This is a genomic window from Kitasatospora sp. NPDC057965 (assembly GCF_042887135.1).
Classification (GTDB): Bacteria; Actinomycetota; Actinomycetes; order Streptomycetales; family Streptomycetaceae; genus Kitasatospora.
Genome location: NZ_JBHVPZ010000016.1, coordinates 112198 through 167711, shown reverse-complemented (window position 1 = coordinate 167711; position 55514 = coordinate 112198). Strand labels below are relative to the sequence as shown.

The 55514-nt window shown below is 74.0% G+C and carries 52 protein-coding genes and 1 tRNA gene (2 of these 53 only partly in view); 29 read left to right on the top strand and 24 right to left on the bottom strand.

Annotated elements, in window-relative coordinates; genetic code table 11:
• The 4 genes from ACFVVU_RS22040 to ACFVVU_RS22025 form a co-directional block, all read left to right on the top strand.
• Positions 1-695 carry the 3' portion of a threonine/serine dehydratase gene (locus ACFVVU_RS22040; RefSeq protein WP_380683036.1) on the top strand. The gene continues 268 nt to the left of window position 1, outside the view, so only the last 695 of its 963 coding nucleotides appear in the window; the start codon falls outside the window, past its left edge; it ends in the stop codon at positions 693-695.
• A 91-nt stretch (positions 696-786) separates the two neighbouring features.
• Positions 787-1950 (top strand): aminofutalosine synthase MqnE, encoded by a 1164-nt coding sequence (mqnE, locus tag ACFVVU_RS22035; protein ID WP_355358096.1) that lies wholly within the window; start codon positions 787-789, stop codon positions 1948-1950.
• Between the two features lie 136 nt (positions 1951-2086).
• Positions 2087-3271 carry a L,D-transpeptidase family protein gene (locus ACFVVU_RS22030; RefSeq protein ID WP_387791651.1) on the top strand — a complete coding sequence of 395 codons (1185 nt, stop codon included), beginning with the start codon at positions 2087-2089 and terminating at the stop codon, positions 3269-3271.
• Positions 3272-3453: 182 nt separating this feature from the next.
• A complete protein-coding gene (locus tag ACFVVU_RS22025) occupies positions 3454-4398 on the top strand; it encodes a beta-ketoacyl-ACP synthase III (protein ID WP_380690181.1) in 945 nt (314 codons plus the stop codon).
• Positions 4399-4585: 187 nt separating this feature from the next.
• On the opposite strand, the gene ACFVVU_RS22020 is transcribed toward ACFVVU_RS22025, so the two are convergent.
• The gene (locus ACFVVU_RS22020; protein ID WP_355358105.1) at positions 4586-5233 is read right to left on the bottom strand and encodes a TetR family transcriptional regulator; all 648 of its coding nucleotides are present in this window, start codon (positions 5231-5233) and stop codon (positions 4586-4588) included.
• Positions 5234-5691: 458 nt separating this feature from the next.
• On the opposite strand from ACFVVU_RS22020, the gene ACFVVU_RS22015 reads away from it, so the two are divergent.
• Positions 5692-8067: a PQQ-binding-like beta-propeller repeat protein gene (locus tag ACFVVU_RS22015; RefSeq protein ID WP_387791648.1), complete on the top strand. Its 2376-nt coding sequence runs from the start codon at positions 5692-5694 to the stop codon at positions 8065-8067.
• Between the two features lie 78 nt (positions 8068-8145).
• On the opposite strand, the gene galE is transcribed toward ACFVVU_RS22015, so the two are convergent.
• Complete coding sequence (gene galE / locus ACFVVU_RS22010; protein ID WP_380685903.1) at positions 8146-9129, bottom strand: UDP-glucose 4-epimerase GalE; 984 nt, start codon at positions 9127-9129, stop codon at positions 8146-8148.
• Between the two features lie 156 nt (positions 9130-9285).
• Here galE and ACFVVU_RS22005 point away from each other — a divergent pair, with 156 nt between their 5' ends.
• A complete protein-coding gene (locus tag ACFVVU_RS22005) occupies positions 9286-10389 on the top strand; it encodes a S1C family serine protease (RefSeq protein ID WP_380685909.1) in 1104 nt (367 codons plus the stop codon).
• Positions 10390-10484: 95 nt separating this feature from the next.
• Here the strand turns inward: ACFVVU_RS22005 and ACFVVU_RS22000 are convergent, their stop codons facing one another.
• Entirely contained in the window at positions 10485-11624 is a 1140-nt protein-coding gene (locus tag ACFVVU_RS22000; RefSeq protein ID WP_380685911.1) for a sensor histidine kinase, read from the bottom strand.
• A 372-nt stretch (positions 11625-11996) separates the two neighbouring features.
• On the opposite strand from ACFVVU_RS22000, the gene ACFVVU_RS21995 reads away from it, so the two are divergent.
• The 11 genes from ACFVVU_RS21995 (at position 11997) to htpX (ending at position 23075) form a co-directional block, all read left to right on the top strand.
• Positions 11997-12413, top strand: coding sequence for an NADH-quinone oxidoreductase subunit A (locus tag ACFVVU_RS21995; protein ID WP_387791646.1), 417 nt, complete (start codon positions 11997-11999; stop codon positions 12411-12413).
• Complete coding sequence (locus tag ACFVVU_RS21990; RefSeq protein ID WP_387791644.1) at positions 12404-13096, top strand: NADH-quinone oxidoreductase subunit B; 693 nt, start codon at positions 12404-12406, stop codon at positions 13094-13096. The genes ACFVVU_RS21995 and ACFVVU_RS21990 overlap by 10 nt, the downstream gene beginning before the upstream one ends.
• Positions 13093-14190, top strand: coding sequence for an NADH-quinone oxidoreductase subunit C (locus tag ACFVVU_RS21985; RefSeq protein WP_387791642.1), 1098 nt, complete (start codon positions 13093-13095; stop codon positions 14188-14190). Before ACFVVU_RS21990 ends, ACFVVU_RS21985 begins: the two co-directional genes overlap by 4 nt.
• Positions 14187-15146, top strand: coding sequence for an NADH-quinone oxidoreductase subunit NuoH (gene nuoH / locus ACFVVU_RS21980; RefSeq protein ID WP_380683577.1), 960 nt, complete (start codon positions 14187-14189; stop codon positions 15144-15146). Before ACFVVU_RS21985 ends, nuoH begins: the two co-directional genes overlap by 4 nt.
• Positions 15143-15715 (top strand): NuoI/complex I 23 kDa subunit family protein, encoded by a 573-nt coding sequence (locus tag ACFVVU_RS21975; RefSeq protein WP_387791641.1) that lies wholly within the window; start codon positions 15143-15145, stop codon positions 15713-15715. The genes nuoH and ACFVVU_RS21975 overlap by 4 nt, the downstream gene beginning before the upstream one ends.
• Positions 15712-16437, top strand: coding sequence for an NADH-quinone oxidoreductase subunit J (locus tag ACFVVU_RS21970; RefSeq protein WP_380683580.1), 726 nt, complete (start codon positions 15712-15714; stop codon positions 16435-16437). Before ACFVVU_RS21975 ends, ACFVVU_RS21970 begins: the two co-directional genes overlap by 4 nt.
• Entirely contained in the window at positions 16437-16814 is a 378-nt protein-coding gene (gene nuoK, locus ACFVVU_RS21965; RefSeq protein ID WP_380683581.1) for an NADH-quinone oxidoreductase subunit NuoK, read from the top strand. The genes ACFVVU_RS21970 and nuoK overlap by 1 nt, the downstream gene beginning before the upstream one ends.
• Complete coding sequence (locus ACFVVU_RS21960) at positions 16811-18832, top strand: NADH-quinone oxidoreductase subunit L (protein ID WP_380683582.1); 2022 nt, start codon at positions 16811-16813, stop codon at positions 18830-18832. The genes nuoK and ACFVVU_RS21960 overlap by 4 nt, the downstream gene beginning before the upstream one ends.
• A 56-nt stretch (positions 18833-18888) precedes the next feature.
• Positions 18889-20445, top strand: a complete 1557-nt coding sequence (locus ACFVVU_RS21955) for a NuoM family protein (RefSeq protein ID WP_380683583.1) — start codon at positions 18889-18891, stop codon at positions 20443-20445.
• A 2-nt stretch (positions 20446-20447) separates the two neighbouring features.
• The gene (locus ACFVVU_RS21950; protein WP_387791638.1) at positions 20448-22037 is read left to right on the top strand and encodes an NADH-quinone oxidoreductase subunit N; all 1590 of its coding nucleotides are present in this window, start codon (positions 20448-20450) and stop codon (positions 22035-22037) included.
• Positions 22038-22211: 174 nt separating this feature from the next.
• The gene (gene htpX, locus ACFVVU_RS21945; protein ID WP_380683585.1) at positions 22212-23075 is read left to right on the top strand and encodes a zinc metalloprotease HtpX; all 864 of its coding nucleotides are present in this window, start codon (positions 22212-22214) and stop codon (positions 23073-23075) included.
• Positions 23076-23105: 30 nt separating this feature from the next.
• On the opposite strand, the gene ACFVVU_RS21940 is transcribed toward htpX, so the two are convergent.
• Positions 23106-24560, bottom strand: coding sequence for a PLP-dependent aminotransferase family protein (locus ACFVVU_RS21940; RefSeq protein WP_387791636.1), 1455 nt, complete (start codon positions 24558-24560; stop codon positions 23106-23108).
• Here ACFVVU_RS21940 and ACFVVU_RS21935 point away from each other — a divergent pair.
• Positions 24559-25503, top strand: coding sequence for a DMT family transporter (locus ACFVVU_RS21935; RefSeq protein WP_387791634.1), 945 nt, complete (start codon positions 24559-24561; stop codon positions 25501-25503). The genes ACFVVU_RS21940 and ACFVVU_RS21935 overlap by 2 nt on opposite strands.
• 69 nt (positions 25504-25572) lie before the next feature.
• On the opposite strand, the gene ACFVVU_RS21930 is transcribed toward ACFVVU_RS21935, so the two are convergent.
• A complete protein-coding gene (locus ACFVVU_RS21930) occupies positions 25573-26106 on the bottom strand; it encodes a hypothetical protein (RefSeq protein ID WP_380683587.1) in 534 nt (177 codons plus the stop codon).
• 346 nt (positions 26107-26452) lie between these two features.
• Here ACFVVU_RS21930 and ctaD point away from each other — a divergent pair, with 346 nt between their 5' ends.
• The 4 genes from ctaD to ACFVVU_RS21910 all read left to right on the top strand — a co-directional run bounded on the left by ctaD (position 26453) and on the right by ACFVVU_RS21910 (position 30045).
• Positions 26453-28066 carry a cytochrome c oxidase subunit I gene (ctaD, locus tag ACFVVU_RS21925; RefSeq protein ID WP_387791700.1) on the top strand — a complete coding sequence of 538 codons (1614 nt, stop codon included), beginning with the start codon at positions 26453-26455 and terminating at the stop codon, positions 28064-28066.
• A gap of 36 nt (positions 28067-28102) precedes the next feature.
• On the top strand, positions 28103-28522 hold the full coding sequence (locus ACFVVU_RS21920; RefSeq protein ID WP_380683588.1) for a BlaI/MecI/CopY family transcriptional regulator: 420 nt from the start codon (positions 28103-28105) through the stop codon (positions 28520-28522).
• A 10-nt stretch (positions 28523-28532) separates the two neighbouring features.
• Entirely contained in the window at positions 28533-29483 is a 951-nt protein-coding gene (locus tag ACFVVU_RS21915) for a M48 family metalloprotease (RefSeq protein ID WP_380683589.1), read from the top strand.
• A gap of 160 nt (positions 29484-29643) precedes the next feature.
• A complete protein-coding gene (locus ACFVVU_RS21910) occupies positions 29644-30045 on the top strand; it encodes a YccF domain-containing protein (RefSeq protein WP_380683590.1) in 402 nt (133 codons plus the stop codon).
• Between the two features lie 50 nt (positions 30046-30095).
• Here ACFVVU_RS21910 and ACFVVU_RS21905 read toward each other — a convergent pair whose 3' ends face one another.
• Positions 30096-30764: an FMN-dependent NADH-azoreductase gene (locus ACFVVU_RS21905; RefSeq protein WP_387791631.1), complete on the bottom strand. Its 669-nt coding sequence runs from the start codon at positions 30762-30764 to the stop codon at positions 30096-30098.
• A gap of 75 nt (positions 30765-30839) precedes the next feature.
• On the opposite strand from ACFVVU_RS21905, the gene ACFVVU_RS21900 reads away from it, so the two are divergent.
• Positions 30840-31688, top strand: coding sequence for a sigma-70 family RNA polymerase sigma factor (locus tag ACFVVU_RS21900; RefSeq protein ID WP_380682226.1), 849 nt, complete (start codon positions 30840-30842; stop codon positions 31686-31688).
• On the opposite strand, the gene ACFVVU_RS21895 is transcribed toward ACFVVU_RS21900, so the two are convergent.
• Positions 31685-32701 carry an NADP-dependent oxidoreductase gene (locus ACFVVU_RS21895; protein WP_387791629.1) on the bottom strand — a complete coding sequence of 339 codons (1017 nt, stop codon included), beginning with the start codon at positions 32699-32701 and terminating at the stop codon, positions 31685-31687. The genes ACFVVU_RS21900 and ACFVVU_RS21895 overlap by 4 nt on opposite strands.
• Before the next feature lie 138 nt (positions 32702-32839).
• On the opposite strand from ACFVVU_RS21895, the gene ACFVVU_RS21890 reads away from it, so the two are divergent.
• Positions 32840-33754 carry a LysR family transcriptional regulator gene (locus tag ACFVVU_RS21890; RefSeq protein ID WP_387791627.1) on the top strand — a complete coding sequence of 305 codons (915 nt, stop codon included), beginning with the start codon at positions 32840-32842 and terminating at the stop codon, positions 33752-33754.
• A 20-nt stretch (positions 33755-33774) separates the two neighbouring features.
• Here the strand turns inward: ACFVVU_RS21890 and ACFVVU_RS21885 are convergent, their stop codons facing one another.
• A complete protein-coding gene (locus tag ACFVVU_RS21885) occupies positions 33775-35694 on the bottom strand; it encodes an FtsX-like permease family protein (RefSeq protein WP_387791625.1) in 1920 nt (639 codons plus the stop codon).
• Positions 35695-35821: 127 nt separating this feature from the next.
• On the opposite strand from ACFVVU_RS21885, the gene ACFVVU_RS21880 reads away from it, so the two are divergent.
• Together ACFVVU_RS21880 and ACFVVU_RS21875 are read left to right on the top strand one after the other, a co-directional pair.
• Positions 35822-37108 carry a sensor histidine kinase gene (locus ACFVVU_RS21880; RefSeq protein ID WP_387791623.1) on the top strand — a complete coding sequence of 429 codons (1287 nt, stop codon included), beginning with the start codon at positions 35822-35824 and terminating at the stop codon, positions 37106-37108.
• A 74-nt stretch (positions 37109-37182) separates the two neighbouring features.
• The gene (locus ACFVVU_RS21875; RefSeq protein WP_380682243.1) at positions 37183-37815 is read left to right on the top strand and encodes a response regulator; all 633 of its coding nucleotides are present in this window, start codon (positions 37183-37185) and stop codon (positions 37813-37815) included.
• On the opposite strand, the gene mug is transcribed toward ACFVVU_RS21875, so the two are convergent.
• The 7 genes from mug to ACFVVU_RS21840 all read right to left on the bottom strand — a co-directional run bounded on the left by mug (position 37812) and on the right by ACFVVU_RS21840 (position 45733).
• Positions 37812-38378 carry a G/U mismatch-specific DNA glycosylase gene (mug, locus tag ACFVVU_RS21870; protein WP_380682231.1) on the bottom strand — a complete coding sequence of 189 codons (567 nt, stop codon included), beginning with the start codon at positions 38376-38378 and terminating at the stop codon, positions 37812-37814. The two genes, ACFVVU_RS21875 and mug, sit on opposite strands and share 4 nt — an antisense overlap.
• Positions 38375-39490, bottom strand: coding sequence for a phosphatase PAP2 family protein (locus ACFVVU_RS21865; RefSeq protein ID WP_387791621.1), 1116 nt, complete (start codon positions 39488-39490; stop codon positions 38375-38377). Before ACFVVU_RS21865 ends, mug begins: the two co-directional genes overlap by 4 nt.
• Positions 39491-39614: 124 nt before the next feature.
• Entirely contained in the window at positions 39615-40733 is a 1119-nt protein-coding gene (locus tag ACFVVU_RS21860) for an aminopeptidase P family protein (RefSeq protein ID WP_387791620.1), read from the bottom strand.
• 104 nt (positions 40734-40837) lie between these two features.
• Entirely contained in the window at positions 40838-42190 is a 1353-nt protein-coding gene (locus ACFVVU_RS21855; RefSeq protein ID WP_387791618.1) for a dipeptidase, read from the bottom strand.
• 28 nt (positions 42191-42218) lie between these two features.
• A complete protein-coding gene (locus ACFVVU_RS21850; protein WP_387791616.1) occupies positions 42219-42656 on the bottom strand; it encodes a hypothetical protein in 438 nt (145 codons plus the stop codon).
• Positions 42653-44092: an APC family permease gene (locus ACFVVU_RS21845; protein ID WP_387791614.1), complete on the bottom strand. Its 1440-nt coding sequence runs from the start codon at positions 44090-44092 to the stop codon at positions 42653-42655. Before ACFVVU_RS21845 ends, ACFVVU_RS21850 begins: the two co-directional genes overlap by 4 nt.
• 318 nt (positions 44093-44410) lie before the next feature.
• Positions 44411-45733 (bottom strand): MFS transporter, encoded by a 1323-nt coding sequence (locus ACFVVU_RS21840; RefSeq protein ID WP_380682237.1) that lies wholly within the window; start codon positions 45731-45733, stop codon positions 44411-44413.
• Positions 45734-45924: 191 nt separating this feature from the next.
• Here ACFVVU_RS21840 and ACFVVU_RS21835 point away from each other — a divergent pair, with 191 nt between their 5' ends.
• Both ACFVVU_RS21835 and ACFVVU_RS21830 read left to right on the top strand, forming a co-directional pair.
• Entirely contained in the window at positions 45925-46605 is a 681-nt protein-coding gene (locus ACFVVU_RS21835; RefSeq protein WP_387791612.1) for an ArsR/SmtB family transcription factor, read from the top strand.
• 41 nt (positions 46606-46646) lie between these two features.
• A complete protein-coding gene (locus tag ACFVVU_RS21830; RefSeq protein ID WP_380682239.1) occupies positions 46647-47144 on the top strand; it encodes a hypothetical protein in 498 nt (165 codons plus the stop codon).
• A gap of 86 nt (positions 47145-47230) precedes the next feature.
• On the opposite strand, the gene ACFVVU_RS21825 is transcribed toward ACFVVU_RS21830, so the two are convergent.
• Positions 47231-47719: a YajQ family cyclic di-GMP-binding protein gene (locus ACFVVU_RS21825; protein WP_380682240.1), complete on the bottom strand. Its 489-nt coding sequence runs from the start codon at positions 47717-47719 to the stop codon at positions 47231-47233.
• Between the two features lie 217 nt (positions 47720-47936).
• Between ACFVVU_RS21825 and ACFVVU_RS21820 the strand changes: the two genes are divergently transcribed.
• A tRNA-Tyr gene (locus tag ACFVVU_RS21820) sits at positions 47937-48017 on the top strand.
• 166 nt (positions 48018-48183) lie between these two features.
• Here ACFVVU_RS21820 and ACFVVU_RS21815 read toward each other — a convergent pair.
• The 8 genes from ACFVVU_RS21815 to ACFVVU_RS21780 form a co-directional block, all read right to left on the bottom strand.
• The gene (locus ACFVVU_RS21815; RefSeq protein WP_387791611.1) at positions 48184-49560 is read right to left on the bottom strand and encodes a tyrosine-type recombinase/integrase; all 1377 of its coding nucleotides are present in this window, start codon (positions 49558-49560) and stop codon (positions 48184-48186) included.
• Positions 49560-49748 (bottom strand): helix-turn-helix transcriptional regulator, encoded by a 189-nt coding sequence (locus ACFVVU_RS21810; RefSeq protein WP_387791610.1) that lies wholly within the window; start codon positions 49746-49748, stop codon positions 49560-49562. Before ACFVVU_RS21810 ends, ACFVVU_RS21815 begins: the two co-directional genes overlap by 1 nt.
• 255 nt (positions 49749-50003) lie before the next feature.
• Positions 50004-51986, bottom strand: coding sequence for a DUF3987 domain-containing protein (locus tag ACFVVU_RS21805; protein ID WP_387791609.1), 1983 nt, complete (start codon positions 51984-51986; stop codon positions 50004-50006).
• A 168-nt stretch (positions 51987-52154) separates the two neighbouring features.
• Positions 52155-52442, bottom strand: coding sequence for a hypothetical protein (locus ACFVVU_RS21800; RefSeq protein ID WP_387791607.1), 288 nt, complete (start codon positions 52440-52442; stop codon positions 52155-52157).
• Positions 52443-52544: 102 nt separating this feature from the next.
• Positions 52545-52871, bottom strand: a complete 327-nt coding sequence (locus tag ACFVVU_RS21795; RefSeq protein ID WP_387791606.1) for a hypothetical protein — start codon at positions 52869-52871, stop codon at positions 52545-52547.
• A gap of 262 nt (positions 52872-53133) precedes the next feature.
• Positions 53134-54066, bottom strand: coding sequence for a hypothetical protein (locus tag ACFVVU_RS21790; protein ID WP_387791605.1), 933 nt, complete (start codon positions 54064-54066; stop codon positions 53134-53136).
• 3 nt (positions 54067-54069) lie between these two features.
• Positions 54070-54477, bottom strand: a complete 408-nt coding sequence (locus ACFVVU_RS21785) for a hypothetical protein (RefSeq protein ID WP_376086213.1) — start codon at positions 54475-54477, stop codon at positions 54070-54072.
• Positions 54478-54492: 15 nt separating this feature from the next.
• Positions 54493-55514, bottom strand: partial view of a hypothetical protein gene (locus tag ACFVVU_RS21780; protein WP_387791603.1) — the 3' portion only. It continues 115 nt past the right edge of the window; 1022 of the gene's 1137 nt are visible here — the last part of the coding sequence; its start codon lies off the right edge, out of view — the gene reads right to left on this strand; its stop codon occupies positions 54493-54495.

The window sequence follows — 55514 nt, the reverse complement described above, 5'->3', positions numbered from 1 at the left end:
TGCTCGGCGTCAAGGCCGTGATCGTGATGCCGGACACCTCGCCGGCGGTCAAGGTCGAGGCCACCCGGTCGTTCGGCGCCGAGGTGCTGCTGGTCCCGCCGCAGGAGCGGGACACCGTGCCCGGCGAGCTGGCCGAGCGGCACGGCTACGTCTGGGTGCCGCCGTACGACGACCCGTTCATCATCGCGGGTCAGGGCACGGTGGGCCTGGAGATCTCCGAGGACGCCCCGGCGGAGCTGGACACCGTGCTCGTCCCGGTCAGCGGCGGCGGGCTGATCGGCGGTACGGCGGCGGCGCTCAAGCTGACCCGCCCGGACGTCCGGGTGGTCGGCGTCGAGCCCGAGCTGGCCGCCGACGCGCAGGCGAGCCTGCGGGCGGGCGAGCGGATCACCTGGCCGGTCGCCGACACCTACCGGACGATCGCCGACGGTCTGCGCACCCCCTCGGTGGGCGTGCTGCCGTTCGAGCACCTCACCGCCTACGTGGACGACGTCGTCACCGTCACCGAGGACGAGATCCGCGCCACGGTGGCCCTGCTGGCCCGGCGCGGGCGGATCGTCGCCGAGCCGTCCGGCGCGGTGGCCCCGGCGGCCTACTTCCACCGGGCCGCCGAGATCGGCGGGCGGGCGGTGGCGGCGGTGGTGAGCGGGGGCAACATCGAGCCGTCGCTGCTGGCGGAGCTGCTGGCGGGCTGACCCGTGCGGGGCGGCTGCCCTCGAACCGCACCGAGTGGGGGCGTACGCTCGTTCCGGCAACGATTCGAAGTCGGAGGAGGCGGGGCACCGCATGGACGCAGGGCTCAAGCGCGAGCTGGAGGCGAAGGTCTACGCGGGTGAGCGGCTGACCCGGGAGGACGGGATCGCGCTCTACGAGAGCGACGACCTGGCCTGGCTGGGTGGTCTCGCCCACCACGTGCGGACGCGGAAGAACGGCGACGTCGTCCACTTCAACGTCAACCGCCACCTCAACATGACCAACGTGTGCAACGCGTCCTGCGCGTACTGCTCGTTCCAGCGCAAGCCGGGCGAGAAGGACGCCTACACGATGCGCATCGAGGAGGCCGTGCGCCTCGCCAAGGCGATGGAGGTCGACTCCCTCACCGAGCTGCACATCGTCAACGGTCTGCACCCCACCCTGCCGTGGCGCTACTACCCGCGCTCGCTGCGGGAGCTGAAGGCCGCGCTGCCGACCGTCTCGCTCAAGGCCTTCACCGCCACCGAGATCCACTGGTTCGAGCGGATCAGCGGCCTGCCCGCCGACGAGATCCTCGACGAGCTGATCGACGCCGGCCTGGAGTCGCTGACCGGCGGCGGCGCGGAGATCTTCGACTGGGAGGTCCGCCAGCACATCGTCGACCACGACACCCACTGGGAGGACTGGTCGCGGATCCACCGGCTCGCCCACAGCAAGGGCCTCAAGACGCCGGCCACCATGCTGTACGGCCACATCGAGGAGCCCCGGCACCGGGTGGACCACGTGCTGCGGCTGCGTGAGCTGCAGGACGAGACCGGCGGCTTCCAGGTCTTCATCCCGCTGCGCTACCAGCACGACTTCCACGACTCCAAGGACGGCGTGGTGCGCAACAAGCTGATGGCGCGCACCGAGATGGCCACCGGCGCCGAGGCGCTGAAGACCTTCGCGGTCTCCCGGCTGCTGTTCGACAACGTGCCGCACGTCAAGGTCTTCTGGGTGATGCACGGCGTCACCACCGCCCAGCTGGCGCTCAGCCACGGCGCGGACGACATGGACGGCTCGGTGGTCGAGTACAAGATCACCCATGACGCGGACAACTTCGGCACCCCGAACAAGCTGAACCGCGAGGACCTGCTCGGCCTGATCCGGGACGCCGGCTTCCGCCCGGTGGAGCGCAACACCCGCTACGAGATCATCCGCGAGTACGACGGCCCCGACCTGACGCGCCGCGAGACCCCGCAGGCGATGCGCCTCTGACCTGCGGCGGCCGACGCGCGGCCGCCGACGACGGGCCGTCGCCCGGGCCCCCGCGGCCCGGGCGACGGCTTCTTCACGCGGCCCGCACGGGCCCCCGGCTTTCGCAACCCGGCCTCCGTTTGGCAGGATCGGCCACATGTCCGGTTCCCATCGCACCTCTCCGTACCCGTCGTACGAGCCGGTGTACGAGGCGCCGCAGCAGCCGTACGGGGTGCCGCCGCAGTCCTACGGGGCGCCGCAGCAGCCGTACGGCGGCCGGCAGGAGCACGACGGCGGGCAGGACTACGACGGCCCGCTGTACGAGGACCCGGAGGCCGGGGACGGCTACCGGAGCCTGGCCGAGCACGACGTGTACGACCGGCCGTTCCAGGCCCAGCCCGCCGAGCCGCCGGCGCCGCCCGCCCCGCCGCGGCAGCGGGCCGCCGCTCCGGCCGGTGGCCGCGCGGCCGCCCGCAACCACCGGCGCAAGGCCAGGAAGAAGCGCACCGGCCGCGCCGCCGTCGCCGGTACCGCCCTGCTGCTGGCGGCCGCCGCCGGCTGGTACACCGTCGGCCAGGACACCGACCGGCCCGGTGTCACCGCCGCCGACGGCTCCGGCCCCGAGGGCGTCGGCACCCCGGACCGCCCGGCCGACCAGGCCTCGCCGGCCGCCCCGGCCGCCGCGGCCGCCGACGCCCGGCAGGCCGAGACGCCCGCCGCGGGCCGCAGCGAGGCCCGCGACGACGGTTCGGTCGAGGTGATCCCAGGCCTCGGCGCCTCCTTCGTCGCCCGGATACCCGCCGAGACCAACCAGGTGGTGGTGGCCACCGGCGAGGGCGTGGACACCAACCGGACCTCCGTGACGCTGTGGAGCCGCACCGCCGAGGGCCGCTGGCTGGGCGGCGAGAACTGGCAGGGCCACAACGCCTTCAAGGGCTGGACCACCGACCACAACGAGGGCGACCTGCGCAGCCCGATCGGCGTCTTCTCGCTCACCGACGCCGGCGGCCGCAAGGCCGACCCGGGCAGCAGGCTGCCCTACGACAAGGACCCGAACTTCGTGGTCTCCGGCACGGGCTTCGCCGGCGAGCAGCTGGCCGGCTCCTTCGACTACGTCGTCGCGATCAACTACAACCGGGTGCCCGGCAACTCCCCGCTCGACCCGCGCCGCCCGAGCGGCTCGACCAAGGGCGGCGGGATCTGGATCCACGTCGACCACGGCGGTCCGACGCACGGCTGCGTCTCCATACCGGAGGAGAAGATGACGCAGCTGATCCGCACCCTCGACCCGGCCGCCCGGCCGGTGATCGTGATGGGCGACGCCGCCGCGCTGGCGGTCTGAGCGGCGGTTTCCGGCCGTTCCCGGCGGTTCCCGGCCGAATCCGCCGCCCCGCGCCGCGCGTGCGCGGGGCCCGCCGCCCGTCTGCCGCAACGGTCCTTGTCGGCCTCCTACACTTTCCCGGCGCGGATCCTGTAGCCGGTCGCGCCCCGCTGACCAGTGGGTAACCGGGTTGAGTGGGCAGTATGAGCGGTTCGCGCATCGTGGCACTCGGCCACTACCAGCCCCCCAAGGTCCTCACCAACGACGACCTGGCCAAGCTGGTCGACACCGACGACGAGTGGATCCGCAGCCGGGTGGGCATCCGGACGCGGCACATCGCGGAGGGCGAGACCGTCGTCGACCTCGCCACCGAGGCGGCGCAGAAGGCGCTGGCCAACAGCGGCCGGTCGGCGTCCGAGGTCGACCTGGTCGTGGTCGCCACCTGCACCGCGGTGGAGCGCAGCCCCAACACGGCCGCCGCCGTCGCCGCCCGGCTGGGGGTGCGCGCGCCGGCCGCCTACGACATCAACACGGTCTGCTCGGGCTTCTCCTACGCGCTGGCCACCGCCGACCACGCGATCCGCGCCGGGGCGGCCCGGACGGCCCTGGTGATCGGCGCGGAGCGGATGTCGGACACCCTCGACTGGACCGACCGCTCCACCTGCGTGATCTTCGGCGACGGCGCCGGCGCGGCGCTGGTCGAGGCCCAGGAGGAGGGCGCCGAGCCGGGGATCGGCCCGGTGGTCTGGGGCTCGGAGCCGGAGAAGGGCGACGCCGTGGTGATCACCGGCTGGGACCCGGTGATCAGCCAGCAGGGCCAGTCGGTGTTCCGCTGGGCGACCACCCAGATCGCCCCGCTGGCCCGGCAGGCCTGCGAGCGGGCCGGGATCGACCCCTCCGAGCTGAAGGGCTTCGTGCCGCACCAGGCCAACCTGCGGATCATCGACGCCATCGCCAACCGGCTCGGGGTCACCGACGCCGTGGTGGCCCGGGACGTGGTGGAGTCCGGCAACACCTCGGCGGCCTCCGTCCCGCTGGCCTTCTCCAAGCTGGTCGAGCGCGGCGAGCTGTCGCCCGGCGACCCGGTGCTGCTGTTCGGCTTCGGCGGCGGCCTCGCCTACGCGGGGCAGGTCGTCCGCTGCCCCTGAGGCCGCTCCGGCAGCCGCTGACACGCCTGTGGGCGGTCACCCTGGACGGGTGACCGCCCACAGGCGTGTCGTGGCGCGCTGCGGACCGCCGGCGGACCTCCCCCGAGGACACGGCCGCCGTCCGTCGTACCCCGGACAGGAGGCCGGGGCGCGCGCGAAGCGGAAGGTGGGGTCGAGACGGATCGGTCTACTTGGGCGCCTTCTTGCCGGTGACGCCCAGGTACACCAGGGGAGCGAGGTTGGGCTTGAGGTCCTTGACCTTGACGCCCCACGAGGTGAAGGCCTTCTGGTGCTCGGCCGCCGAGGCGAGCAGCGAGACCAGCGATCCGGCGACGGCGGCCGGGTCCAACGACTTGTCGGACTGCCCCTTCGCCTGGAGTTCCTTGACGGCCTCCGTGAGCGGCTTGGCGACCGCGTTGAGGACGGTCATGCGGATCTTGAAGAACCGCTTGTCCCCTTCGGCGGCACCGAGCGTGACCACTCGGAGAATGGCGTCGTTCTTGCGCCAGAAGGCGAGGAATCCGTCGACCAGTTCTTCCGAAGTGGCCGTGCCGGACTTCCCTGCCCAGGACTTTCCGGCCACCAGCTCTTTGAGCGTGTCGGCGTCCTTGGCCATTTCCTCGGCGATTTCGAGGACGGCGCCCTCGACATCCGGGAAGTACTGGTAGAAGGTCGCGGGGGAGGTACCCGCCATACGGGCGACGTCGATGACCTTGACGTCCCGATAGGGCGACGTGCTGAGCATCTCGCGGAGGCAGTCGAGCAGCTTCTGCCGCGTCTCCTGTCCGCGTCGCCCGGCGACGCGACCGTCGACGGTGCGAACTTGTCCTGTCATGCCGTCAGCTTACCGTGGCCCGATCTTGGCGCGATTCGGTGATGTGACAATTACTCCGCACGGGGGTTGGTATAGCCGCTCGGAGCCCTTCGGACGGATATTCATCGCCCTCCGTGGCCCTCCTTGACGCCCCCCCGTGCACCGGCGACGCCACAGGGTGACGAACCCTTCGCTGAGGGGTTATCGAGTAACGCAGAGTGACGATCAGATCGGCGATGTGACCTGCCCCTCGCCACACTCCCGGGCGTGTCGGGTGCAAGCCGATGCCGGAGCGGACGTCAGGATCCGGCCGTTTCGAAGTCGCTGACCGGGCGGTGGGGCCTCCCGGTGGCCGGACGGCGCTCTGGGCGGGGGAGGTTGGAGATGGGCCGGGCGGCATTGGAGAATCGGGACCGGCACCACGCGGCGGGTGCTCGGCACCACGCGGGCGGTGCTACAAGACGGGGAGGTGGCAGCGGGTGGACCAGCTGACGGCGCACGATCCGAGGCGGATCGGGCCCTTCGAGGTGCTGGGGCGGCTCGGGGCGGGCGGCATGGGCCTGGTCTACCTGGCGCGGTCGGCGTCCGGCCGGCGGGTGGCGATCAAGACCGTCCGGGGGGAGCTGGCCGAGGACGAGCTGTTCCGGGTCCGCTTCGCCCGGGAGATCGCGGCCGCCAAGACGGTGGGCGGCTTCTACACGGCGGCCGTGGTCGACGCCGACGCGGACGCCCGGGTGCCCTGGCTGGCCACCGCGTACGTCCCGGCGCCGTCCCTGGAGGACCTGGTCACCGACTGCGGGCCGCTGCCGGTCGGGGCGGTGCGCTGGCTGGTGGCCGGCATCGCCGAGGCCCTGCAGTCCATCCACGCCGCCGGGCTGGTCCACCGCGACCTCAAGCCGTCCAACGTGCTGGTCGTCGAGGACGGTCCCCGGGTGATCGACTTCGGCATCGCCGCCGGGGTCTCCAGCACCCGGCTCACCATGACCAACGTCGCGGTCGGCACCCCGGCGTACATGTCGCCGGAGCAGGCCCGGGACAGCCGGGGCGTCACCGGCGCCAGCGATGTCTTCTCGCTCGGCTCGCTGCTGGTCTTCTGTGCCACCGGCCACCCGCCGTACCGGGGCGCCAACCCGGTGGAGACGGTCTTCCAGCTGCTGCGCGACCAGCCCGACCTCTCCGGCCTGCCGGTGGAGCTGGTGGACCTGGTGCGCGCCTGCATGCGCCCGGCCCCCGAGCACCGGCCGACCCCGGAGCAGATCCAGGCCGAGCTGGCCCCGCACCTGTTCTCCCGGGACGACGCCTCCGGCGAGGCCGGGGACTGGCTGCCGCCCGACGCGCTCGCCCTGATCGAGCACAAGCGGGGCCGCCGCACACCGCCGCCGGCCGTCGCGCCGCAGCAGGCCCCGCACCAGCCGCCGCACCCGGCCGCGCCGCCGTCGCTGCCGGCGCAGCCCCCGGCGTCGCACCCGGGCCAGGAGGACCCCCGCACCCGGGCGGTCGCCGGGCACGCCGGGCCGCACGCGGGGCCGCCCGCCGGGCCGGTGCGCAGCGGGCCGCCCGGGCCGGACACCGAGGCCGCCACCGAGAAGCTGGCCGCCCCCAGCCGGCACCGCCGGCCGGCCGCCGCGGAGGGCGACGAGGTGCGGCTGCCCGGCGCCTCGGTCCGGATAGGGCCGGGGCCGCGCGCCGAGCAGGCCGGCCCCGGCGCGCCGCCCGCCGAGACCGACTGGGTCCGCCGGATCACCCCGCCCCCGGCCCGCGCCGCCCGCTGGCGCCCCTGGCGGTTCCGGATGTCCAACGAGGTCTGGGGCACCCCCGTGGTGGCCGACGGCACCCTGTTCGTCTCCAGCTTCGAGGTGCACGCCCTGGACATCGCGTCCGGCCAGCGCCGCTACAAGACCCGGGACGTCGCCTGGGCGCTCGCCGTGGACGCCGGGCGGGTGCACGCGGCCGACGGCCCGCACCTGTACACGGTCGACGTCACGGACGGCACCGAGCGCTGGCGGCACTCGCTGGACGGCTGGGTGTACTCGCTGGACGCGGCCGAGGGCGTGCTCTGCTGCGGCGTACGGGGCGGGGGCGTCCAGCTGCGCTCGGCGGCCACCGGCGCCGAGCTGTGGCGCGCCGACGACGCCCAGCAGGACTTCGAGAACCCGCAGTCCGGCCCGGCCCTGGTGGGCGGCTCGGCGTACTACTACGGGGGCGGGCGGCTGCGCTGCGTGGATCCGCGCGGTTCGGGCCTGCGCTGGTCGGTCCCGGTCGGCGAGGACGTGCCTTCCCGCCCGGTCGAGCGCTCCGGCGTGCTGTACGTGACGGCCGGCACCAGGGTGTACGCGCTGGACGCGGCGAGCGGCGCCGAGCGCTGGCGGTTCGAGGCCCCGGTGGTGCTGTTCACCCCGCCGGCGCTGGACGCCGACGCGGTCTACGTCGCCGACTACCTGGGCACCGTGTACGCGCTGGACGCGGTCACCGGCCGGGACCGCTGGCGCGCGGTCACCGGCACCCGGCAGGGCGCCGAGCCGGTGGTGGTCGGGGAGGGCATGGTGCTGGTCGGCAGCGGCGAGGTGCTCTACGCCTTCGAGGCGGGCAGCGGCCGGGAGCGCTGGCGGTACACCGCGCGCGGCGAGATCGTCGGCTCGCCGGCGGTCGCGGACGGGCTGGTCCACCTCGGCAGCCGGGACCACTCGCTGCACACCGTGGACCTGGCCAGCGGCCAGCTGCGCTGGGAGCTGGGCACCAAGGGGGAGCTGACCGGCTCGCCGGTGGCGATCGGGGGCAGGGTCTTCGTCGGCAGCAAGGACCGCTGCGTCTACGCGCTGGACGCCTTCTACGGCACGGCGGTGCCCTCGCACTGACGCGGGGGCGCGCTGCCCGGGGCGTACGGTCCCGGGGCGCGGGACGGCGGGAGCCCTCGGGCCCCCGCCGTGGCTGCGCTACTTCCGGGCCTCCGGGTGGCGGCTGCACCAGCCTTCCCAGGCCGAGGCGACCATGGACTCGACCCCGTGCCCGGCGGTCCAGCCCAGCTCGCGCCGGATCAGCTCGGCCGAGGCGACCACCCGGGCCGGGTCGCCGGCGCGACGCGGGGTGATCTCGGGGGTGGTGTCGTACCCGGTGACCTTGCCGATCACGTCCAGCATCTCGCGGACGCTGACGCCCTCGCCGCGTCCGATGTTGAGGACCAGCGCGGTCTCCCCGGCCGGGTCGGCCGCCAGCCGCTTCGCCGCCGCCACGTGGGCCGAGGCGATGTCGGAGACGTGGATGAAGTCACGGACGCAGGTGCCGTCCGGGGTGGGGTAGTCGGCGCCGAAGACCCGGGGGGCCTGACCGGCGGTGAGGCGCTCGAAGACCATCGGGATCAGGTTGAACACACCGGCGTCGGAGAGCTCCGGCGAGGCGGCGCCGGCCACGTTGAAGTAGCGCAGCGCGACGGTGGACATCCCGTACGCCTTGCCGGCCGCGGCCACCAGCCACTCGCCGGCGAGCTTGGTCTCGCCGTACGGGCTCATCGGCGCGCAGGGGGTCGACTCGGTCACCAGGTCGACGTCCGGCATGCCGTAGACGGCGGCGGAGGAGGAGAACAGGAAGCGCTTGACGCCGCCCTCGGCCGCGGCCTCCAGGACGGTCTGCAGGCCGATCATGTTCTCGCGGTAGTACAGGAAGGGCTGCTCGACCGACTCGCCGACCTGCTTTTTGGCGGCGAAGTGGAGGATGCCCTCCACCTGGTGCTCGCGGATGGCCGCGTCCAGGGCGGTCCGGTCCAGGGTCGACCCCTCGACCAGGGCGACCCCCTCGGGCAGCCGGGTCCGGTCGCCGGTGCTGAGGTCGTCCAGGACGGCCACACGCTCGCCCGCGTCGAGGAGCTGCTGCACGACGTGCCCGCCGATGTATCCGGCGCCGCCGGTGATCAACCAAGTCATGGCCGAATCCTAGGGCGTGAGGATTTCGCGACGGTGCTGTGGGCGCGTCGGAGCCGGAGATTCGGACATTTCGCTGAAATGCTGACAAAGATCTCTGTCGCGCCGAGGAGTCCGGAGGCCGTCACGGTGAACCGCAAGAAGGAGCCCACCCGTCCGATTCCCGCCGGACCCCGTCCGGCCGGGCCCGGGGCCTTCGCGGCGCTGACCGCGCTCGCGCTGGCGCTGGCGGGGTGCAGCAGCGGCACGTCCTCGGACGCCTCCTCCCCGCCGGAGAGCGGCTCCCCGAGTGTCACCGCCGGGGCCACCGGCAGCGCCCAGCCGGGCGGCGCCAACCAGCTCCAGACCGACTACCAGCGGGTGATCAAGGACGTGCTGCCCTCGGTGGTGCAGATCACCACCGGGAGCGGCCTCGGCTCCGGGATCGTCTACGACGACAAGGGCGACATCGTCACCAACGCCCACGTGGTCGGCACCGCCACCACCTTCGCCGTCACCCTGGCCGGCAGCACCAAGCCGCTGGACGCCACGCTGGTCGCCAGCTACCCGGACTCCGACCTCGCGGTGATCAAGCTGAGCAGCCCGCCGGGCGGTCTCAAGCCGGCCTCCTTCGGGGACTCCACCAAGGTCGAGCTGGGCCAGATCACCCTCGCCATGGGCAGCCCGCTCGGACTCTCCAGCAGCGTCACCCAGGGCATCGTCTCGGCCACCGGCCGCACCGTCTCCGAGCCGTCCAGCGCGGGCTCTCCGGGCGCCGTCATCGGCAACATGGTGCAGACCTCGGCCGCGATCAACCCCGGCAACAGCGGCGGCGCGCTGGTCAACCTGGACAGCCAGGTGATCGGCATCAACACGCTCGCCGCCACCGAGCCGGAGTCCAACGGGGCCGCCGCCCCGGGCATCGGCTTCGCCATCCCGGCGTCCACCGTGACCAGCATCGCCGACCAGCTGATCAAGGAGGGCAAGGTCACCAACTCCGGGCGGGCCGCCCTCGGCATCACCGCCCGGACCTTCTTCGACCAGAACTTCCGCCCGGCCGGCGCCGTGGTGGTCGCCGTCGCGCCGAACGGCCCGGCCGACTCCGCGGGCCTCCAGGTCGGCGACGTGATCACCAGGATCGGCGACACCGCGGTGGACTCGCTGACCTCGCTCACCACCGCACTGGCCTCGCTGGCGCCGGACACCAAGGTGACCGTCACCTACACCCGGGACGGCCAGAGCAAGACCGCCGAGGTCACCCTCGGCACCCTGCCGACGCCCTAGGGCGTCCCGACAGCCCCCGGACGGCGGCGGCCCGCACGACCGCGCAAGGGTTCCGCGCGGCCGTCCGCCGTCCGGGCCGAGGGCTGTCGCTCCGGTCAGCGGCGGACGGTGCGGGTCCGCCAGGGGAGTTCGACGGTCACCGTGGTCGGTCCGCCGTCCGGGCTCTCCACCAGGAACACGCCGTCCACCGCGCGGATCCGCTCGGCCAGTCCGGCCAGGCCGCTGCCGGGGTAGGGGGCCGCGCCGCCCTTGCCGTCGTCCTGGACCAGCACCATCAGCTGGTCGTCGGCCCGCCAGACGTCCACCGTGGCGGAGCGGGCGCCGGAGTGCTTGGAGATGTTGGTCAGCAGCTCGCTGACCGTGAAGTAGGCGATGCCCTCCACCGCCGAGTCCGGCCGCTCGGTGCCGCCGTCCCGGGCCTTCAGGTCGACGTTCACCCGGACGCCCCCCGGCACCGTGCAGCGCGCCGCCACCGAGGAGAGCGCCGCGTCCAGACCGCGGTCGGTGAGCACCGCCGGGTGGATGCCCCGGGCCAGGTCGCGCAGCTCTTGCAGGGCCAGCTTCACCTCGCCGTGGGCGTTGTCCACCATCTTCGCGGCGGCCGCCACGTCGTCCGGCGTCTCGGTCTCCCGCAGCCGCTCCTTGGCCATGCCGAGGTCCATCGCCAGCGCCACCAGGCGGGCCTGGGCGCCGTCGTGCAGGTCGCGCTCGATCCGGCGCAGGTCGGCGGCGGCGGTGTCGACCACGGTGCCGCGGTCGTCCTCCAGCTCGCGGACCCGCTCGGAGAGGGCGCCGGGGTAGAGCAGGGTCTCCACCAGCATCCGGTCCACCGCCGACTGGGCGCGGATCGCCCACGGCAGGGCCGGCCAGCCGACCAGGACGAAGACCAGGGTCAGCGCGAAGCTCAGCACGCCCCAGGGCAGCATCAGCACGTTGTAGAGGGCCGAGCGCCAGGAGAGGCCGTCGGTGAGGTGGGCGATGGCGTAGCCGGTGATGCCCGGCCGGCGGCGCGGCACCGGCTCCGGTTCGTGCACCTCGGAGCCGTACAGCGCCCGGGCCCGGCGGCGGGCGAAGCCGCTCATCGAGCGGCAGCCGGCCAGTCCGGCGGCGAGCAGCGGCAGGCCGATCACGGTGACCGACAGGGCCAGGCCGACCGACAGCGTCACGATCGTGAAGACGAAGCCGCCGATCCCCAGCGGCAGGTTCAGCAGCAGCCGCCCGACCTGCCGCCACATCCGCGCGCCGTACAGCGGGGTGCGCTCGGTGCCGGCCGGCGGCTCGTGGCCGAAGACCTCGGCCGTGCCGTCCATTCGCTTCATCTCGGTCTACCGTCCTTTTCCGGTCGAGCTGTGCCCCTAGCTTGGCCGGTCGGGGGTAGGTGGTGCCATGGGGGTGATACGTCTCCCGGGACGGGGGTTATCCCCACCCCGGCGGTGGGCGCACGGGGTGTCCACCGGTTGTCCATCGGGTGTCTTGCGGATCGGGCAGGGTGCGGGGTACCCGTGCCGTGCACTTAGACTCACGCACTGGCGATGGTTATGAGCGTGTAAAGGAACGTCGTAGAACCGCCCCGAGGGCGGGTTCCGCGGCCGATGTGGAGGCGAGGCATGGTGGGGCAGCGGGCGGCTTCGGTCGCGGCCGACCCGGCGGCCGGCGGCGGCTACTTCGACGCGTACGCCGCGATCGGCCTGCTCGCCGTCGTCGGCGTGGTCTTCGTGGCGGTGGCGTTCACCGCCAACCGCCTGCTGCGGCCGGTGGTGTACTCGCCGGAGAAGCTGCTCGCCTACGAGTGCGGTGTGGACCCGGTGGGGGAGGACTGGGCGCACACCCAGATCCGCTACTACGTCTACGCCTTCCTGTACGTGATCTTCGCGGTCGACGCGATCTACCTGTTCCCGTGGGCGACCGTCTTCGCCTCCGCCGGATACGGCGCCGGGACGCTGGTCGAGATGTTCGTCTTCATCGGCTTCCTCGCGGTCGGACTGCTCTACGCCTGGAAGAAGGGCGTTCTGGAATGGACGTGACGCACACCCACTCGCACGGGCACGACGCCTCCGGCGGCCCGGTTCCGCTGGGCGTGCCGGACCCGTCGCGCCCCGGTGGCACCGTCGAGCGGCGGTCCATCGGCCCGCTGGCCCGGCTGGCTCCGGACCCGGTGAAGGTCGTCCTCAACTGGGGACGGCGCTACAGCCTCTGGTGCTTCAACTTCGGTCTGGCCTGCTGCGCGATCGAGTTCATCGCGGCCTCGATGGCCAAACACGACTTCATCCGGATGGGCGTCATCCCGTTCGCGCCGGGCCCCCGGCAGGCCGATCTGATGATCGTCTCGGGGACGGTGACCGACAAGATGGCGCCCGCCGTCAAGCGGCTCTACGAGCAGATGCCCGAGCCGAAGTACGTCATCTCCTTCGGCGCCTGCTCCAACTCCGGCGGGCCCTACTGGGACTCCTACTCGGTGACCAAGGGCGTCGACCAGATCATCCCGGTCGACGTCTACGTGCCCGGGTGCCCGCCCCGGCCGGAGGCGCTGCTCCAGGGCATTCTCAAGCTCCAGGAGAAGATCGCCGCCGAGTCGCTGCCCGGCCGCTACACCGCGCCCGCGGCGGCGCTGCGGCGTCCGCCGGTGGCCGGGCCCGGTGCCGCCGGTGCCGGTGCGGCCGGTGCCGGTGCGGCCGGTTCGGGTTCCGCTGAGGGAGGGGTCTCGTGACCACGGCCGAGCAGTACGCGGCGTCGGTCGGGGAGTGGGCGACCGGCGCCGAGGCGTACGGGCTGATCACCGTCGACGTGCCGGCCGAGCACTGGATCGAGGCGCTCACCGCCGCCCGGGACACCCTGGGCCTCGGCTTCTTCGACTGGCTCAGCGCCGTCGACGAGCTCGCCGAGGGCTTCTCGGTGGTCGCCCACCTCGCCGCCGTCGACGCCCCGGGCGTGCGCCACCTGGCGCTGCGCACCCGGGTGCCGCGCGACGCGGCCGCGCTGCCGACCGCCGTCCCGGTGTACGCCGGGGCCGCCTGGCACGAGCGCGAGACGCACGAGATGTTCGGCATCGACTTCCCCGGGCACCCCCATCTGATCACCCTGCTGCTGCCGGACGGCTTCGAGGGGCACCCGCTGCGCAAGGAGTTCGTGCTCGCGGCCCGGGTCGCCAAGGCCTGGCCGGGCGCCAAGGAGCCGGGCGAGTCCGACCACGGCGACGGGCCGGCGCGGCGCAAGATGCAGCCGGCCGGTGTGCCGGACCCGAACGAGTGGGGCCCGCTCAAGGGCACCCTGCCGCCGGTCGCCGAGCGGCCGGCGCGCGGTGCCCGGGCGGCCGGTGCGGCCCGGACGCCGCGTGCGGCGGCGGGTGCCGCGGGTGCCACGGGTGCCGAGGGCGCCGCCGCGGTGCGGGCCGACCGGCCACGTCGCACGCGTTCGGTCTCCGAGGGGTCGGCGAGCCAGACGGCCGGCGAGGCCCCTGCCACGCAGGAGGCACCCCCGCCCCCGGTGCGGGCGGACCGGCCGCGGCGCACGCGTTCGGTCTCCGACGGATCGGTGAGCCAGGCGCCCGCCGGCCCGGCCGAGGCCGCCGCGCCGCCGCCCGCCCGGACGCAGTCCTCCGACGCGCCGTGGCACAACCCGGTGCCAGCGCACGACGAGCCCGGGAAGCCGGCCGCCGGGGAACCCGCCGGCGAGGCGAAGGCGGCGGACGCCGGGAACGGTGCGGACGCCGGGAACGGTGCGGACGCCGAGAACGTCGAGAGCGCGGAGAAGACGAAGAAGCCGCCGGTCGAGTCGGCCGGCCAGGACGGAGACGGCGCGTGAACCTGTTCGACACGGTGCTGCGCTGCGTCGCCACGCTGGTCGTCTTCCTCGTCCTGCCCCTGGTCATCGGCCAGACCGAGCACAAGGTGATGGCGCACATGCAGGGCCGGCTCGGCCCGATGTACGCCGGCGGTTTCCACGGCTGGGCGCAGCTGATCGCGGACGGTGTGAAGTTCGCCCAGAAGGAGGACATCGTCCCCTCCGGCGCCGACCGGCGGATCTTCCAGCTGGCGCCCGCCGTCTCGCTGCTGCCGTACCTGCTGGTGCTGCTGGTGATCCCGGTCGGACCCGGCGGCTTCGTCGGGCAGGCGGTGGACGCCGGTCTGTTCTTCGTGCTCGCCGTCATGGGCGTCGGCGTGATCGGCAAGCTGATGGCCGGCTGGGCCTCGGCCAACAAGTTCTCGCTGCTCGGCGGTCTGCGGACGGCCGCGCAGCTGATGTCCTACGAGCTGCCGATGGTGCTCGCCGCCGCCTCCGTGGCGATGGCCGCCGGGACGCTCTCGCTGCCCGGGATCATGGACGCCTGGGAGTGGTACTGGATCCCGTGGCAGCTGATCGGCGGCTTCGTGTTCTTCACGGCCGGTCTGGCCGAGCTGCAGCGTCCGCCCTTCGACATGCCGGTCGCCGACTCCGAGATCATCTTCGGCGCGTACACCGAGTACACCGGTCTGCGCTTCGCGCTGTTCCTGCTCTCCGAGTACGCGGGCATCCTGGTGGTCTCCGCGCTGACCGCGGTGCTCTTCCTGGGCGGCTGGCACGGCCCGCTGCCGGACCAGCTCGGCTGGCTGTGGACCCTGCTGAAGACCTTCGCGCTGGCCTTCGTGGTGATCTGGCTCCGGGTCACCTACCCCCGGCTGCGCGAGGACCAGCTGATGCGCTTCGCGTGGACGGTGCTGATCCCGCTCGCCCTCGTCCAGCTGGCCCTCACCGGCATCATCAAGGTGGCGATCTCATGAGTTTCCCCGGTGCGGGCCTGGCCAAGGGCCTGGCCGTCACCCTGCGGACGATGACGAAGAAGAGCATCACCGCGCAGTACCCGGACGTGCAGCCGGTCCTTCCGCCGCGCTCGCGCGGCGTGATCGCCCTGCTGGAGGAGAACTGCACGGTCTGCATGCTCTGCGCCCGTGAGTGCCCGGACTGGTGCATCTACATCGACTCCCACAAGGAGACGCTGCCGGCCGCCGACCCGAACGCGCGCGCCCGCACCCGCAACGTGCTGGACCGCTTCGCCATCGACTTCTCGCTCTGCATGTACTGCGGGATCTGCATCGAGGTGTGCCCCTTCGACGCGCTGTTCTGGTCGCCCGAGTTCGAGTACGCGGAGACCGACATCCTGGAGCTGACCCACGAGCGGGACCGGCTGCGGGAGTGGATGTGGACGGTGCCGGTGCCGCCGGCGCTGGATCCGGCGGCCGAGGAGCCCAAGGAGATCGCCACCGCGCGCAAGGCCGCCGACAAGCTGGCGGCGGCCGCCGCCAAGGCGGCGGAGGAAGCGGAGACGGCGCAGGACGGTGGTGACGCGTGATCGGGGCCGCCACCCTGCTCGCCGCGACCGGGTCGCTGGACCCGGCCGCGCGCTCGTTCCTCTCCCCGACCGGGGCGGAGATCGTCTTCCTGCTGGTCGGCATCGCCGTGCTCGGCTCGGCCCTGGTCGCCGTCACCACCAAGCAGCTGGTGCACGCCGCGCTCTGGCTGGTGGCCGCGCTCGGCGGACTGGCCGTGGAGTTCCTGCTGCTCACCGCCGAGTTCATCGCCTGGGTGCAGGTGCTGATCTACCTCGGCTCGGTGGTCGTCCTGGTGCTGTTCGGGCTGATGCTCACCAAGGCGCCGATCGGACGCTCGCCGGACGCCGACTCCAAGAACCGCTGGGTCGCCCTGGTGGTCGCGCTGGCCTCGGCCGGGACGCTGGTGACGCTGGTCGTGGACGCCTTCCGGACGTCCTGGATCGACCTCGGCGCGGGTGGCGGCTCGACGACGGTGACCGGCGCGAGCCTGTTCCGGACCTGGGTGCTGCCCTTCGAGGCGCTCTCGGTGCTGCTGCTGGCCGCGCTGGTCGGCGCGATCGTGCTGTCGCGCGGCAACGGCCGGCGGGTGCCGGCGCCCCGGGCCGGGCGGATCCGGGCCGGCCGGCCGGTGGGCTCCAACGGGCCGGTCGCGAGGACCGCGCCCGCGCCCTCGGTCGAGCCCGTGCCTGCGTCCGAGGTTTCGGCGGAGCCCGCGCCGACCACCACCGAGCAGGAGGGCTGATGCACCTCGCCTACCCCGTCGTCCTCGCCGCGCTGCTGTTCAGCATCGGCGTCTACGGCGTGCTCGCCCGGCGCAACGTCATCCTGGTGCTGATGTCCGTCGAGCTGATGCTCAACGCCGTCAACCTCAACCTCGTCGCCTTCGACGCCTGGCTGCGCGACTCGCTGCACGCCGGGCAGGCGCTGACCCTGTTCACCATCACCGTCGCCGCCGCCGAGATCGGCCTCGGGCTCGCCATCGTCCTGCTGCTGTTCCGGGCCCGGGGCACCGCGGACATCGACCGGGCCACCGCGCTCGGCGACCCGGCCGAGTCCACCGCCGACGTCGACGGGGCGACGGCCGGAGCCGAGGCGCTGAAGGGCCGGGCCGCCGCATGAACCTCGCCCTGCCCGCCCTCGTCCCCGCGCTGCCCGCGCTCGGTGCGGCGGCCACCCTGGCCGTCGGCAAGCGCGCGCCCGGCCTCGCCCGGCCGCTGGCGATCGTGCCGGTCGCCGTCTCGGCGGTGCTCGCGCTGGTCGTCGCGCTCCAGCTCGGCAGCGGCCAGGTGCTGGACGCCGGCACCCGGCTCACCCCGACCGGCGGACCGGACATCGCGCTCGCGATCCACCTGGACGGCTTCAGCTCGCTGATCTCGGTGCTGGTCGGCCTGGTCGCCACCTGTGTGCAGGTCTACTCGACCGCGTACCTCAAGGACGACCCGCGCTACCCCTCCTACGCGGCGCTGGTCTCGCTGTTCACGGCGGCGATGTTCCTGGTCGTCTACTCCGGCGACCTGGTCGTGCTGCTGGTCGGCTGGGAGGTCATGGGCATCTGCTCGTACTTCCTGATCGGCCACCACTGGGAGACCGAGGACGCCCGCTCCGCCTCGCTCAAGGCCTTCCTGGTCACCAAGCTCGGCGACGTGCCGTTCCTGTTCGGCATCTTCCTGCTCGGCGCCGACGCCGGGAGCTTCCGGATCGAGGACGTGCTGCGGGCCGCCACCGAGGGGCGGCTCGGCCACCCGACGCTGGTCGCGCTGCTGCTGCTGGCCGGGGTGGCCGGCAAGAGCGCGCAGTTCCCGCTGCACACCTGGCTCCCGGACGCGATGGCCGGCCCGACGCCGGTCTCCGCGCTGATCCACGCCGCCACCATGGTCGCGGCCGGCATCTACCTGGTGGCCCGGCTGCTGCCGGTCTTCCTGCTCTCCGGCGCGGCGCTGGTCGTGCTGGCGGTGATGGCCGCCGTGACGATGATCGGCTCGGCGCTCAGCGCGCTCGCCCAGGACGACCTCAAACGGGTGCTCGCCTACTCGACCGTGGGCCAGCTCGGCTACATGGCCGGCGCGCTGGCCAGCGGCGACCGCCAGGCCTCGGTGTTCCACCTGGTCAGCCACGGCGCGTTCAAGGCACTGCTGTTCCTCGCGGCCGGCGTGGTGATCCACGCCGCGCACACCAACTCGATCTCCGCGATGTCCCGGATCCCCGGGCTGCGCAAGCGCGTCCCGGACGCCTACTGGACGATGGGCATCGCGCTGGTCGCCCTGGTCGGCCTGCCGCCGTTCGCCGGCTTCTTCAGCAAGGAGGCGGTGCTGACCGCCGCCGAGCACGCCGCCAACGGCGAGGCGCTGACCAACGGCCTCGGCCCCGCCTCGGCGGTGCCGCAGGCGGCCGGCTGGATCGTGCTGATCTCGGCCGGACTCACCGCGCTGCTCACGGCGGCCTACGCGGCCCGGCTGTTCCTGGTCGCCTTCCACAGCCCGGTCGGCGCGGCCGCGGCGGCGCCCGCGGTGCTGCCCGCCGCCGACCGGGGCACGGTCGTCGGCGACCACGAGGCCGGCGCGCCGTACTCGCCCGAGCTCGACGAGGCCGACCCGGCCGTCGCCGAGCCGCCCGCGATGCGCTGGCCGCTCTGGGTGCTCGCCGTGCCGACCATGGGCTTCGGCGTCGCCGGCCTGCGCTCGGACTGGCTGCCCGCGCTGCTGGACGGCGGCTCGCTGCGGCCCTCCGCGGTCACCGCCGTGATCGGCACCGGCCTCGCCGTGGTCGGCGCGCTGCTGGCCTACGGGGCCTGGCGCTCGGCCACCGCCCGGGTGCCCGAGCAGGACGGAGCCCCGGCCGCCGACGTGGTCGTCGCCGACCCCGGGCGCGCCCTGCTCGGCCCGCTGTTCGGCCCGGCCCGGCACGGCTTCGGCGTCGACCGGCTCTACAGCGCGCTGTTCGTCCGCCCGGTCGAGGCCGCCGCCCGGCTCGTCCGCTTCCTCGACCGCGAGGTCGTGGAGACGTACGTGCGCGGCGCCGGCGCCGGGGCGGGCCTGCTCGGCCGCGCCGTGCGGCTCGCCCAGACCGGCAACGCGCAGACCTACCTCAGCGCGCTGCTCGCCGGCGTCGTCCTGCTGGCCGTCCTGGTGGCGGTGTAGCCGATGCCGTACCTCCCTTCCCCGTCCGCCGTCGTGGTTGTTGCTAGGAGCCCCCGATGAACGCGGTCCTCATCGCCCTCCTGGTGCTGCCGCTGCTCGGCGCCGCGCTCACCCTGGCCCCGGCGTTCGGCGCGGACCCGGCCGCCGCCGACCGCCGCGCGCTGCGCTTCAGCACCGTGGTGACCGGCGCCGTCCTGGTGCTCACCGTCGTCCTGGCGGCCGGCTTCGACCACGACGAGCCCGCCCGGATGCAGGCCACCACCGACGTGTCCTGGATCCCGGCCATCGGCGTGCGCTTCCACCTCGGCGTGGACGGCGTCTCGCTGCCGCTGATCGTCCTGACCTCGCTGCTCACCTTCCTCTGCGCGCTGTACTCGGAGCGGCGGCTGCCCTCCGGGGAGGGAGTCCCGTCCGCGCGGGCCTTCGTCGGGCTGTTCCTCCTCCTCGAAGTCGGCATGCTCGCCACCTTCGCGGTGCTGGACCTCCTGCTCTTCTTCCTGGCCTTCGAGATCGTGCTGATCCCGATGTACTTCCTGATCGCCCGCTGGGGCAGCGGGGCGAAGGTGCCGGCCGCCAACCGCTTCATCCTGTACACGCTGCTCGGCTCGGCCGTGATGCTGCTCGGCTTCCTGCTGGTCGGCGGCAAGGCGGGCACCTTCGACATGCAGGCCCTCGCCGCCGCCCACGGCTCCGGCCTGAGCCACTCCACCCAGGTGATCGCCGCGCTGGCGATCATGGTCGGGCTCGCGGTCAAGGCCCCCGCCTGGCCGCTGCACAGCTGGCTCCCGGACGCGCACACGGCGGCCCCGACCGTCGGCTCCGTGCTGCTCGCCGGCGTGCTGCTGAAGATGGGCACCTACGGCCTGGTCCGCGTCCTCCTCCCGGTCGTCCCCGACGGCACCACGACGCTCGCCCCCTACCTGGGCGCGTTCGCCGCCGTCGGCATCGTCTACGGCTCGCTGGCCTGCCTCGCGCTCGCGCGGCGCGGGGCCAAGGGCGACCTCAAGCGCCTGATCGCCTACTCCTCCGTCGGTCACATGGGCTTCGTCCTGCTGGGCATCGCCTCCCTCACCCCGGTCGGCGTCAACGGCGCGCTGTTCGCCAACATCGCGCACGGTCTGATCACCGGCCTGCTGTTCTTCGTCGTCGGGGCGCTCAAGGACCGCTACGGCACGGCGGACCTCGACACCCTCTCCGGCACCACCGGCGCCGCCCTCTACGGACGGGCGCCCCGGCTGGGCGCGCTGCTCGCCTTCGCCGCCGTCGCCAGCCTCGGCCTGCCCGGGCTGGCCGGCTTCTGGGGCGAGCTGCTCGCGATGTTCGGCGCGTTCGACCCGGCCGACGGCCTCTCGCGCCCCGCGTTCGTCACCTACATGGTCCTGGCCGGTCTCGGCACCCTCCTCACCGCCGCGTACCTGCTGATCGTGGTCAGGCGCGTCTGCATGGGCGACCCGAAGCAGCCCGCCCCGGTGGCCGAGCTCGCCGATCTGCGCCCGTACGAGGCCGTCAGCTGGACTCCGCTGGCCGCCCTCACCCTGCTCGCCGGTCTCTGGCCCGCGCTGCTGCTCGGCCTCTCCGACCCCGCCGTCAAACACCTCCTCGGGGGTGGCTGATCATGCTCGGCACCGCACTCGGACCTCACTCCACGGGGCAGACCACTGTGACCTCCCTCGCCGTCGCCAACCCGGGCAGCCTGATCCAGTCCGTGGACTGGGTGGCGATCGCGCCCCCGCTGATCGCCGCCGCGGCCGCCCTCGCCGTACTGGTCACCGACCTCTTCCTGCCCGCGCGGCACAAGAAGTGGCTGGGCCGGCTCACCGCCGCCGGACTCGCCCTCGCGCTCATCTCGCTCCTCCCGCTCACCGGGGGATCACCCCGGGCCACGTTCTGTGCGCAGAACGTAACAGGAGCCACTGACAACGCCGGCTGCTCCTACGTCGCCGACCACTTCGCGCTGGTCTTCCAGCTGCTTGCGCTCGGCGGCGCGCTGATCGCCGCGCTGCTGTCCGCGCACACCGTGGAGGACGAGAAGCTGCCCGGCGGCGAGTACTGGTTCCTGCTGCTCTCCAGCGCCACCGGTGCCGCCCTGCTGCCCGCCTCCCGCGACCTCGCCACCCTGGTGATCGCCCTGGAGGTCGCCTCGCTGCCCGCCTTCGCCCTGGTCGCGCTGCGCCGGGACGGCCGGGGTGCCGAGGCCGCGCTGAAGTTCTTCGTCTCCTCCGTCACCGCGACCGCCGTGATGCTGCTCGGCGTCGGCTTCGTCTACGCGGCGAGCGGCAGCCTGCACCTGGGCGCCGTCGCCACCGGCCTGGAGCAGGCGCCCGCGCAGCTGAAGCCGCTGGCCGAGGCGGGCGCCGTGCTCACCCTGGTCGGCTTCGCCTTCAAGGTCGCCGCCGTCCCGTTCCACTTCTGGGTCCCGGACACCTACACCGGCGCCCCGCTGCCGGTGGCCGGCTACCTCTCGGTGGTCGGCAAGGCGGCCGGTCTGGCCGGTCTGGCGCTGGCCACCACGATCGCCTTCCGCCCCTACGCCCACACCTGGGGCCTGACGCTCGCGGTGCTGGCCGCCGTCACCATGACGGTCGGCAACGTGGGCGCGCTGCGCCAGCGCTTCGACACCCGTCACAGCGCGGTCCGGCTGCTCGCCTGGTCCTCGGTGGGTCAGGCCGGCTACCTGCTGGTGCCGCTGGCCGCGGCCGGCTACGCGCCCACCGTGACCGACCCGCTGGGCGCCACCGCCGCGTACGCGCTGATCTACGGCGTGGTCAACCTCGGCGCCTTCGGCGTGGTGGCGGCGGTCGGCCGCAGGGCCGGGACCAGCGTGGACGACTTCCGCGGTCTGTTCGCCCGCAACCGCTGGACGGCACTGGCGCTGGCCTTCTTCCTGCTCTGCCTGGCCGGACTGCCCCCGGGCGTGATCGGCCTGTTCGGCAAGGTGGTAGTGTTCCGCGCCGCCGTCGACGCCGGGCTGGGCTGGCTGGCCGTGGTGATGGCCGTCAATGTGGTCGTCGCCCTGTACTACTACCTGCTCTGGACCGCCCGGCTGTTCGCCCCGGCGGAGGGGGCCGCGGCCGGGACCCCAGCCCCCGAGCGGCGCCTGCCGGTGTCGCTGACCGCCACCCTCGGGCTCACCGCCTCGGCGGCCGTGGTGCTCTCGGTGGCCCCGCAACTGGTGCTCCAGGTGGTGGGCGGCTCGCTGTTCTGACCCCCCTCCCGCCCCCCGCCCCGGACGTGTGCCGAGGTGGCGGGCGGTGCGGGTGCGTCACCCGGTCGGGTGTCGCGCTGGTCACAAGGGAACAAGGCCCCCGGCCCCGCCCGTTGAGCGGGCAGGAGGGACGAGGCAGAAAGGGCTTCCCCACGCACCATTGGAGGGCCGGCCGTGCACCGCCCGCACAACGGACTGAGGACCGCCGCCCTACTCGGCGGCCTCTCGGCGCTGATCCTGGTGATCGGCAGCTTCTTCGGCCGCACGGGCTTCGTGATCGCCCTGCTGGTCGCCCTCGGCACCAACGCCTACGCCTACTGGAACAGCGACAAGCTCGCGCTGCGCGCCATGCGCGCCCGCCCGGTGAGCGAGATCGAGGCACCGCAGCTCTACCGGATCGTCCGCGAGCTCTCCACCGCGGCCCGCCAGCCGATGCCCCGGCTCTACATCTCGCCGACCCCGGCCCCGAACGCCTTCGCCACCGGCCGCAACCCGCGCAACGCCGCGGTCTGCTGTACCGACGGCATCCTGCAGCTGCTCGACGAGCGGGAGCTGCGCGGCGTCCTGGGCCACGAGCTGAGCCACGTCTACAACCGCGACATCCTGATCTCCTCGGTGGCGGGGGCGCTCGCCTCGGTGGTGATGTTCCTGGTCAACTTCGCCTGGCTGATCCCGTTCGGCCGCAGCGAGGACGACGACGGCCCCGGCCTGTTCGGGATGCTCGCGATCATGATCCTCGGCCCGGTCGCCGCCTCGCTGATCCAGCTGGCCGTCAGCCGCTCCCGCGAGTACCAGGCCGACGCCGACGGCGCCCGGATCACCGGCGACCCGCTCGCCCTGGCGAGCGCGCTGCGCAAGCTGGACGCCGGCACCCGGCAGCTGCCGCTGCCGCCGGAGCCGCAGATCCAGACCGCCAGCCACATGATGATCGCCAGCCCGTTCCGGCCGGGCGAGGCCGGTACGAAGCTCTTCTCCACCCATCCGCCGATGGCGGAGCGGATCGCCCGGCTGGAGCGGATGGCCGGCTACCGGGGTTAGGCCCCGCCCCTGGGACCGCGGGGCCCGTCGTCAGCCCGCGACCTCCTCGAAGGCCAGTCGCAGGCGGTGCACGCCCTCCGCCACCTGGGCGGAGCTCTCCGCGGCCGCGTAGCTCAGCCGCAGGTGCGGGGCCGGCGGCTCGGCGGCGTGGTACGGGCGGCCCGGGGTCACCTGGACGCCGGCCCGCAGGGCGGCCTCGGTGAGGGCGCCGTCGTCGACGCCGTCCGGGAGCCGCAGCCACAGGTGGTAGCCCCCGGGCCGGTAGTCGCCGAGCAGGCCCGGCAGCTCGCGGTGCAGGGCGGTGACGGCGGCGGTGCGGCGGTTGCGCAGCTCGCTGCCGAGGGTGCGCAGATGGCGGGCCCAGCCGGGGTCGGCGACCAGCTCCAGCGTCGCCTCCTGCAGTGGCCTGGGCACGAAGAAGGTGTCCACCACCTGGGTCGCCCGCAGCCGGGCGAGCGCCGGCCCGCGCGCGGTGAGCGCGCCGACCCGCAGGTTGGGCGAGGCGGCCTTGGTCAGCGAGCGCAGGTGCACCACCACCCCGTCGCGGTCCTCGGCGGCGAGCGGGCGCGGCAGCGCGGGGGCGTCCGCGTGGACCAGCAGCCGGGAGAAGTCGTCCTCGACCACGAACGCGCCCGCCGCCCGGGCGATCCGCAGTACCTCGCCCCGGCGCTCGGGGGAGAGCACCGCGCCGGTCGGGTTCTGGAACAGCGGCTGGCAGACGAAGACCCGTGCCCGGGTGGCCGCGAAGGCGTCCGCCAGCAGGTCGGTGCGCACCCCGTCGGCGTCCACCGGCACCGGGACGGGCCGCAGCCCGGCCGCCCGGACGACCGCCAGGATCCCCGAGTACGTCGGCGACTCCACCAGGACCGGCGCGCCGGGCGCGGCGAGCGAGCGCATCGCCACGGTGAGGCCGCCCTGCCCGCCGGAGGTGATCAGCACGTCCCCGGTGGCGATCGGCCCGCCGGGGCCGCCGATGTCGCGGGCGAACCAGCCGCGCAGCTCGGTGAGGCCGTCGGTGGGCGGGCGTTCCCAGGCGCCCGGCCGCCGCCCGGCCCGGCCGAGGGCGGCGGCGAGCAGACGCTCGGGCAGCAGCGAGGCGTGCGGGTAGCCGCTGTTGAGGTCGACGACGTCGGGCGGCGGCACGCGCAGGGTGGCGAACACCGGGGCGGCCAGCAGATCGCGCGGGCCGCTGTCGGTGCTGAGCGCGATCTCCTGCCAGGAGAGGTCGCCGGGACGGGCGGCGGCGGGCGTTCCGATGCCCGGACCGCCCGCGAAGGCCGCCGCCCGGAACACGCCGGCGCCCGGGCGGGAGACCACCAGGCCCTCGGCGGCCAGCACGGCGATGGCGCGCGACACCGTTCCCGGGCTGACCTGGTGGCGTTCCATCAGCGCCCGGCTCGACGGCAGCTTCCGTCCTTCAGGGTAGCGCTCGACCTCGCGACGCAGGCTGTCGGCAAGTTCGGCCACACTGCTACGCTCGTTCATGAGAGCACAAGATAGCGCTACCCCCTCTCCGGCGGTAGCGGTACGACCCGCCACGGCGCCCGCCGCCTCGGGGGGCCCGGGCGCCGCACTGGCCGCCCTGGGCGTCCTCTCCTTCTCCTTCAGCTTCCCCGCCACCGCCTGGGCGCTGACCGGCTTCGGCCCCTGGACGGCCACCGGGCTGCGCGGCGCGCTGGCCGGCCTGCTCGCCGCGCTCTGCCTCGCCGCCGCCCGCGTCCCGCTGCCCGAGCGCCGCCACTGGCCCGGTCTGCTGGTGGTCTCGGCCGGCTGCGTGCTCGGCTTCCCGCTGCTCAGCACGCTGGCCCTGCGCACCTCCACGACCGCGCACTCGGCCGTCGTCATCGGTCTGCTGCCGTTGGCCACCGCCGCCGTCGCGGCCCTGCGCTCCCGCCGCGACGGCCGCCGCCCGTCCCGGCTGTTCTGGGGCGCGGCGCTGGCCGGGGCGGTCGCGGTGCTCGGGTTCACGCTGCTGCGGAGCCACGGGCGGCCCGGCCTCGCCGAGCTCTACCTGTTCGCGGCGCTGCTGGTCTGCGCGGCCGGGTACGCGGAGGGCGGGCGGATCTCCCGGGAGCTGCCCGGCTGGCAGGTGATCGGCTGGGCGGTGGTCGCCGCGCTGCCGGTGACCGCGCTGACCGCGGCCGTGGCGCTGGCTTCCGAGCCGCTGCCGTCCGGTGGCCCCGGGGCGAAGGCGGTGGCCGGGCTGCTGTACACGGCCGCGGTCTCGCAGTTCGGCGGGTTCGTGGTCTGGTACCGGGGGATGGCGCTGATCGGGGTCCCGCGGGCGAGTCAGCTCCAGCTGGCCCAGCCGCTGGTCACGCTCGTCTGGTCGGTGCTGCTGCTCGGCGAGGAGCTGCCGGCCGCCGCCCCGGTGACGGCGGTGGTGGTGCTGCTCTGCATCGCGCTCACCCAGCGGGACCGGGCCTGACGCGGCGCCTCCGTACGCGGCGCCGCCCGGTCCCGTACGCGGTACGGGGCCGGACGGCGACGGCGGGGATCAGTGGCCGGCCTCCCTGGGCCGGTAGACGCAGAGGGCCCAGATGATGAAGACGTCCAGCGCGATCGCCACGATCGACCAGCCCGGGTAGTACGGCATCGACAGGAACGCGTCGATGGCGCTCACCGCGGTGAGGACGATACCGGCGTACCGCGCCCAGGCGGCGCCCTTGAGGAGGAAGGCGCCGACCAGCGCGACCAGCGCGCCGACGACGATGTGGATCCAGCCCCAGCCGGTGAGGTCGAAGCGGAAGACGTAGCGGTTGGTGGTCAGGAAGACCTCGTCCTCGTGGACCGCCATGATGCCCCGCAGCACCTCCATGACGCCGTTGATCAGCATCAGGACACCCGCGAACACCACGAAGCCGGGCGCCCACTCGCGGAAGCGGTGGTGCGAGGGAGGCGGTGGCGGCTGGCCGGTGCCGTGGCGCCAGGGCGGGGGCTGGTCCACCCGGGGCTGGTCCACCCCGGGCTGGTCCACCCGGGGCTGTTCCGGGGGCGGTTGGCCGGGCGGCGGGGGCGACGTGCTGCTCATGGGTTCCTCCAGGACCGGACGCCGGGGCCGGACAGGCACTCCCGGACAGGTGTGCGGAGAGACGTGCGGACTTCGACCGTCCGATCCCGGCCGGGGCCGGGCAACCGGGCCGCGCCTGTTCGGGTGACCGCCCGCTGTTCGGGTGAGCCGCCGCGCGCGCCCCCGCGTGCCCCCGTCCGCCGCGCCCGTCGGGCCGGTACAGGTGGTCCGACCCCTGCCCCGGACCCGGAAGGCGCAGCGCGTGACTTTCCTGCCACAGGACACCGTGGAGCAGCCGCCCCCGTACCCGTCACGCCCGACCTGGTCGCAACGCCGCCGCGCCGCCCGCCGTCGGCGGGGCGGGGCCCTGGTCGGCTGGCTCACCACCACCGACCACAAGCGGATCGGCACCCTCTACATCACCACCTCCTTCGTGTTCTTCCTGTTCGGAGGGCTGATGGCGATGCTGATGCGGATCGAGCTGGCCCGCCCCGGGCTGCAACTGCTCTCCAGCGAGCAGTTCAACCAGCTCTTCACCATGCACGGCACGATCATGCTGCTGATGTTCGCGACCCCGCTGTTCGCCGGCTTCGCCAACTGGATCATGCCGCTGCAGCTCGGCGCCCCCGACGTCGCCTTCCCCCGGCTGAACGCGCTCGCCTACTGGCTGTACCTGTTCGGCTCGCTGATCGTCGTCTTCGGCTTCCTCACCCCGGACGGCGCGGCCGACTTCGGCTGGTTCGCCTACGCGCCGCTGAACGGCCCGGACCACTCGCCGGGCCTCGGCGCCGACCTGTGGATCATGGGCCTGGCCCTCTCCGGCTTCGGCACCATCATGGGCTCGGTCAACTTCATCACCACGATCGTCTGCTTCCGGGCTCCCGGGATGACGCTCTTCCGGATGCCGATCTTCGTCTGGAACATCCTGCTGACCGCCGTCCTGGTGCTCTTCGCCTTCCCGGTGCTGGCGGCCGCGCTGCTCTGCCTGGAGTCGGACCGCCGCTTCGGCTCGCACGTCTTCGACGCGGCCAACGGCGGGGCGCTGCTCTGGCAGCACCTGTTCTGGTTCTTCGGGCACCCGGAGGTCTACATCATCGCGCTGCCGTTCTTCGGCATCGTCACCGAGATCATCCCGGTGTTCAGCCGCAAGCCGATCTTCGGTTACACCGGCCTGATCGGCGCGACCATCGGCATCACGGGCCTGTCGATCACCGTCTGGGCGCACCACATGTTCGTCACGGGGCAGGTGCTGCTGCCGTTCTTCTCGATCATGACGATGATGATCGCGGTGCCCACCGGGGTGAAGTTCTTCAACTGGATCGGCACCATGTGGCGGGGCTCGCTCAGCTTCGAGACGCCGATGCTGTGGGCCGTCGGCTTCCTGGTCACCTTCCTGTTCGGCGGCCTCACCGGGGTGCTGCTCGCCGCGCCGCCGATCGACTTCCACGTCTCCGACTCGTACTTCGTCGTCGCGCACTTCCACTACGTGGTGTTCGGGACGGTGGTCTTCGCGATGTTCGCCGGCTTCCACTTCTGGTGGCCCAAGTTCACCGGCCGGATGCTCGACGAGCGGCTGGGCCGGATCCACTTCTGGACCCTCTTCGTCGGCTTCCACACCACCTTCCTCGTCCAGCACTGGCTCGGCGCCGAGGGCATGCCCCGCCGCTACGCCGACTACCTCGCCTCGGACGGCTTCACCACGCTCAACACCGTCTCCAGCATCGGCTCGTTCCTGCTCGGGATCTCCACCCTGCCGTTCCTCTACAACGTCTGGCACACCGCCCGGTACGGGCGGCGGGTCACCGTCGACGACCCGTGGGGCTACGGCCGCTCCCTGGAGTGGGCCACCTCCTGCCCGCCGCCCCGGCACAACTTCGTCACGCTGCCCAGGGTCCGGTCCGAGTCGCCCGCCTTCGACCTCCACCACCCCGAGATCACCGAGATCGACCGGCGGCAGAACGCCCGCGAACCACACGTCTGATTCCGGGTCCTTTACCTTCTCGTTAGGATGACCGGCATGGCAGAGGACACCAACGCCCAGCTGGCCGGCGACCCGCGGGCCCGGCGGCGCGGCCAGGGCGAACTGGAGGCGCAGGTGCTGGCCGTGCTCCAGCGGGCGCCCGTCCCCGTCACCGCGGGCTGGGTCCAGGAACGCCTCGACGGCGACCTCGCCTACACCACCGTGATGACCATCCTCTCCCGGCTGCACGCCAAGGACGCCGTCACCCGCACTCGCTCCGGCCGCTCCTACCTCTGGCAGGCCTCCTCGGACGCGGCCGGCCTCGCCGCCCTGCGGATGCGCCGCGTCCTCGACGGCGAACCCGACCGGGACGCCGTGCTCGCCAGCTTCGTGACCGCGCTCCTCCCGCACGACGAGGAGCTGCTGCGCACCCTGCTCGACGGCGCCTGCGCCCCGGCCGCCGACCGCGAAGGCTGACCCCCTCACCGTGGGCGTCTTCGTCTTCCTTCCCCTCTTCCTGCCGCTGACGGCGCTGCCCATCGCCCGCCTCACCGAGCAGCACCTCCACCCGCGCGGCGCCGCCCGGCTGCTCACCGCGATCAGCATCGTGATGGCCCTGTGCAGCGCGGTCTGCCTGGCGCTGATCGGCGTCGTCGGCACCGCGCAGATCCCCGGCAACCCGCTGCCCGACAGCTGGTCCGACCCCGAGGTCCGGGCCGCTCTGCCGTACCACGAGACCGTCGGCACGGCGGCGCTGCTCGCCCTCGGCGCCGTCCTGTTCGCGGTCGGCCGCACCCTCGTCCGCCACCTGCGGATCCGTGCCCGCGCCCGGCGCGCCCTCGGCCGCGCGCTGCCCGGCTCGTCCGACGTCGTCCTGCTGCCCGACCCGGCCCCGTACGCCTACGCGCTCCCCGGCTCGTTGCGCTCGCCCGGCCGGGTCGTCGTCTCCACCGGCATGCTGGCCGGCCTCGCCGAGGACGAGCGCGCCGCTCTGCTCGCCCACGAACGCGCCCACCTCACCCACCGGCACCACCGCCACCTGCTGGCCACCCAGCTCGCGGGCTGCGTCAACCCGTTCCTGCGCCCGCTGGAGCGCGCCGTCGCCTACAGCGCGGAGCGCTGGGCGGACGAGGAGTCCGCGCAGGCCGTCGGCGACCGGCGGGTCACCGCCCGCGCGGTCGCCCGCGCCGCGCTCGCCTCCCACCGCCCGCCCGCCGCCTACGCGGCCTTCCCCGCCTTCGCCGCCCCGGGCCCCGTCCCCCGCCGCGTCGCCGCCCTCCTCGGCCCCGTCCCCACCACCCGCAACTGGCCCCCCGCCCACACCCCCGCCGGCCTCGCCGCCCTCGTCGCCGCCCTCGGCACCGCCGCCTCCGCCCTCTCCGCCCTCAACGCCGCCGTGGCCCTCCTCCTCGTCCTCAAGGCCGTCACGCCGCTCTGACTCCCGCTGCTTCCTCCGTTCAGCGGAAGGCCCTCCTCCGTAAGGATGGGAGGGACCCGGAGCGGTCCCTGAACCCGGTCGCCCAGGGGAGTGGAAACGTGGACCGGCGGGAATCGGCTGGTCGTAGGGGTGAACCGTCGTACGTGAGAAGGTGCCAGGCATGAAGGTGATCGGGTTCGTACTGAATGTGCTCTGGCTGGTCTTCTGCGGGTTCTGGATGGCGATCGGTTATGTGGTCGCCGGCATCATCTGCTGCGTTCTGATCATCACCATCCCCTTCGGTATCGCGTCCTTCCGGCTGGCGGGGTTCGTGATCTGGCCGTTCGGGCGGACGGCCGTCGAGCGGCCGGATGCCGGGGCGCCGTCGTGCGTCGGGAATGTGATCTGGCTGATCTTCGCGGGGTGGTGGCTGGCGCTGATGCACCTGATCACCAGCATTCCGCTGTTCCTGTCGATCATCGGGATCCCGTTCGGGTGGGCGAACCTCAAGCTCATCCCGGTGTCGCTGACGCCGCTGGGGCGGGAGATCGTGCCGACGGACGAGCCGTGGGGCGGCCGGTAGGGGGAAGTGGAGAAGGGCCGACGGGTGTTCCCGTCGGCCCTTCGGCGTGCTCAGGCGGTGGCGAGGTCGGTCAGGGTGGTGCGGGCGGTGGTGAGGGAGGTGGTGGCGAGGTCGCGGTAGGGGGTGAGGGCGGGGATGTCGGCGGCGCGGGTGAGTTCGGCGTGGATGAAGCGGAGGTTGGCGTCCGGGATGCCGAGGTGTTCGGTGAACCAGGCGCGCAGGTACGGGGTCTGGAAGTCGAAGGGCTCGCGCGGGGTGCCGGGGCCGTAGCCGCCGCCGCGGGCGGTGACGACGATGACGCGGGTGGCGGTGAGGCGGCCGGTGTGGGCGCCGGGGAAGGTGATGCGGTCGATCCAGGCCTTGAGGGCGGCGGGGACCGTGAAGTTGTACATCGGGACGCCGAGGAGGAGCGTGTCGGCCGAGTGGAGCTCGGTGATCAGGGGGTGGGTGAGGGACCACTCCTGGTGCTCGGAAGGGGTCGTGGCGAAGGAAGCGACGTCGGTGAGGGGGACCGGGGCGCCCTGGCGCTCGACGCGCACGCCGAGGGAGGCGTAGCCGGCGCCGATGAGGGGCACCGGGTCGGCGGCGAGGTCGTGGTAGCGGTAGTGGGCGTCGGGGTGGCGGGCCCGCCAGGCGTGGGCGAAGCGGGCGGTCAGGCGGCGGCTGACGGAGTGGTCGGTCGGACTCGCGCTGGAGTCCAGGTGGAGCAGGGTGGGCATGAGGGGTCTCCCGGTCACCTTCGAGGGGTGGGCATCGTCAATCCCGTGACGCGGGTGCGGACGGAAAGGTGACCGATGGACGGGCGCGAGGAACTGGCGGTGCGGTTCGAGGCCGAGCGGGCGCGGCTGGGGGCGGTGGCGCGGCGGATGCTGGGGTCGACGGCGGAGGCGGAGGACGCCGTGCAGGAGGCCTGGTTGCGGCTGGAGCGGGTGGACGCGGCGGAGGTCGAGAACCTGCCGGGGTGGCTGACCACCGTCGTGTCGCGGATCTGCCTGGACGTGCTGCGGGCGCGGCGGACCGAGCCGGTGCTGGTCGAGCGGGTGGTGGACGGGCCCGAGGCGGAGGCCGAGCTGGTCGACGAGGTGGGCCGGGCGATGCTGGTCGTACTGGACCGGCTGGGCCCGGCCGAGCGGGTCGCGTTTGTGCTGCACGACGGGTTCGCGGTGCCGTTCGAGGAGATCGGACCGATCGTCGGGCGGAACACGGTGGCCGCCAAGAAGCTGGCGAGCCGGGCCAGGCAGCGGGTCAGGGGCGCCGGGGAGGAGCGGGGGACGGGGGACCGGGTGGTGGTGGAGGCGTTCCTGGCCGCCGCGCGCGGGGGTGACCTGGACGCCCTGCTCGCCGTGCTCGCGCCGGACGTGGTGCGCCGGGCCGACCCGGCCGCGCTGCCCGCCGGTGGCACCGCCGTGCTGCGCGGCGCCGGGGCGGTGGCCCGGGAGACCCGGGTGATCGGGCGGCGGGCGCGGTTCGGGGTGCCGGTGCTGGTGGACGGCGCGGTCGGGGCGGCGATCGCCCCGGACGGGCGGCTGCGGCTGCTGCTGCGGTTCACCGTCGCGGACGGCCGGGTGGCCGCCTTCGAGGTGGTCGCGGACCCGGCCCGGCTGGCCGCGGCGGACGTCACGCTCGCGGACGAGGCCCGCTAGCGCGGCTCGTCGGCGACCTGGACGATCATCTTGCCGGTGTTGGAGCCGCGGAGCATGCCGAGGAAGGCGTCCACGACGTTCTCGAAGCCCCGGACGACCGTCTCGTCCGAGGTGACGGCGCCGGACCGCAGGTGCGGGACGAGGAAGTCGTACAGCTCGGGGCGGGCGTCGAGGTGGTTGCGGACCAGGAAGCCCTCCAGCCGCAGGCTCTTGCCGACCACGTCGAACAGGTTGCGCGGCGCGGGCGGCGGCGACTGCAGGTGGTTGTACTGGGCGACTGCGCCGCACCAGGCGATCCGGCCGTGGTCGCGCAGCGCGCCGATGGCGGCCTCCAGGTGGTCGCCGCCGACGTTGTCGAGGTAGACGTGCAGGCCGTCCGGGGCGGCCTCGCGCAGGCGGTCGGCGAGCGGGGCGTCGTGGTGGTCGAAGGCGGCGTCGAAGCCGAGGCGCTCGGTGAGGTGGGCGACCTTGGCGGCGGATCCGGCGCTGCCGACGATCCGGCCGGCTCCGAGCAGGCGGGCGATCCGGCCGGCCGCGGTGCCGACGCCGCCCGCGGCCGCCGAGATGAAGATCGTCTCGTCGGCCCGCAGCCGGGCGATCCGGGTCAGGCCGACCCAGGCGGAGAGCCCGGTGCCGCCGAGGATGCCGAGGTGGGCGCTGAGCGGCACGCCCGCGAAGTCCGGCAGGACGGTGGCCTCGTCCGGGGTGACCACGGACAGGGTGCGCCAGGCCCGGCGGTGGTGGACCAGGGTGCCGACGGGCAGGGCGGGCGTCCGGGACTCCACGATCCGGCCCAGGGTGCGGCCCTCCAGCGGGGCGTGCAGCTGCCAGCCGCCGGACTCGTCCATCTCCTCGCGCATGTACGGGTCGACGGACTGGTGGATGTTCTCGACCAGTGCCTCACCGGCGGCCGGCGGCGGGACGGTCTCGTCGAGGAAGGCGAAGTTGTCGGGCGTGGGCTCGCCGGTGGGGCGGGAGACCAGGTGGACGACGCGGGCGGTGGGGCGGGACACGGGGGCTCCAGACGGTGTCGGGTGTCGGCGGACGGTGATGATCACCGTAGGGAGCGGGGCCCGGCCCGGGCAGGGGGCGGCGTCGATGGGTGGGGACGTTCCATGAAGGGGATCGATGGATCCGGTAGCGTCACCCGCATGACCGATCTCGCCCCGCACGAGCTGCGGGTTCTGGTCGCGGTGGCGGAGGAGCGGGGGTTCACGGCGGCCGCCGCGCGCCTGGACAGCAGTCAGTCCGCCGTCTCGCACGCCGTGCGCGCCTGCGAACGGAAGCTCGGCGCGGTGCTGTTCGAGCGCGGGCGCCACGGCGCGCGCCCCACCGAGGCGGGCGAGCGGGCCGTCGCGTACGCCCGGCGGGTCCTGCGGCTGTTGGCGGCGATGGGCCCGGAGGTCCGGGCGGCCGGGGCGGGGGACGCGGCCGGGGAGGTGACCGGCGTGCTGCGGATCGCCGCGTTCCGCAGCGTCGCCGCCCACCTGCTGCCGCCCGTCCTGGCCCGGCTGACCGCCCGTCACCCGGGGCTCACCCCACAGGTGCGGATCGTCCGCGAGCTCGGCCGGGGCACCGCCGGTGAGGTCGCCGACGGCCGGGCCGACCTGGGCCTCGCCACCCTCGACCCGGACGCGCCGCCGCCCGTCCCCGGTCTGGTCGCGGCCCGCCTGTTCGAGGAGACGTACGCGCTCGCGCACCCGGCCGGCCACCCGGCGCCGCGCGGGCTGCCGCTGGTCGACTGGGACGAGAACTGCGGCTCGTACACCCGGGACTGGTGGGACCGGCAGGACTGGATCCCGCCGTCGACCATCGACGTCGAGGACGACACGGTGGCCGTCTCCCTGGTGTCCCAGGGCCTGGGGATGGCGATCATGCCCCGGACGGCGCTGCTCGGCGCGCCCGCCGGGCTGGCGGTCACCGACCTCGGGCCGCGGCCGCCGAGCCGGTACGTCGGGTACGTGACCACGCCGGAGCTGGCGGGGACGGCCGCCGTCCGGGCGCTGATCCGGGAGCTGCGGGAGCTGCGCGCACAGGTGCTGCCGGAGGGCCTGGCGGCGGTCTGACGCGGGAAGCGGCGGCGGCCTCAGCGCGCGGCGGCGGTGACCGGCCGGGAGCGCAGCGCCCAGGCGGCGGCCGGGGCGGCGCACCCGGCGGCGAGCAGCAGCGCGCCGCCGGCCACCACGGCGACCGGACACCAGGGGAGAACGAGCGGCGCGGGCACCCGGAGCACCGCCAGCGCGGCGTACATCGAGCCGAGCTGGACGGCCGTGACCGCGCAGCCGAGCACCGCGCCGACCGCCGTCACCAGCACCGATTCGGCCGTCACCAGGCGCACCACCTGGGCGCGGGTCGCTCCGGCCAGGCGGAGCAGGGCGAGTTCGCGGCGGCGGTCGGCGGTGGCCATGAGCAGGGTGCCGGCGAGCGCGATGCCGGTGTAGACGAGGGCCAGTCCGAGCACCAGGGCGATCCGCAGCCAGGCCGTCCCGGTGGGTGCCCCGGCGGTGAGCCACTCCTCCCGGGTCAGCACGGTGGCGCCGTACGGCCGGGCGGCGGCGCGCACATCGGCGACCCGGGCGGTCACCCGGCCGCCGTCGGCGCCGCCGGTGGCGAAGGAGGAGAACCGGACCTCGATGCGGTCGACGCGGGCGCCCGGGGCGTTGGCGGCGGTCACGTACAGGCCGTTGTCGCCGAGCCCGTCGCGCAGCACGGCGGCCACCCGCAGGGTCGTCCGGCTGCCGTCGGTGCGCACCACCGGGACGCGCTCGCCGACACGCGTGCGCCCCCACTCGGCGGGCAGCACCAGCGAGCCGTCGTCGAGCGCGGCCGTCGAGCCGGCCAGCAGCGGCAGTCGGGCGAGGGCGGCCAGACCCGCCGGGTCGGCGGTCATCCGGGCCTCGGCGCGGACGGTCACCCCGTCCGGCTCGACCAGGCCGAGCGCGGTCGGCGCGGTGGCGGAGAGCGCGGCCACGCCCCGGACGGCGCGCAGCGCGCCGAGCAGCGCGTCCCCGGACCCGGGCGCCGGTACGACGACCAGGTCGGCGGCGGTGCGGGCCCGCGTCTCGGCGGCGCGGGCGGCGGCCACCGTGTCCAGCGCGCCCGCCAGCGAACCGGTCAGCGCGACCGAGACCAGCACCGGTGCGGCGACCGCGCCCGTCCGGCGGACCGCCGCGGCGGCGCCGGCGGGCACCAGACGGCCCGCGAAGCCGGTGAGCCGCAGGGGCACGACGCGGCCCAGGAGGCGGACCAGCGGCGGGGCGAGCAGCGGTGAGAGCAGGCCGACCGCCGAGATCAGCCACATCGGCTGGGTGGTGTACGTCTTGCGGTGCAGCAGGTCGACCGGGTCGGTGGCGAGCGCGGTGCCGGCCAGGACGGCGGCGGTGAGCAGCAGCCCGAGCCCGGTGAGCAGGCGGCCCGCGGTCAGCACGCCGGTGTCGAGGTCGGCCGTGCGCAGGGCGTCCAGCGGTCCGACCCGCCCGGCCCGGCGGGCGGCGACGGCGACACCGGCGAGGGCGACCAGCAGACCGGTGCCGAACGCGGCGGGCAGCGGCCAGCCGGCGGGGGCGAGGGTGAAGCCGGGCGGGGCCATCCCGACGTCGGACAGCCACCGGACGAACGCGGGCGCACCGAGCCGGCCGAGCAGACAGCCCGCGGCGGAGGCGGCCGCGCCGAGCAGCAGCGCCTCGGCGAGCACGGAACGGCGGACCTGCGCGCGGGTGGCGCCGGCGAGGCGGAGCAGGCCGAGTTCGTGGCGGCGCCGGGCGACGGCGTAGGAGTAGGTGGAGGCGACGACGAACGCCGAGACGAACGCGCTCACCCCGCCCGCCGTGCCGAGCGCGGCGACCAGCGAGACCAGCTCCTCCCCGCCGGGGGCACCCGCGGCGGAGGCGAGACCGAGCAGCATGACGGCGGTCATCGCGACGCCGAGCGCGAGCGCGACGAAGGCGCCGAGCAGCGAGACCTGGCGGGCCTTCAGTGATGTGAGCGCGATCCGCAGCATTCCCATGGCCACCAGCGAACCGCCGGGGCGAGGGTCGGCGCAGCAGGCCGGGGGCCACTCCGGAAGGTAGGGCAGGCCCTACCGCCGGGCCGCCGCCGCGACCCTAGGCTGGCCGGGACGGGGGAGGGGCGCGATGGACGACGGCGGCTGGTGGGGTCCGGTGCTGCGGCCGGGGTTCCTGCGCTCGGCGGCCCCGTGGCGGGCGGCCGGGTACCTGCTGGTGACCGGGCTGACCGGGCTGGTGCTCTGTGCGGGGCTGCTGCTGTCGGTGGCGGCCGGCGGGGCGCTCGCGATGCTGCTGGTCGGGCTGCCGCTGCTGGCCGCGCTCGCCCTGGTCGGACTGCCGGTCGCGGCCTGGGAGCGGCGGCTGGCCCGGTTCCTGGACGGCGGACGGGTGCCGGACCCGCACCGCGTCCCCGACCGCCCCGGCCTCGCCGCCTGGCTGCGGCTGCGCTACCGCGAGCGGGTGACCTGGCGGGAGCTGGGCTTCACCGCGCTCGCCGCGTTCGTGCTCTGGCCGGTCGACCTGGCCGTGGCCGGCTGCGCGCTGGCCGTCCCCGGTTACCTGCTGGCCGCCCTCCCGCTGCTCCTGCTGGACGGCGAGCAGGTCAACGTCCTCAAGCTCTGGGAGGTCCACTCGCCGTGGACGGCGGCCCTGTGCGGGCTGGCCGGCCTCGTCCTGCTGCCGCTGGCCGGCTACCCGCCGGCGCTGGTGGCGGCCGCCCGGGCGGGACTGGTCCGGCTGCTGCTCGGGCCGGACCGGCAGGAGCGGCGGATCGGTGAACTCGTGCGCTCCCGGGCCCGGTTGGTGGACGCCTTCGAGGCGGAGCGGCGCCGGATCGAGCGCGATCTGCACGACGGCGCCCAACAGCGCCTGGTGGCCCTGCGGATGACGCTCGGTCTGGCCCGGCTGGACGTGCCGCCGGACGGGCCGCTGGCCGCCCGGCTCGCCGAAGCGCACCGCGAGGCGGGCGACGTGCTGGCCGGGCTGCGGGAGTTGATCAACGGCATCCACCCCCAGGTGCTCACCGACCGCGGTCTGCCGGAGGCCTGCGCGGACGCCGCCGACCACTCGCCGGTCCCGGTCACCACCCGCTTCGCGCTGCCCGCCCGGCTCCCGGCACCGGTCGAGTCGGCCGGCTACTTCGCCGTCACCGAGGCCCTCGCGAATGTCGCCAAGCACAGCGGCGCGAGCGCGGCGAGCGTCGAAGGCCGGTACGCGGACGGGCGGTTGACGATCGAGGTGACCGACGACGGCCGCGGCGGCGCCGACCCGGGGCGCGGCACCGGGCTGACCGGGCTGGCCGACCGGGTCGCGGTCGTGGACGGCAAACTGACGGTCAGCAGTCCGCCCGGCGGACCGACCCTGGTGCGGGTGGAGATCCCCTGCGCCCCGGCCGACGGAGGAGCCCCCCGATGAACCCGTGGACCGCCCCGGCGGACCAGCAGGCCGCCCCGACGGACCCGCGGACCGCCCCGGCGAACCTGAGGATCGTGCTCGCCGAGGACGGCGTGCTGCTCCGCGAGGGGCTGGTCGGCCTGCTGGCCCGGTTCGGGCACCGGGTGGTGGCCGCCGTCGGCGACGCCGGGGCACTGCGGGCGGCGGCCGAGGAGCACGAGCCGGACCTCGTCGTCACCGACGTCCGGATGCCGCCGGGCCAGACCGACGAGGGGCTGCGCACGGCCGTCGCCCTGCGCGAGCGGCGCCCGGGCCTGCCGGTCCTCGTGCTCAGCCAGTACGTGCAGCGCTCGTACGCGGCGGAGCTGCTGGACTCCGGGGACGGCTCCGGCGTCGGCTACCTGCTGAAGGACCGGATCGGCCAGATCGAGGAGTTCACGGCGGCGGTCGCCGAGGTGGCGGCCGGCGGGACGGTGGTCGACCCGGAGGTGGTCCGCCAGTTGCTGCGCCGCCGCCGGGACCCGCTGGAGCGGCTGACCCCGCGCGAGCGCGAGGTGCTGGCGCTGATGGCCGAGGGCCGGTCGAACGCGGCGATCTGCCGGGAGCTGGTGGTGTCGGAGGCGGCGGTGGGCAAGCACATCGGCAACATCCTGATGAAGCTGGACCTGCCCCCGGCCGAGCAGACGCACCGCCGGGTGCTGGCGGTGCTGGAGTTCCTCCGTGCTTAGTCGCCGACCGCCGCGCGGAGCCCGGCGAACTCCGCCGCCAGCGCGTCAAGGGTGTAGTGGGCGTTGAGGCCGCTGGGGTTGGGCAGCACCCAGACCTCGGTGTCCCCGACGGTCTGCTCCTGGCGCCCGGTCGACGCCGTGCGCCGGCCGAAGGCCGTGCGGTAGGCGCCGATGCCGAGCACCGCCAGCACCCGGGGGCGCAGCCGCAGCACCCGTTCGGTGAGGGCGGCGCCGCCCGCGCGCAGCTCGTCGGCGGTCAGCTCGTCGGCCTTGGCCGTGGCGCGCGGGGCGACGTTGGTGATGCCGAGGCCGAGGTCCAGCAGTTGCCGCTGCTCGTCCGGGCGGAACTGGCGGGGCGTGAAGCCGGAGCGGTGCAGGGCGGGCCAGAACCGGTTGCCCGGGCGCGCGAAGTGATGGCCGGTGGCCCCGGACCAGAGCCCGGGGTTGATGCCGCAGAACAGGACGCGCAGACCGGGGGCGGTGACGTCCTCGATCGTGGTGTCGCGGGCGGCGAGCAGCTGCTCGGCGGTCGGCCTGGGTGCCGTGGTCGGCTTCTCGGTCACCGGTCCAGTGTGCCGCCGGACGCCGTCGCCCCCGCGGTCACCCCCGCCTCCGGGGCCGTGGTCGCCGGGGCCCCGGCGACCACCGGGGCGGCCGTCGGCACGGCCACCGCCGCCGGGCTCGCCGCCAGCGACCTGGTCCGCCGCCGCTCCCGCAGCCACCGCACGCCGTACACCGCCGCCGCCGCGTACGCCCAGCCGACGAAGACGTCCACCAGGAAGTGCTCCGCGCCGTACACCAGCGCGAAGGTCATCGCCAGCGGGTACGCGACCAGCAGCACCCGCACCCACCGCGAGGCCGTCGGCCAGAAGAAGAACAGCAGCATCGCCGGGTACGCCGAGTGCAGCGAGGGCATCGCGGCGACGTCGTTGGCGAACTGGCTGCCGTTCTCGAACACCGAAGCGGCCCGCGGCAGCCCGCTCTCGGTGAGCACGTCCGAGACGACCCGGGTCAGTTCCGGCAGGTGGCCCTCCTGGGAGGACAGCCACGGCGGCACCGCCGGGTAGAGGATGTACGTCGCGAAGCCGGCGAAGGTCAGCACCAGGTAGCAGGTGAGCAGGTGCCGGAACCGGTCGTGCCGGCGGCGCCACAGCACCGCGAGGATCATGAAGACCGCGAAGAAGTGCGACATGTAGACGGTGACCGCCGCGTAGTCCCACCACTGCGGCGAGCTGGGCGTGTAGAGCCCGTGCTGGAGCCGGACGGTCAGCGTCTCGCCGAAGCCGATGATCTCGTCGGCGCGCTGCTGCGGCCACAGGTACGGGCCCCAGGGGGTGTGCGCGCCGTAGCCGCGCAGCAGCGAGTACGTCCAGACGACGGCCATCACCGGCACCCAGTCGCGCAGCACCAGCAGGAAGCCGCGCAGGCCGTGCCCGCTGTGCACACCGGCGGCCACCAGGGCGCCCATCAGCCACAGGAAGACCAGGTCATTGGTGTACGGCAGACCGTAGGTGCGCAGGTACCACAGCAGGGCGGCGAGGTAGAGCGGCCACGCCAGCAGCCGGAGCCGGGCCAGGGCGCCGGTGCGCGCGCCGGTCCGGGAGCCGGTCGCCGGACGCAGCCGCCCGGCGCTCGCGGGCGGGGTGGGCGGCGCCGGGCGGAGCATTCTGGTCATGCCGGTCGAAGCTAGCAAGGCATTCTTGGAGAACTCTCGGTGTGGACGGCGGTCCGTTCAGGAAGGGCTCAGAATTGCCCCGGCCGGCGCAGCGAACACGGGCCGGGGCGGTGCGGAGGGTGACTCAGGACACGATGCCCAGCTCGTGCGGGGTGTTGTTGAACCGCCGTCCGCCCTGTTCGGTGACGGTCACGATGTCCTCGATCCGCACCCCGAAGCGGCCCGGCAGGTAGATGCCCGGCTCGATCGAGAAGCACATGCCCGGCACCAGCGGCCGCTCCTCGCCCTCGACCAGGTAGGGCGGCTCGTGCGTGGTGATGCCGATGCCGTGGCCGGTGCGGTGGATGAAGTACTCGCCGTACCCGGCCTCGGTGATGACCCGTCGGGCGATCCGGTCGATCTCCTGGCAGCTCACCCCGGGCCGGACGGCCTCGAACGCGGTCTGCTGGGCCTGCCGGACGATGTCGTGGACCTTCTGCACCTCGGCCGGGACGTCGGTGCCGACGTGGACGGTGCGGGTGGTGTCCGAGCCGTAGCCGTCCTTGAGGCCGCCGAAGTCGAGCACGACGGTGTCGCCGGGCTCGATGACCCGGTCGCCGGCCTCGTGGTGCGGGTTGGCGCCGTTGGGACCGGAGCCGACCACGGTGAAGTCGACCTGGCTGTGGCCGTACTGGATGAGCAGGGCGGCGAGGTCGGCGGCGACGTCGGTCTCCCGGCGTCCGGCGAAGGAGACCTCCAGGATGCCCCGGTAGGCGGCGTCGGCGGCGCCACCGGCCGCGGCGAGGCGCTCCAGCTCGTCCGGTCCCTTGACCGCGCGCAGCATCGGCAGGGTCGCGGTGAGCGAGGTCCAGCCGATGCCCGGCAGGGCGGACTGGAGGCCGAGCAGGTGCATCGCCCAGGCGCTGTCGGAGATGCCGTAGCGGCCGGAGCCGTCGATCAGCGGGACGGCCGCGGCGTACGGGTCCTGGCCGTCGGTCCAGTCGACCAGCCGGACGGCGGGGGCGCCGACGGCCTTCTCGGCGTCGGGGCGTTCCAGGACGGGGACGATCAGCGCGGGCTCGCGTCCGGCGGTGAGGACGAGGGCGGTGAGCCGTTCGGTGATCGCGGTGGGCTGGTAGCCGGTCAGGTGGACGAGGTCGGGGCCGGGGGCGACGACCAGGCCGGACAGTCCGGCGTCCGTGGCGGCGGCGGTGGCCCGCTCCAGGCGGGCGCGGTAGTCCTCGGTGGTGAACGGTCGGGGCATGTCGGGGTCTCCTGGTGCGCGGGAGCTCGGCGGAGGCAAAGGCGGTGGCGGAGGCAATGGCGGCGGCGGTGGCGGAGGCGTTGGCCGGGTACGCGTCAACTGCATCACGGATGACGCGAGTTGGCGTAGTGCCGGAGGAACAGCGCCTCGACGTGGGCCATCTGCTCGATCTCGCCGGGGTCCACGCTCTCGTTGGGCGCGTGGATGAGGCAGCGCGGCTCCTCGACGCCCATCAGGATGATCTCGGACTCGGGGAAGGTCGCGGCGAACACGTTGCAGAGCGGGATCGATCCGCCCTGGCCGAGGAAGGACAGCGGCCGGCCGTAGACCTCCTGTGCGGCCTTGTCGAGCGCCGCGTAGGCCGGCCCGCCGGTGGCCGCGCGGAACGGCGAGCCGACGCTCTCCGGCGTCACCTCGACGCGCACGCCCCACGGCGCGGCGGCCTTCAGGTGGGCGGTGAGCGCGGCCTGGGCGGTGCGCGCGTCGGTGCCGGGCGGGACGCGCAGCGAGACCCGGGCCCGGGCGGTGGCCGGGACGGCGGCGGCGGAGCCGATCACCGGCGGGCAGTCGATGCCGAGGACGGTGACGGCGGGCCGGGCCCAGAGCCGGTCGGCGACGGTGCCGGAGCCGGTCAGCCGGACGCCGTCCAGGACGCCCGCGTCGGCGCGGAACTGCTGCTCGTCGTAGCCGACGCCGCTCCAGGTGCCGTCGTTGTCCAGGCCGTCGATCCGGGTGCCGCCGTCGGCGTCGCGCAGCGCGTCGAGGGCCCGGATCAGCGCGGCCAGCGCGTCCGGGGCGGGGCCGCCGAACATGCCGGAGTGCATGTCGCCCTTGAGCGCGGAGACGGTGACCACGACGTTGGTGACGCCGCGCAGCGAGGTGGTGGCGGTGGGGACGCCGACCGCCGCGTTGCCGGTGTCGCAGACCAGCAGCGCGTCCGCGTGCAGCTCGCCGGCGTGCGGCGGCACATAGGCCTCCAGGCCGCCGGTGCCCTGTTCCTCCGAGCCCTCGACGACCAGCTTGAGGCCGACCGGCAGGTCCTCGCCGAGCGCCCGCAGCGCGGTGAGGTGCATGACGATGTTGCCCTTGCAGTCGGCGGCGCCGCGCCCGTACCAGCGGCCGCCGCGCTCGGTGAGCTCGAACGGCGGAGAGGTCCAGGCGTTGTCGTCGAGCGGGGGCTGGACGTCGTAGTGGGCGTAGAGCAGGACGGTCGGCGCGCCGGGCGGGGGCGGGCGGTGGCCGACCACGGCGTGGCTGCCGTCCGGGGTCTCCTCCAGGTGGACGTCGCGCAGTCCGGTGTCGGCGAAGGCGGCGGCGACCCACTCGGCGGCCCGGCGGCACTCCTCCGGCGGGTACTGGCGCGGGTCGGCGACGGAGGGGATGGCGACCAGCTCGGCCAGGTCGGCCCTGGCGCGCGGCATCAGGGCGGCGATCCGGCGGGCGAGTTCGTCGGTCATGGGGTGGGGCTCCCTTCCCGGGTCGGCGTCAGTTGCGGACGGTGTCCTCGAGCTTGAGCTGGTCGATCTTGTCCTTGACGGCGGCGAGTTTCTCCGGGCAGTACACCGAGAGCACGATCGTCTCCGCGAGGATCACCTCGCGGTCGGAGAGCACCGGGCGCTGGCCGGGTCCGTCCGCCCCGGTGGACATGCCGTACTTCCACTGCGCCTGCTGCAGCGCGCCGGCCGGATCGGCGCAGACCGCGCCGCCGTCCTCGCCCAGGGTGTGCACGATCTGGTTCTGCGAGGGCACCGGGTAGCCGGCGGCGGTCAGCGCCTCGGAGAGCTGCTTGGCCTTGCGGTTGGCCTCGTTGGTGTCGTGCAGCTGGGTGTAGGTGAGCAGACCGGTGATCAGCATGCCGACCAGCAGGACGATCGCGCCGAGGTAGATCCAGCGGTGCCGGGAGGCCATCAGGCTGCGGGTCATGACGCACCGCCCTCGGCCGGGCCCTCGGCGCGGTGCAGCTCGGCGGCCTCCTGCGCGGCGAGCTCGGCCCGTGCGTCGGGTGAGCGCCACTCCGGCTTGCGCAGCCGCAGGAACAGGTACGGGATCAGCAGCCCCAGGATCACCAGGCCGCCGCCGACGATCGCCACGTACGACCAGGCCGAGCCGCTGCCGAACTGCGAGGAGGGCACGAACCCGATCGCCATCGCCGCCGCCGAGGCCACCAGACCGGTCACCGAGATCGGCACCAGCGCGGGTGCCCGGTAGCCGCGCGGGTGGTCGGGCCGGGTGCGGCGCAAGCGGATCGCGGCGGCGAACATCAGCAGGTAGACGATCAGGTACACCTGCGTGGTGATCACCGAGAAGATCCAGTAGGCGCTGGAGACGTTGGGGATCAGGGCGTAGGCGAGGGCGATGACCGTGGTGATCACGCCCTGGGTGACCAGCAGGTTCTGCTGGACGCCCTCCTTGTTGAGGTGCTGCAGGAACGGCGGGAGGTAGCCCTCCTGGCGGGAGATCATCAGCAGGCCCTTGGACGGCCCGGCGAGCCAGGTGAGCATGCCGCCGAGCGAGGCGGAGACCAGGGCCACCGCGATCACCGGGGTGAGCCAGCCGATGTGGAAGTACTGGAAGAAGGCGTCGAAGGCCTGCATCACGCCGGCCGTCAGGCTCAGCTCGCTGGACGGCACCACCCAGCTGATCGCCAGCGCGGGCAGGATGAAGATCGCGAGCACCATCCCGGAGGCGGTGAACATCGAGCGCGGGAACTCCCGGGCCGGGGCGCGCAGCGAGGAGACGTGCACCGCGTTCATCTCCATGCCGGAGTAGCTGAGGAAGTTGTTGACGATCAGCACCAGGCTGGCCAGGCCGGCCCACTCCGGGAACAGGTGCGCGGCGTTCATCGGGGCGGCGGAGCCGTTGCCCTGGCCGAGGAAGACGAAGCCGAGCACGACCAGCAGCGTGCCGGGGATCAGCGTGCCGATGACCAGGCCCGCCGAGGAGAGGCCGGCCACCGCCTTGGTGCCCCGGGAGGAGACCCAGACGCCGGTCCAGTACAGCACCATGATCACCAGCGCGGTGTACGGGCCGTTGTTCGCCAAGGAGGGGTTGACCACGTAGGCGATGGTGGAGGCCACGTAGGCGAGCAGGGACGGGTAGTAGAAGATCGTCATCGCGAACTGGCACCAGACGGCCAGGAAGCCCAGCGGCTTCGACAGGCCCTCGGACACCCAGCGGTAGACGCCGCCCTCCCAGCCGGACGCCAGCTCCGCGGAGACCAGCGCGGTCGGCAGCAGGAAGACGACGGCCGGGAGCAGGTAGAGGAAGACGCAGGCGAGGCCGTAGACCGCCATGGTCGGGGCGGAGCGGAGGCTGGCCACCGAGGCGGTGGTCATGAAGGCGAGCGTCAGCCAGGACATCCGGGGGGCGTTCGCCAGCCGGGTGGCCGCCGCGCCGGCGTGTTCCCGGGTGGCCGCCTCCGGCCCTCCGCCTCCGCCTCCGCCGTCCGGGCCTGGGCCTGCGCCTGGGCCCGTGCCTGGGCCCGTGCCTGGGCCTGAGCCGCCAGGACTGCCCTGGCCGGACGACGGTATGTCCATGGAACTCATGCGTCCTCCTGGGGTGGCCCGTCGGCGCTGGGCCGTACCCGGCCAGTTCACCCGGTTGGCGCGGGAGCCGCATGCGGCGTGCACCCGCACGGGTGAGCGGGCGTCAGGAGGGCGGGTCGGCCGCGGGTCGGCTCAGGGGGTGGGTGTTCCCACGGGCGCCGCCGTCTGCTCGGGCCAGGCGGAGCGGCGCAGCGACCGCCCGGCCGTCGCCGCGGCCAGGCCCGCCGTGAGCAGCGCGGCCACCGCGCCGAGCGCCGTCGCGGGGGAGAAGTGGTCGAGCAGCAGTCCGCTGCCGACCATCCCGGCCGGCATGCCGACCGTGAACAGCGTCAGCGTCGCGGAGATCACCCGGCCGCGCAGCGCGTCCGGGACCCGGCTGAACACCAGCAGGTCGATCATCACCCGCAGCGTCGGGATCCCCAGGCCCACCACGAACAGCGCCGTGAAGACGGTGACCGGCCCGCCGGGCAGCAGCGGCGCGAGCATCGTCGGGACGGTCAGCCAGGACACCGCGAGCAGCAGCACCCCGGGGCCGGCCAGCCGGTGCAGCCGGCTCACCAGCAGCGCGCCGGCCAGCGCCCCGACGGCTTCGCCGGCCAGCGCCAGGCCGATGCCGGCGCTGGAGGTGCCCTGGCCGCGCAGGATCACCATCACCGGCAGCAGCATCGCGGCGCCCGCGACGTTGATCAGCAGGACGACGGCGAGGATCGGGCGCAGCAGGGCGTTGCCGGCCAGGTAGCGGTAGCCGGCCAGGGCGCTGCCGGTGGTCCCGTCCGTCCCGGTGGCCCCGTCGGTCCCCGTGGTCCCCTTCATCCCCTTCGTCCCGGACTCCGGCCCGCCCGGGAACTTGACCACCAGCGCGGCGGTGAGCGCGAGCAGCGAGGCGACCGCCGTGCCGATGAACGGCGCGCTCCGGCCGAGGCCGAACAGCGCGCCCGCCAGCGGCGGCCCGACCAGGCCCGCCCCGCTCATCCGCGCCTCGTCCTGTGCGAGTGCCTGCCGCAGCTGCTCGGGCGGCACCACCGAGCGCACCGCGATCAGCCGGACCGGGCCGGTGTACGCGATGGTCGCGCCGATCACCACGGCCACCAGCAGGGTGTGCGCGACGGTCAGCCGGTCCAGCGCCATGGCGAGCGGGACGCTGGCGCAGGCGGCCAGTCGGACGGAGTCGCCGACGATCAGCAGCCGGCGCCGGTTGTAGCGGTCGGCCGCCGCGCCGCCGTGGATGCCGAAGAGGACGGCGGCGCCGATCTGCACGGCCCCGAACGCTCCGGCGAGTGTGGAGGAGCCGGTGAGCGCGAGCAGCAGCAGCGGGTACGCGGTGTCGGCGATCTGCAGGCCGAGGGTGGCGCCGGCCTGGCCGGCCCAGAGTGCCTGGAAGCGCCAGTTGCGCCGCAGCGGGACGGGCGGCGCCGCGTCCGGGGCCGCGTGCGGGGTCGCGGTGTCGGTCTTCATCGGTGGCCTCCCCCTCGTCGCCACTCACTCACCATGGCGTCATCATTCACGAATGCGTGAATGATGACGGGAATGTGACCGCTTGCGCAAGGGTGAACGCGCGATTGCCCGGGTCCACGGCCATCTGCGAGGGTGGGCCCGTGGTCGAGAACGTCGAGAACCCCGAGAACGCCGAAAGTGCTGTGAGCGCTGTGAGCACCGACGGAGCGATGGTCGCCGCCCCCGCGGTCCTGAAGGAGCGCCGGGTGGAGGACGCCGCCACCCTCAAGGCCCTGGCCGACCCGCTCCGCCTGGCGATCCTCGACGTCCTGATGGCGGCGGGCGACTCCGGCCCGCTCACCGCCAAGGAGATCGCCGCCGCGCTCGACGAGCCGCAGACCAAGCTCTACCGGCACATCAAGCAGCTGGAGAAGGTCGGCCTGATCGGCGTCGCCGGCACCCGGCTGGTCTCCGGCATCGTGGAGAGCCGCTACGCCCCGGCGCAGGCGTCACTGCGGGTCGCCCCGGAGATCTTCGCGCCCGGCTCGCCGACCCGGGTCGACGCCTACGACGCCCTGCTCGCCGCGATGGACCGCGTCCGCATCGACTTCCGCGCCCACGCGGTGGCCGACCGCATCGACTTCGGCACCTCGCGGGAGGCCGGTGCGACCGGCCTGCCGGGCATGTTCTCGCACTTCACCTACCGGCTCACCCCCGAGCGGATGCGCCGGTTGCGCCGTCAGCTCGACGCGATCTTCGACGAGTTGGGCGCCGAGGGGGAGAGCGACGCCGAGGACGCGGTGGAGGCGACCCTGTTCACCCTGCTCTACGGCGTCCGCCCCGAGCAGGGGACCGACTCTCGGACTGATACCCGACCGGGCACGGAATCGTAAACGTCGGGCGGACTGTCGGTGCCATGGTTCACGATGACTTAATGTCATACGAACTTCAGGCGCTGATCGGCCCGGCGGAGCTGGTCGCGGTGGCGGCCGCCGAGGTTTCGGCGGCCCGCTCGCGACCGCTCGCCCAGGGCCTGGCGCTGATCCCGGCCACCCCCGAGTTCCTGGCGGCCCTCCGGTTCGGCGACGAGGAGCCCGCTCACCCGGGCGCCGCCGGCTTCCACTGGTTCTCCGTCGGCCTCGAACGCCGGCTCGCCGCCTGGTCCAAGGCCGGCCCGATCGCCTGCGTGGAGGCCGACTTCTTCGGCGGCACCGGCACCCAGCGCGCCGCCCTCTGGGCCGACGGCCGCCTCGCGCTGGGCCCGTTCACCAGCGGCGAGCCCGGCCCCTTCCCGCCCGAGGGCAGCCCGATCTCCCGCGTCCTGCGCCACCTCGGCGTCCACCTCCCGGCCGGCACCGCCGACCGCGACGAGTTCGACGCCGTCGGCCTCGCCGCCCACCGCACCACCGCCGCCTGGGCCACCCCTGACTGACCCCCGGCGAACGCCCCCCCCCGCGAACGACGGCGGCCCCGGTCGGAAGCCCTTTCCAGAGCTCCCGGCCGGGGCCGCCGCTCGGCTCAGCGGTAGTTCACGTACTGGATCGCGAAGTCCAGGTCCTTGCCCTTGAGCAGTGCCTGGACGGCCTGCAGGTCGTCACGGCTCTTCGAGCTCACCCGGAGCTCGTCGCCCTGGACCTGGGCCTTCACGCCCTTGGGGCCCTCGTCACGGATGATCTTCGCGATCTTCTTGGCATCGTCCTGGGAGATGCCCTCCTTCACGTCCGCGAAGATCTTGTACTCCTTGCCGGACAGCTGCGGGTCCTTGGCGTCCAGCGCCTTCAGCGACAGACCGCGCTTGATGAACTTGCTCTGCAGCACGTCCAGGATGGCCTTGACGCGCTCCTCGCCGTTGGCCTTCATCTCGATCGTCTCGCCGGAGCGCTTGATGTCGGCGCCGACGTTCTTGAAGTCGAAGCGCGTGGAGATCTCGCGGGAGGTCTGGTTGATCGCGTTGTCGACCTCCTGCCACTCGACCTTCGAGACGATGTCGAAACTGGAGTCGGCCATGGGTGTTGGTCTCCTTGATGTTCTGGCTGCACTGAGGCGGCCCGCCCCACCGGGCGCCCGCCGCCCCAAGCCTATCCAGCCCACCCCCGCCCCCGCCCGGGACAGCCACGCCACACCCGTCGATCCCGCCCCACGGAACCGGGTGGCGAACCACCCCCCGGCATCGGGTAAGGTTTACCCAGTCGAACGGGGCAAGCCCCCGGGAGGCAAAAATCCTGGCTGGTTGCCCGAGCGGCCAAAGGGAGCAGACTGTAAATCTGTCGCGCAAGCTACGCAGGTTCGAACCCTGCACCAGCCACAGGATAGAGAAACAGCCCCTGACATGCGGAAACGCACGTCAGGGGCTGCTTTCGTCTATTCGAACACTCGCGGCGCCCCTGTGGCCGTTTCGCGAGGTTTGTCCCACCTGTTCCCGCCCGGATCCCGACGCTGACCAGCGGTTCCGGACCAGGCTCGGACCAGGGTCAGCCGGGCCGGCGCTGGAGGCGTTCGGCGATCAGCCGGTTGGCGTGGTCTTCGTCACCGTGGATGCACTTCGCGTAGACGCGGAGAAGGACGGCGATGCTGTGCCCGGCGCGCCGCGCGCACTCGGCGGGCGCCACCCCGGAAGCCAGCCACAGGGAGATCCCGGCGTGGCGACCGTCGTAGGGACGCTTCGCGAGCGGGGTGGCCTGCTCGTCCGGGCTCAGCACCTCGGCCCGGGCGGCGGCCCAGACCACTCCGTAGCCGCTCTCCTGCACCATGCCGTCGCGGAAGGTCCGGAACAGCCGGCCGTCCGGCGCCGTGCCGTACTCCTCGATGTGCTCCCGCAGCAGCTGCACCAGCTCCGGCGGGATCGGGACGGGCCTGGTGGCCTTCTCCGCGCGGTGCTTCAGGCCGCGGGGGTCGTGCGAGGCGCCGGTGTCGGTCCAGGCCGACCCCACCCGGGGGCTGTTGCCGTTGAGGTTGAGCTTCCCCCAGCCCTCCGCGGGCAGCACGCACCGGTCCTTGCGGAGGTGGACGACCTCTCCGGGGCGCATCCCGGCGTAGTAGATGCACCCGAAGAACGCCACCAGCCGCGGTCCGCGCCGACCCTGGCGCCGGACCGCCTCCAGCATCGCGGCGGCCTGCTCCGGGCTCATCACGTACTCGGGGTCGACCTCCTCCTCGACCTGCGGCGGCTGCCACTGGACCAGCGGCAGCGGATTGGCGGTCAGCAGCCCGTCCTCGACGGCTCGGCCGATGACGTGGTGAAGGATCCGGCGCTTGCGGAGGATGGTCGACGCGGCGGCCTTCGTGCCGTCCAGCTTCACCGACAGCGCAGCCAGCAACTTGCGGACCACCTTCGGGTCCTCCAACGCCGAGACGTCCACCGAGTGCCGCGCGACCCACGCGAGCGCCTTGGCGACCTCGGCCGGCGGCTCCTCGGTCCACCGGTTCACGTTGAACGCCCAGCCGTACAGCGCCCGCCGGACGACCCGCTTGTCCGGCATCCCGACCTTGCTGCTGACCAACTCGAACGTCACGCTGGCCAACGCGTCGGCCCACGTCGTCCGCGTCTTCGCCGGAGCCCCGTCCCACCGGGACTCCACGTAGTTCCGGCCGTGCTGGTACCAAGTGACGGCGTTCTCCTCCTGCTGGCGCTTCCGCAGCTCGGCCAGGGGCAGGCCCGTCTCGACGTCGAACGGCTGGTGGGAGGCGACGGCGACCAGCAGCTCGGCCTTCCTGCCGTCCGCCTGGGTCTTCGTCAGGTACGACTCGGAGAACTCCCGGCCGGCCACGGTCCACCGCACCATCCACGGCGTCCGCCGGTCCGGCCGGTGGCGGTGCTCCCAGAACTTCACCCTGTACGAGGTGGGCATCAGGCGGCGACCTCCTGCTCGGCCCACCACGCGTCGAGGGCGCTGCGGCGGACGCGGATCTGGTTGTTGGGGAGCTTCATGAGCTTCGGGCCCTTCCCCCGGGCGACCATGCGGTAGAAGGCGGAGCGGGACATCTCCAGCTCTTCGAGCACCTCGGCGAGCTTGAGCTTCGGGTCCTGCGTGGCCATGGCGGCGACTCCATCGGCGAGTGCGAATGGTGGTTGCGGAGTGTTGCGGGCCCTCTCGCGGACGGGCGCGGAGGGCGGAAATCGTCAGGGATGTCAGGACAAACCGCTGGCCTGCGACTTTGGATCCGGGCAGGGCGTCAGGGGTTGTCAGGGCTGTCAGGGGATCTCGGTTATCCCTGACAGCCCTGACGTTCCCTGACGGGCCGTCCAGAAGTGTTTCTGCTGGTCAGGGCTTTGTCCTGACACTCCTGACGGTCACGTGATCGTTTCCGTGTCCGTGGGGGTGCTCACGGCCGGGTGGACGCGGTAGGTGACGGCCTGCGGGCGGCCGCGCTGACCGCCGGCCGGGGGCTGGTCGGCGCGGAGCCAGCCATGCTGTTCGAGCAGCTGCAGGGCGGGCTCGACGTCCGCGACCTTCTTGTACCGACGGCTGCTGGCGACGGCGTCGTGGGCCTTGATGTGGGTGCGGTGGGTGCCATCCCGCTTCGGCCGCTGGAGCCACTGGAGGAGGGCGTGGGCGTCCTCGGTGGCGGGGTCGGCGGCGATCAGGTCGAACACGGCGAGGGTGTGCGCGGTGTAGTACTCGGCGATCTCGGCGGCCCGCTCGACGGTGGCGGCCTCGACGGGGGCGCGCCAGTCGCCGGCCGTGTGGTCGGCGAGGTGGAGCAGGACGGCGAGGCGGGCGATGTGGCCGACCAGCTTGCCGGCCCAGTCCTTGATGTGGGCGAGCGGCTCGTCCGGACGGAGCTGGACCTCGAACCTCTCCTGCAGCTTCTCCACGGCGAGGTCGGCGGCCTCGGTCATCGTGACGGTGACCGGCTCGTCGAGGGCCGTGAGGGTGTGCAGGAGCGCGGTGAGGCGCAGGTCGTAGGCGGAGGCGACCTGCTCCGGGACGGGGGTGGTGCGGATCTTGCGGTAGCCGAGGTTGGAGGGCGGCAGGGAGTACAGGAAGCGGGCGAGCAGGCCCCGGTCGCGGGCGCCGGGGGCGGCGCCGAGCTCCTGGAGGACGGCGGGCTGCGGGGTGACGCCGATCGTCAGCGCGGGCTTGTCGACGGTGGGCTGCTCGCGGGTGATCCGGTCGGCCTGCAGGCGTTCGCCCTTGTGGGCCTGGAGGAAGACGCCGAGGTTGGGCTTGCTGCTGTAGCGGCCGACGATGCTGTCGAACAGGTCGCCCTCGGGGGAGAGCGCGGCCAGGCAGCGGTGCACGCCGAGCTGGTGGGTGACGGTCTCGGGGGTGATGTCCCCGGACAGGGTGAGGCGCGGGCTGGGCGGCACGACGATCTCGTCAGCGAGCATGCGGGCGCCGGCGATCTCGGCGACCAGGTGGGCGCGGTCGAGGTCGGGGTTCTTGCGGGCCTTGGCCATGAGCGCGTCGACCTCGGCGAGCGCGGTCTCCTTCGCGGTCTCGGCCTCGATGATCCGGGCCCGGGCGGAGGCGCGCAGTTCGTCCTCGACGCGGTAGATCGGTGCGGTCATGAACGCGAAGACGTCGGACTTGCGGCTGGCCGGGGGCATGGCGCAGACCAGGTAGAGGTTCGACTGCTCGCGCCAACCGGGCCGGATCTCCACCCCCACCCGCCCGCCGGCGGCCGTCGAGAGCGCGGCGAGGGACATGGTGGCGGCCATGTCGGGCGGCGTCTGCGTGAACTCAGCCACCGCCTCCACGTAGGCACCGACCCACGCCGGGAGGGCGTGGACGGGGAAGGTGGGCAGGGTGCCGTGGGAGCCGAGCGGGACGGGGGCGAGCCAGCTCTCCCCGGTGGCGAGGTCGGCGAGCGCTGCCAGGGCGGCGGCGCGCACGTCGTCCAGGTCGGCCTGGCCGTCGCCGGCCATGTGGGCCAGGCGGCTGGTGGCGGTGTTGATCCGGCGCCGCTCGGCGGCCGCGCGCACGATCTCGGCGTAGTAGTCGCCGTTCGCCGCGGTGGGGGTGGCCTCGATACACGTGTGCAGGTAGCCGGGCCCACCGATGCGGCCGAGGTCGCCCTGCGCGCGCAGGACACCGGTCAGCAGCAGCGGATCCACCGGCCGCTCACCGCCCGCCATGCGGGTGATGGCACGCCAGATCGTCTCGTGCGCGGGGTGGTAGAACGCGCCCGGGTCGCCGAGCTGGGCGGCCAGCGCGGGGATCTGGACAGGGTCGAGCAGGGCTGCGCCGATGACGGCCTGTTCGGCGGCCTTGACCTCGGAGGGTTCGGGCCGGAACGGGATCACGTTCGGGTGCGCGGACTCAGCGCTCAAGATGGGCTCCTTTCGTACGGAGCAGGGCGGCCCGCACCCGGGCGGTGCCGGGCGCGGGCTGTGAAAGGAAGGGAGGTCAGAAGAGGGAGTTCGGCCCGGCGGCCTGCCGGGCGGCGAGGACGGCCTGCCACAGGCCGCCGGTGTCGCCGAGCGGCGGGGTCCGCTCGTTCACCGCTTGTCCCAGTCGGGCAGCTGGTGGTGGTCGAGCCAGGCGAACGCCGAGGTGGTGCGGGAGCGTTCGCGGACCTCGGTGTCCGCGCAGGGGACGCTGCCGGGCAGCACGTGCGCGTCGGTGAGGCTGGCGTGCAGGCGGATGCCGTGGGGCACGCAGGCCTTGGTGGAGGTGCCGTGGCGGTCGAGGACGGTCACGGCGTCGCGCGGGCCCTCGCAGGGGCCGGCGTCGCCGAGCAGGGTGGCCTCGCAGACGGGCTGCGGGGCGGGGGTGTTTCCGGGCATGCTGGTCCTCTGGTCTCTACGAAGGGATCGGAACGCCCCGCACCAGCCGTCTCTCTGCCAAGGTCGGCGGCTGGTGCGGGGTTGGTGTTGCACGGGGCTGGCTCAGCCCTGGTCCGTCTCGCAGGTGCCGTCGCAGTCGTAGTAGCCGCAGCCACCGCACTCGGGGCAGTCGTCGTACGCGACGGTGAGGACGTCGCACGCGTCGTCGTCCCAGGCCTCGTTCTCGTAGCCGCCGCCGGATCCGTGGCAGCCCTCGCAGATCTCGGTGTGACCGGGCTGCGGGCCGGCGGCCCGCTCCTCCTCGGCGCGCCGCTGGTCGTCGGCGACGTCGAGGGCGATCTCGAACGCCTTGTCCTCGGCGCGGGTCGGCCTGTCGACGTCTCCCTCGTTGGCGTAGGCGTCGTACGGGTCGTCGTGCTCGGCGGCCATGCGGCCTTCCTTTCAGACGGCGGGGCGGCGCGGAAGGTGCTCGCGGCGCGCTCCGTCGGCCCCTTCCCGGGGCGGTGTGGTCGGGGGTGTAGTCGAGCTGTGGTCGGGGATGTGGTCGTGTGGTTTTCGCAGGTCAGAGCACGAGTGTGGTCGAGCCGGAGGGGGCTTGGGCGGGGCGGGGGAGCGGGGCCGCGGAAGGGGCCGAGGAGGCCGCCGGCAGCCCCCTGTCCGGAGAGCCGGACGGGGGCTGTGGGGCGGTGCTTCAGGCGGCCTCGGCGGGGGTGTGGTCGGGGACCGCGTGGGCGGGCAGGCGCGGGGGGTGTCCGAGGTGGGCCGTCAGGCCCGCCGCGGTGAGGCCCGGGGAGATCGCTTCGCCGACCCGCACGCGCTTCTCGACGGGGAGACCGGCGGCCCTCACGGCGGCCCCGAAATCGCGGGTGCTGGCGCCGGGGTAGCGGCCGTGCCGCTGGAGGCTGGCGAGCACCTCGGAGAGGAGCACCTTCCCGGCCCCACCGTCGCCCTGCGCGCGCAGGGCGACCATGTGCTCGACGGTGGCCGCCAGTTCGGCCGGGCCGAGGGTCGGGGAGACCCCCGGCTCGGCCTGCTCCTGGTCGTCGTCGGCGTTGTCGGCGGCCGGGTCGCCGACGTCCTCCCCGGTGCTGGCGGTGCGGGTCTTCACGGGGGAGGGGGCGTGGAGGAGGGCGGCGATCCACCAGCCGCCGAGTAGCAGGCCTATGCCGGGCTCGATCAGGGGGCGGGCGAGGGACCAGACGAGGGGACCGCCGACGATCAGCAGCAGGGCGGCCGCGCCGGCGGTGTCCCCGAACTTGCCGCGCTTGGCCTTGCGGTCGGCCTTGGCGCGCTCCAGCGCGACCTGGCGGGCCGTGACCTCCGCCGCTTCCTGGGCCTGGATCATCGCGGCGCGCTTGGCCGCGTCGGGCTCGCCCGCGAGCTTCTTGGCGAACGCGGCCTCGGAGGCCTCGGCGGCCAGGGCGGCGATCTGGTCCTGCTTGGCCTGGAGCGCGGCGGCCTCGGCGCGACGCTCGCGCTGCGGGGCCGTGAGCCGGCGGATCAGGACCGGGGTGCCGGTCATGAGGCCGGTGACGGGCCAGGCCAGGGTGGCGACGATCCGCAGGCGGTGGCCGGCGGTCGCGCGCTCGGTCGGGAACAGCTTCTCCGGAATCAGCTTCTCCATGGCTCAGGCCACGACCGAGGTGAGGAGGCTGCTGAGGAACGAGCCGGGGATGGCCCACAGTCCCCCGGCGTAGACGAACAGGGAGGGGCTGATGGCGCCGAGGAGGGCGTCCTTCCACGCGCGGGGCGCGAGCCCGAACACCGCGATCGTGGCGATGGCGGCGGTGGCGCCGGGCTTCCACTCCCCGATGGCGGGGTTGCCCTGGAAGGCGTCGTTCAACTGCTGGCCGATGGTGGGCAGTTGCTGGAACGCGGCGCCGGCGTTGGCCGCGAGCAGCCCGATGCCGTAGGACCAGTAGGGGACGTTGTCCGGCTTGACGTCGATCTTGTTCTTCCCGCGGATGCCGACGTAGAGGTAGAAGGTTGCGACGGTGGCGGCGCCGCCGCTGCCCAGGGCGATGAGGCTGCTCATGGTGGGTGTGCTCCTTCAGCGGTAGAGAGGGAGGGCGGCGATGGCGGGGCCCAGGCCGAGGGCGACGGCGATGCCGGAGGCGACCGGGACGCGCAGGACGACCAGGAGCGCGAGGGGTCCGGGGCCGCGGACCTCGGAGACCCGCAGGCGGCCCCCGTCGCGGGCGAGCAGGTCCAGGCCCCAGCCGAAGGCGGCCAGCAGCAGGCCGACGAGCGGCCCGCCGGGGCTGATCAGCGGCACCAGGCCGGTGACGTAGCCGCCGGTCGCGCTGATCGCGGTGAGGGTGCACCAGCGGCGGAAGCGCCGGGTGCGGTCGGACGGGGCCTTGGCGCGGGCGGCGCGGCGGCGCCGGCGGCGGGCCCGGGTGGCGGCTTCGCGGCGGTCGGCGAGCTGCTGGCGGCGGTGGCGGCGGGTGCGCTGCTCGGGGGTCTCCCCCCGGGCGGCCAGGACGGCGTCCTCCCTGGCGCGGGCCCGCTGCCGGTCCAGCTCCTGTTCGGCCTGGCGGCGGGCGGCGCGCTCCTCCGGGGTCTCGCTGATCCGGTCGGCGAGCAGGTCGACCAGGCCGACCAGGTCGTCCCGACGGTGGTCGGGGGTGAGGATCTGCTCGACGCGGTGGCGCTCGGCGCGCTGCTCGGGAGTTTCGCCGGCGGCGGCGAACTGGGCGTCGCGCAGGGCGCGCTGGGAGTTGATCAGGGCCTCGTACTGGACCTGCTCGCGGGCGTGGCGCTGGGCCTCGGTCTCGGTGAGGAGCTGGCCGACCTGCAGGCCGACCTGCGAGGCGATGTGCGGGACCTGCTCGGTGAGGATCCGCCCGACGGGGGCCCAGAACGCGGCCGCGGCGGCCTCCATGGACGGCCGGGCGGCGCCCTGGTCGCCCTGGGCGGCGCCGAGCGGGACGGGGGTGTGTACGGGGGTGGGGCCGTCCTTGCGCCACCACTCCGGGGCGTTGACCGGCTCGGCGGCGGCCGGGCCGGCCGGGCCCGGGGGCGGGACGGTCGGCGGCGCCGAGGGCATCGGCGGCACGGTGGGCCGCGGCG

Coding starts and splice junctions, on each gene's coding strand:
- ACFVVU_RS21960 (WP_380683582.1), top strand. CDS start 16,811: ATGAACCTCGCCCTGCCCGCCCTCGTCCCCGCGCTGCCCGCGCTCGGT.
- ACFVVU_RS21830 (WP_380682239.1), top strand. CDS start 46,647: ATGTCATACGAACTTCAGGCGCTGATCGGCCCGGCGGAGCTGGTCGCG.
- ACFVVU_RS21790 (WP_387791605.1), bottom strand. CDS start 54,066: ATGGAGAAGCTGATTCCGGAGAAGCTGTTCCCGACCGAGCGCGCGACC.
- ACFVVU_RS22025 (WP_380690181.1), top strand. CDS start 3,454: ATGAGCGGTTCGCGCATCGTGGCACTCGGCCACTACCAGCCCCCCAAG.
- ACFVVU_RS22030 (WP_387791651.1), top strand. CDS start 2,087: ATGTCCGGTTCCCATCGCACCTCTCCGTACCCGTCGTACGAGCCGGTG.
- ACFVVU_RS21920 (WP_380683588.1), top strand. CDS start 28,103: ATGGCAGAGGACACCAACGCCCAGCTGGCCGGCGACCCGCGGGCCCGG.
- ACFVVU_RS21785 (WP_376086213.1), bottom strand. CDS start 54,477: ATGAGCAGCCTCATCGCCCTGGGCAGCGGCGGCGCCGCCACCGTCGCA.
- ACFVVU_RS21910 (WP_380683590.1), top strand. CDS start 29,644: ATGAAGGTGATCGGGTTCGTACTGAATGTGCTCTGGCTGGTCTTCTGC.
- ACFVVU_RS21905 (WP_387791631.1), bottom strand. CDS start 30,764: ATGCCCACCCTGCTCCACCTGGACTCCAGCGCGAGTCCGACCGACCAC.
- ACFVVU_RS21800 (WP_387791607.1), bottom strand. CDS start 52,442: ATGCCCGGAAACACCCCCGCCCCGCAGCCCGTCTGCGAGGCCACCCTG.
- ACFVVU_RS21855 (WP_387791618.1), bottom strand. CDS start 42,190: ATGACCGACGAACTCGCCCGCCGGATCGCCGCCCTGATGCCGCGCGCC.
- ACFVVU_RS22000 (WP_380685911.1), bottom strand. CDS start 11,624: ATGTGGCGGCAGGTCGGGCGGCTGCTGCTGAACCTGCCGCTGGGGATC.
- ACFVVU_RS21865 (WP_387791621.1), bottom strand. CDS start 39,490: ATGACCAGAATGCTCCGCCCGGCGCCGCCCACCCCGCCCGCGAGCGCC.
- ACFVVU_RS21990 (WP_387791644.1), top strand. CDS start 12,404: ATGGACGTGACGCACACCCACTCGCACGGGCACGACGCCTCCGGCGGC.
- ACFVVU_RS21900 (WP_380682226.1), top strand. CDS start 30,840: ATGGACGGGCGCGAGGAACTGGCGGTGCGGTTCGAGGCCGAGCGGGCG.
- galE (WP_380685903.1), bottom strand. CDS start 9,129: ATGACTTGGTTGATCACCGGCGGCGCCGGATACATCGGCGGGCACGTC.
- ACFVVU_RS21825 (WP_380682240.1), bottom strand. CDS start 47,719: ATGGCCGACTCCAGTTTCGACATCGTCTCGAAGGTCGAGTGGCAGGAG.
- ACFVVU_RS21940 (WP_387791636.1), bottom strand. CDS start 24,560: ATGAACGAGCGTAGCAGTGTGGCCGAACTTGCCGACAGCCTGCGTCGC.
- ACFVVU_RS21880 (WP_387791623.1), top strand. CDS start 35,822: ATGGACGACGGCGGCTGGTGGGGTCCGGTGCTGCGGCCGGGGTTCCTG.
- ACFVVU_RS21995 (WP_387791646.1), top strand. CDS start 11,997: ATGGTGGGGCAGCGGGCGGCTTCGGTCGCGGCCGACCCGGCGGCCGGC.
- ACFVVU_RS22020 (WP_355358105.1), bottom strand. CDS start 5,233: ATGACAGGACAAGTTCGCACCGTCGACGGTCGCGTCGCCGGGCGACGC.
- mqnE (WP_355358096.1), top strand. CDS start 787: ATGGACGCAGGGCTCAAGCGCGAGCTGGAGGCGAAGGTCTACGCGGGT.
- ACFVVU_RS21840 (WP_380682237.1), bottom strand. CDS start 45,733: ATGAAGACCGACACCGCGACCCCGCACGCGGCCCCGGACGCGGCGCCG.
- ACFVVU_RS21935 (WP_387791634.1), top strand. CDS start 24,559: ATGAGAGCACAAGATAGCGCTACCCCCTCTCCGGCGGTAGCGGTACGA.
- ACFVVU_RS21890 (WP_387791627.1), top strand. CDS start 32,840: ATGACCGATCTCGCCCCGCACGAGCTGCGGGTTCTGGTCGCGGTGGCG.
- ACFVVU_RS21950 (WP_387791638.1), top strand. CDS start 20,448: ATGCTCGGCACCGCACTCGGACCTCACTCCACGGGGCAGACCACTGTG.
- ACFVVU_RS21815 (WP_387791611.1), bottom strand. CDS start 49,560: ATGCCCACCTCGTACAGGGTGAAGTTCTGGGAGCACCGCCACCGGCCG.
- ACFVVU_RS21885 (WP_387791625.1), bottom strand. CDS start 35,694: ATGGGAATGCTGCGGATCGCGCTCACATCACTGAAGGCCCGCCAGGTC.
- ACFVVU_RS21795 (WP_387791606.1), bottom strand. CDS start 52,871: ATGGCCGCCGAGCACGACGACCCGTACGACGCCTACGCCAACGAGGGA.
- ACFVVU_RS21845 (WP_387791614.1), bottom strand. CDS start 44,092: ATGTCCTGGCTGACGCTCGCCTTCATGACCACCGCCTCGGTGGCCAGC.
- ACFVVU_RS21810 (WP_387791610.1), bottom strand. CDS start 49,748: ATGGCCACGCAGGACCCGAAGCTCAAGCTCGCCGAGGTGCTCGAAGAG.
- ACFVVU_RS21930 (WP_380683587.1), bottom strand. CDS start 26,106: ATGAGCAGCACGTCGCCCCCGCCGCCCGGCCAACCGCCCCCGGAACAG.
- ACFVVU_RS21975 (WP_387791641.1), top strand. CDS start 15,143: ATGAGTTTCCCCGGTGCGGGCCTGGCCAAGGGCCTGGCCGTCACCCTG.
- ACFVVU_RS21850 (WP_387791616.1), bottom strand. CDS start 42,656: ATGACCCGCAGCCTGATGGCCTCCCGGCACCGCTGGATCTACCTCGGC.
- ACFVVU_RS21860 (WP_387791620.1), bottom strand. CDS start 40,733: ATGCCCCGACCGTTCACCACCGAGGACTACCGCGCCCGCCTGGAGCGG.
- nuoK (WP_380683581.1), top strand. CDS start 16,437: ATGCACCTCGCCTACCCCGTCGTCCTCGCCGCGCTGCTGTTCAGCATC.
- ACFVVU_RS21955 (WP_380683583.1), top strand. CDS start 18,889: ATGAACGCGGTCCTCATCGCCCTCCTGGTGCTGCCGCTGCTCGGCGCC.